The sequence below is a fragment of the Halalkalibacter suaedae genome (assembly GCF_017939705.1).
Classification (GTDB): Bacteria; Bacillota; Bacilli; order Bacillales; family Bacillaceae_D; genus Halalkalibacter; species Halalkalibacter suaedae.
In genome coordinates this window covers 57,672-98,461 of record NZ_JAGKSQ010000012.1, presented here as the reverse complement: position 1 = coordinate 98,461, position 40,790 = coordinate 57,672, and the positions used below count along the sequence as shown (strand labels likewise).

At 39.2% G+C, this 40,790-nt stretch carries 31 protein-coding genes, 9 tRNA genes and 1 rRNA gene; 33 read left to right on the top strand and 8 right to left on the bottom strand.

Going from position 1 to position 40,790, the window contains the following annotated elements; genetic code table 11:
- The first annotated feature begins 13 nt into the window (after positions 1-13).
- The 3 genes from rrf to J7W16_RS19895 all read left to right on the top strand — a co-directional run bounded on the left by rrf (position 14) and on the right by J7W16_RS19895 (position 291).
- Positions 14-129, top strand: a 5S ribosomal RNA gene (rrf, locus tag J7W16_RS19905).
- An 8-nt stretch (positions 130-137) separates the two neighbouring features.
- Positions 138-212: transfer RNA gene (locus tag J7W16_RS19900), tRNA-Asn, on the top strand.
- 3 nt (positions 213-215) lie between these two features.
- A tRNA-Thr gene (locus J7W16_RS19895) sits at positions 216-291 on the top strand.
- A gap of 220 nt (positions 292-511) precedes the next feature.
- On the opposite strand, the gene J7W16_RS19890 is transcribed toward J7W16_RS19895, so the two are convergent.
- Positions 512-700 carry a hypothetical protein gene (locus J7W16_RS19890; RefSeq protein ID WP_210599224.1) on the bottom strand — a complete coding sequence of 63 codons (189 nt, stop codon included), beginning with the start codon at positions 698-700 and terminating at the stop codon, positions 512-514.
- Positions 701-841: 141 nt separating this feature from the next.
- On the opposite strand from J7W16_RS19890, the gene J7W16_RS19885 reads away from it, so the two are divergent.
- From J7W16_RS19885 to J7W16_RS19820, 14 genes are all read left to right on the top strand, one after another.
- A tRNA-Glu gene (locus tag J7W16_RS19885) sits at positions 842-916 on the top strand.
- A 35-nt stretch (positions 917-951) separates the two neighbouring features.
- A tRNA-Val gene (locus J7W16_RS19880) sits at positions 952-1,027 on the top strand.
- Between the two features lie 16 nt (positions 1,028-1,043).
- Positions 1,044-1,128: transfer RNA gene (locus J7W16_RS19875), tRNA-Tyr, on the top strand.
- Positions 1,129-1,134: 6 nt separating this feature from the next.
- A tRNA-Gln gene (locus J7W16_RS19870) sits at positions 1,135-1,209 on the top strand.
- Positions 1,210-1,313: 104 nt separating this feature from the next.
- Positions 1,314-1,386, top strand: a tRNA-Lys gene (locus tag J7W16_RS19865).
- A 9-nt stretch (positions 1,387-1,395) separates the two neighbouring features.
- Positions 1,396-1,470, top strand: a tRNA-Gly gene (locus tag J7W16_RS19860).
- 9 nt (positions 1,471-1,479) lie between these two features.
- Positions 1,480-1,555: transfer RNA gene (locus tag J7W16_RS19855), tRNA-Ala, on the top strand.
- 155 nt (positions 1,556-1,710) lie between these two features.
- A complete protein-coding gene (gene sigW, locus J7W16_RS19850; RefSeq protein ID WP_210599223.1) occupies positions 1,711-2,274 on the top strand; it encodes an RNA polymerase sigma factor SigW in 564 nt (187 codons plus the stop codon).
- A gap of 15 nt (positions 2,275-2,289) precedes the next feature.
- On the top strand, positions 2,290-2,922 hold the full coding sequence (locus tag J7W16_RS19845; protein ID WP_210599222.1) for an anti-sigma factor family protein: 633 nt from the start codon (positions 2,290-2,292) through the stop codon (positions 2,920-2,922).
- Between the two features lie 129 nt (positions 2,923-3,051).
- The gene (gene cdaA, locus J7W16_RS19840; RefSeq protein WP_210599221.1) at positions 3,052-3,879 is read left to right on the top strand and encodes a diadenylate cyclase CdaA; all 828 of its coding nucleotides are present in this window, start codon (positions 3,052-3,054) and stop codon (positions 3,877-3,879) included.
- Positions 3,872-5,134, top strand: a complete 1,263-nt coding sequence (locus J7W16_RS19835) for a CdaR family protein (protein WP_210599220.1) — start codon at positions 3,872-3,874, stop codon at positions 5,132-5,134. Before cdaA ends, J7W16_RS19835 begins: the two co-directional genes overlap by 8 nt.
- A complete protein-coding gene (gene glmM / locus J7W16_RS19830; RefSeq protein ID WP_210599219.1) occupies positions 5,134-6,483 on the top strand; it encodes a phosphoglucosamine mutase in 1,350 nt (449 codons plus the stop codon). The genes J7W16_RS19835 and glmM overlap by 1 nt, the downstream gene beginning before the upstream one ends.
- A gap of 383 nt (positions 6,484-6,866) precedes the next feature.
- Positions 6,867-8,669 (top strand): glutamine--fructose-6-phosphate transaminase (isomerizing), encoded by a 1,803-nt coding sequence (gene glmS / locus J7W16_RS19825; RefSeq protein ID WP_210599218.1) that lies wholly within the window; start codon positions 6,867-6,869, stop codon positions 8,667-8,669.
- Between the two features lie 404 nt (positions 8,670-9,073).
- A complete protein-coding gene (locus tag J7W16_RS19820; protein ID WP_210599217.1) occupies positions 9,074-9,742 on the top strand; it encodes a helix-turn-helix transcriptional regulator in 669 nt (222 codons plus the stop codon).
- 224 nt (positions 9,743-9,966) lie between these two features.
- Here the strand turns inward: J7W16_RS19820 and J7W16_RS19815 are convergent, their stop codons facing one another.
- The gene (locus tag J7W16_RS19815; protein ID WP_246880115.1) at positions 9,967-11,331 is read right to left on the bottom strand and encodes an MATE family efflux transporter; all 1,365 of its coding nucleotides are present in this window, start codon (positions 11,329-11,331) and stop codon (positions 9,967-9,969) included.
- 597 nt (positions 11,332-11,928) lie between these two features.
- On the opposite strand from J7W16_RS19815, the gene J7W16_RS19810 reads away from it, so the two are divergent.
- On the top strand, positions 11,929-12,915 hold the full coding sequence (locus J7W16_RS19810; protein ID WP_210599216.1) for a glycoside hydrolase family 43 protein: 987 nt from the start codon (positions 11,929-11,931) through the stop codon (positions 12,913-12,915).
- 215 nt (positions 12,916-13,130) lie between these two features.
- Here the strand turns inward: J7W16_RS19810 and J7W16_RS19805 are convergent, their stop codons facing one another.
- The gene (locus J7W16_RS19805; RefSeq protein ID WP_210599215.1) at positions 13,131-14,030 is read right to left on the bottom strand and encodes an HD-GYP domain-containing protein; all 900 of its coding nucleotides are present in this window, start codon (positions 14,028-14,030) and stop codon (positions 13,131-13,133) included.
- Positions 14,031-14,343: 313 nt separating this feature from the next.
- Between J7W16_RS19805 and J7W16_RS19800 the strand changes: the two genes are divergently transcribed.
- The 14 genes from J7W16_RS19800 (at position 14,344) to J7W16_RS19735 (ending at position 33,392) form a co-directional block, all read left to right on the top strand.
- Entirely contained in the window at positions 14,344-14,991 is a 648-nt protein-coding gene (locus J7W16_RS19800) for a rhamnogalacturonan acetylesterase (RefSeq protein ID WP_210599214.1), read from the top strand.
- 128 nt (positions 14,992-15,119) lie between these two features.
- Positions 15,120-16,205 carry a beta-galactosidase BglB gene (bglB, locus tag J7W16_RS19795; RefSeq protein WP_346726976.1) on the top strand — a complete coding sequence of 362 codons (1,086 nt, stop codon included), beginning with the start codon at positions 15,120-15,122 and terminating at the stop codon, positions 16,203-16,205.
- A gap of 72 nt (positions 16,206-16,277) precedes the next feature.
- Entirely contained in the window at positions 16,278-18,152 is a 1,875-nt protein-coding gene (locus tag J7W16_RS19790; RefSeq protein ID WP_246880114.1) for a rhamnogalacturonan lyase, read from the top strand.
- A 5-nt stretch (positions 18,153-18,157) separates the two neighbouring features.
- Positions 18,158-20,149, top strand: a complete 1,992-nt coding sequence (locus tag J7W16_RS19785) for a beta-galactosidase (protein ID WP_210599213.1) — start codon at positions 18,158-18,160, stop codon at positions 20,147-20,149.
- Positions 20,150-20,534: 385 nt separating this feature from the next.
- Positions 20,535-21,731 carry an oligogalacturonate lyase family protein gene (locus tag J7W16_RS19780; protein ID WP_210599212.1) on the top strand — a complete coding sequence of 399 codons (1,197 nt, stop codon included), beginning with the start codon at positions 20,535-20,537 and terminating at the stop codon, positions 21,729-21,731.
- Positions 21,732-21,786: 55 nt separating this feature from the next.
- A complete protein-coding gene (locus tag J7W16_RS19775; protein WP_246880113.1) occupies positions 21,787-24,381 on the top strand; it encodes an exo-rhamnogalacturonan lyase family protein in 2,595 nt (864 codons plus the stop codon).
- 162 nt (positions 24,382-24,543) lie between these two features.
- The gene (locus J7W16_RS19770) at positions 24,544-26,064 is read left to right on the top strand and encodes an extracellular solute-binding protein (protein ID WP_210599210.1); all 1,521 of its coding nucleotides are present in this window, start codon (positions 24,544-24,546) and stop codon (positions 26,062-26,064) included.
- A 142-nt stretch (positions 26,065-26,206) separates the two neighbouring features.
- Positions 26,207-27,157, top strand: a complete 951-nt coding sequence (locus J7W16_RS19765) for an ABC transporter permease (protein WP_210599229.1) — start codon at positions 26,207-26,209, stop codon at positions 27,155-27,157.
- 27 nt (positions 27,158-27,184) lie between these two features.
- A complete protein-coding gene (locus tag J7W16_RS19760) occupies positions 27,185-28,069 on the top strand; it encodes a carbohydrate ABC transporter permease (protein ID WP_210599228.1) in 885 nt (294 codons plus the stop codon).
- A gap of 196 nt (positions 28,070-28,265) precedes the next feature.
- A complete protein-coding gene (locus tag J7W16_RS22325; protein ID WP_210599209.1) occupies positions 28,266-30,620 on the top strand; it encodes a helix-turn-helix domain-containing protein in 2,355 nt (784 codons plus the stop codon).
- 86 nt (positions 30,621-30,706) lie between these two features.
- Positions 30,707-31,399, top strand: a complete 693-nt coding sequence (locus tag J7W16_RS19750) for a DUF1961 family protein (protein ID WP_210599208.1) — start codon at positions 30,707-30,709, stop codon at positions 31,397-31,399.
- 24 nt (positions 31,400-31,423) lie between these two features.
- The gene (locus J7W16_RS19745) at positions 31,424-32,050 is read left to right on the top strand and encodes a YesL family protein (protein ID WP_210599207.1); all 627 of its coding nucleotides are present in this window, start codon (positions 31,424-31,426) and stop codon (positions 32,048-32,050) included.
- A 186-nt stretch (positions 32,051-32,236) separates the two neighbouring features.
- The gene (locus J7W16_RS19740) at positions 32,237-32,797 is read left to right on the top strand and encodes a DUF4256 domain-containing protein (protein WP_210599206.1); all 561 of its coding nucleotides are present in this window, start codon (positions 32,237-32,239) and stop codon (positions 32,795-32,797) included.
- Positions 32,798-32,939: 142 nt separating this feature from the next.
- Positions 32,940-33,392, top strand: a complete 453-nt coding sequence (locus J7W16_RS19735) for a DUF2269 family protein (protein ID WP_210599205.1) — start codon at positions 32,940-32,942, stop codon at positions 33,390-33,392.
- 55 nt (positions 33,393-33,447) lie between these two features.
- Here the strand turns inward: J7W16_RS19735 and J7W16_RS19730 are convergent, their stop codons facing one another.
- Positions 33,448-35,367 (bottom strand): heavy metal translocating P-type ATPase, encoded by a 1,920-nt coding sequence (locus tag J7W16_RS19730; RefSeq protein WP_210599204.1) that lies wholly within the window; start codon positions 35,365-35,367, stop codon positions 33,448-33,450.
- 330 nt (positions 35,368-35,697) lie between these two features.
- Between J7W16_RS19730 and J7W16_RS19725 the strand changes: the two genes are divergently transcribed.
- Positions 35,698-36,645, top strand: a complete 948-nt coding sequence (locus J7W16_RS19725) for an alpha/beta fold hydrolase (RefSeq protein WP_346726975.1) — start codon at positions 35,698-35,700, stop codon at positions 36,643-36,645.
- Between the two features lie 59 nt (positions 36,646-36,704).
- Here J7W16_RS19725 and J7W16_RS19720 read toward each other — a convergent pair whose 3' ends face one another.
- From J7W16_RS19720 to J7W16_RS19705, 4 genes are read right to left on the bottom strand one after another with little or no spacing between them, the layout of a single operon-like run.
- A complete protein-coding gene (locus tag J7W16_RS19720) occupies positions 36,705-37,544 on the bottom strand; it encodes an ABC transporter ATP-binding protein (RefSeq protein WP_210599203.1) in 840 nt (279 codons plus the stop codon).
- The gene (locus J7W16_RS19715; protein WP_210599202.1) at positions 37,544-38,575 is read right to left on the bottom strand and encodes a FecCD family ABC transporter permease; all 1,032 of its coding nucleotides are present in this window, start codon (positions 38,573-38,575) and stop codon (positions 37,544-37,546) included. Before J7W16_RS19715 ends, J7W16_RS19720 begins: the two co-directional genes overlap by 1 nt.
- On the bottom strand, positions 38,572-39,606 hold the full coding sequence (locus J7W16_RS19710; protein WP_210599201.1) for a FecCD family ABC transporter permease: 1,035 nt from the start codon (positions 39,604-39,606) through the stop codon (positions 38,572-38,574). Before J7W16_RS19710 ends, J7W16_RS19715 begins: the two co-directional genes overlap by 4 nt.
- A 1-nt stretch (position 39,607) precedes the next feature.
- Entirely contained in the window at positions 39,608-40,684 is a 1,077-nt protein-coding gene (locus tag J7W16_RS19705) for an iron-siderophore ABC transporter substrate-binding protein (protein WP_210599200.1), read from the bottom strand.
- Positions 40,685-40,790 lie beyond the last annotated feature (106 nt).

Sequence of the window (40,790 nt, the reverse complement as noted above, 5' to 3'; positions counted from 1 at the left end):
AGGTTCAATATAGTCTGGTGGCGATAGCGAAGAGGTCACACCCGTTCCCATGCCGAACACGGTCGTTAAGCTCTTCAGCGCCGATGGTAGTTGGGGGCTTCCCCCTGTGAGAGTAGGACGTTGCCGGACAAAAACATTCCACAGTAGCTCAGTGGTAGAGCTATCGGCTGTTAACCGATCGGTCGTAGGTTCGAGTCCTACCTGTGGAGCCATGTGCTTCCATAGCTCAGTAGGTAGAGCACTACCATGGTAAGGTAGGGGTCAGCGGTTCAAATCCGCTTGGAAGCTCCAGGAGAATACATACATTATGCATCTTTCAGCTATGGCTGGGAGGTGCTTTTTAGTTTTTTGGGGTGTTTCTTTAAAGGATTTATGGCTAGGTAATATCAATGCCAAATATAATATAAAATTAAAGCGAAGTGTATGCTAAGAAAAAACGGGTTTCATGGCAACCAGTGGGATCATCATGAAACTCAGGTTATATTGCCTTACTTAAAAATATCTACAAATCCTATTCCTTGCCTTTTGGTTGGATTCGTTTAATACCTGTGATACTTTTGACTAATTTAGAGTCAATGCCGTAATCAAGCATGCATTCTGCTACTTCTAGTTTTGTTTCTTCTTTTGCTTGATCTCTTACATATTTCATCATTTCTACTAAGTCAGTATGTAGCTTCATCATATTTTGTAATTCACGCATAAAAAATCACTCCTTAGGCTTAATAGGTTAATTATACGAATGTACGTTCTGTATTTCAAGTGTATAATTAAGTTGAAAATAGGGGTTGTCATTTGAATTATATTTAGGTATAATACTCTTTGTCAGTGAAAAAATATGCAAGGCCCGTTGGTCAAGCGGTTAAGACACCGCCCTTTCACGGCGGTATCACGGGTTCGATTCCCGTACGGGTCACCATTATTTTTTATATGTTGAAATAATATTATAGACATGGAGGATTAGCTCAGCTGGGAGAGCACCTGCCTTACAAGCAGGGGGTCGGCGGTTCGATCCCGTCATCCTCCACCATTCATTTGATTTTAATGGAGGGGTAGCGAAGTGGCTAAACGCGGCGGACTGTAAATCCGCTCCTTCCGGGTTCGGCGGTTCGAATCCGTCCCCCTCCACCACTACAATGGGCTATCGCCAAGCGGTAAGGCAACGGATTTTGATTCCGTCATGCGTTGGTTCGAATCCAGCTAGCCCAGCCATTCTATTATTAATTGTTGTTTATTTATAAGTTTGAGTGAATACAGCATTGACTAGTAATCTAGCTTAAAAGTCATGTTAAGGCTCAGAGTATGAATAGTCTCAAGAGCCATTAGCTCAGTTGGTAGAGCATCTGACTTTTAATCAGAGGGTCGAAGGTTCGAATCCTTCATGGCTCATCAGGTTTTGCGGAAGTAGTTCAGTGGTAGAACACCACCTTGCCAAGGTGGGGGTCGCGAGTTCGAATCTCGTCTTCCGCTCCAAATTTAATAGGGGCCTTAGCTCAGCTGGGAGAGCGCCTGCCTTGCACGCAGGAGGTCAGCGGTTCGATCCCGCTAGGCTCCACCAATTAACTATAATTTTCCATAGATGTGAAATCTATGGTTTTTTGTTTGTCGAAAAAGATCCAAATTCTTCTATTTATGCTATGATAGAAATAAATGAAACCTAAATGAAGGTTAATCGTATACTATGTCAGAACCGTGTAGGTAGGGGTTAAGGAAATGGATAAGATTGTTAAAAGGTTAATTGGGGAAGTGAGAAAAGGAGATCAAGAGGCTTTTGCAGAAATCGTTGAGTTGTTCAAAGATAAGGTATATCAGATTTCTTATCGGTTAACTGGCAACGTACACGAAGCTCAGGATATTGCCCAAGAAGCTTTTCTGCGTGCATATACAAATATTGATCGTTATGATATAGATCGAAAGTTTTCTACATGGCTCTTTAGAATTACAACAAATGTAGCAATTGATCGTTTACGTAAAAAGAAACCAGACTTTTACCTTCAGGAAGAAGTTAAAGGTATGAGTGGAATGACATTGGAGTCGCAATTTTCTACTGATGAAGAGCTACCGGAAGATCAAGTGATTACCCGTGAAATGCAAAATTGGGTACAAGATGAGATTAATAAATTGCCTGTTAAATATCGAACCGCTATTATATTGAAATATATTGAAGATCTTTCAATAAATGAAATTAGTGAAATACTAGATATGCCTGCCTCTACAGTGAAAACACGAATTCATCGTGGGAGAGAAGCATTAAGAAAGAGAATGCGCCATTTATAGGAAGGGGGCTTACTAATGAAATGTGAACAGAATTTTGATAGGATCATTGAAGCATATATTGATAATGAGGCAACTCCAGCTGAGACAAAACAACTACATGAACATCTAAATCATTGTGAGTCTTGCAAGCAGCGCGTGCAAGAATTAAATAAAGTCATTGCTTTTGTACAAAGTTCTTCACATATTGCAGCACCTGATGATTTTACAGCTTCTGTGATGAAAAAGTTACCCCAGAAAAGGCAAATGTCAAAATGGAAGCAATGGACTCGAAAGCATCCTTTACTAATAGCTGCGGCTGTTTTCTTCTTGCTCATGGCTACTAGCTTGTCAATGTGGAATGACGAGGAACAGCTTGTTGTGAAGGGTTCTACGAAATTGTCAATAAATCAAGAAAATGGGGTTGTAATTGTTCCAGAAGGTGAGGTTATTGAAGGTGACCTTACTATTCATAACGGGAAGCTGCAAGTGGAAGGTGAAATTAAAGGGAATGTCCTATTAGTTAATAGTGATACGTACTATGCATCAACAGGACATGTCACTGGTGAAATACATGAAGTGAACCAAATGCTAGAATGGGTTTGGTACCACATCAAGTCCTTCCTTAAAGATGTAGTCGCACTATCAAATGGAAAAGAGACAACGGAATGAGATAAGGGGTGCCATCTAAAGATTAAACAACCTTTAGTGACACCCTGCTTCTTGTTAATTAGGATAATTCCCTCTGTTTTGTGATATAATGGACAACAGTTGATTTTACGTAAGTTTGGGGGCAAAGCCGTGTTTTCATTAGGGGATGATTATCGTTGGCTCACATATGTTGGGCAAGTTATTGATATATTGCTTGTAACCTATGTTATTTACAAGCTTATTATGATCGTAAAAGGAACAAGGGCCGTTCAGTTGCTTAAGGGAATAACAGTGATATTAGCTGTTTTATTTATAAGTAGGTTCCTTGGTTTACGAACGCTAGAATTTATTATGAACCAGACTGTTATCTATGGGGTTTTAGCCATTCTGATTATTTTCCAGCCAGAGCTTAGAAGAGCGTTGGAACAATTGGGTAGAGGGCGTTTCTTTTCAAGTCGGACGATACCAGAAGATGATGTGTCCAAGAAATCAATAGACGCTATTGTTAAGGCTACAACGTATATGGCTAAGCGACGGATTGGTGCACTAATGTCACTTGAACGTGATACGGGCATGAGTGATTATGTAGAAACAGGTATAAAAATGAATGCAAATCTAACGTCAGAATTGCTAATCAATACATTTATTCCTAACACGCCACTTCATGATGGGGCAGTTATCCTTAAGGATCATACGATTCTTGCTGCAGCATGCTACTTGCCACTCTCTGAAAACCCGTTTATCTCAAAAGAACTTGGGACAAGACATCGTGCTGCACTTGGTGTAAGTGAGGTAACCGATGCAATTACAATTATTGTTTCTGAGGAAACGGGTAACATCTCTTTAACGAAGAACAGTGAGCTTCACCGGGATATTGGTGAAGAACAATTACGATTATTGCTTGAAGAAGAAATTTTAACTGAAGGTAAGCAATCAACCACTTCACGTTGGCAGTGGGGAGGGAAGAAAAATGGATAAGCTTTTTAACAGCCATTGGTTTGTCAAAATCATTTCATTCTTTATTGCTTTGATGCTTTTTGCAATGGTTAATATGGACAACCTGAATAATCAACCAGGTGTGTTACCTGCGAAGCAAGTACCCTATTCGATAGGGGAAGTAGCTCTAGACATTATATACGATAGCGAAACATATGAAGTTGTTGATCAACCTGAAAGTGTCCAAGTTAATTTAAAGGGACCACAAACATCGATAACTAGATTTCAGTTATCGCGAGGTTCTTATGAGGTTTTTGCTGATTTAACAGGGCGAGAAGAAGGAGTACATACGGTTGATGTCAAATATAGAGGTTTCCCAAGTGATCTTTCAGTTACAATTGTTCCGCAATACGTACAGGTTGAATTACAGGAAAAGCAAACGGTCTCTTTACCAGTTCAAGTTGAGTTGCTTAATTCTGATGAGGTGAAAAAAGGCTATTCGGTTGGAACCCCGATTGTTTCACCAGTGAATATCGAGGTTACAGCTGCAAGGGATTATGTTTCCCAAGTGAAGGTAGCAAAAGCAACAATTGATGTTTCAGGTGCGGATGAAACGATTGAAGAAGCAGCACCTGTTAAGCTATATGATGCGAATGGAGATGAATTAAGCCTCACTCCAGAGCCGTCCGTGGTTGATATAAGGGTTCCTGTAACGAGTCCAAACCGAGTTGTTCCAACAAGAGTAAATCGAGTTGGTGAGTTACAAGATGGGATTAGTATTGAAGAGTTGACGATTGAACCAGCGGAAGTAACGATTTACGGCCCAATGAATGTGATTGAAGATATTAATGTTATCGATGTTGGTGAGCTTGATTTAAGTAAAATCACAGAAAGCCAGACATTAGAAATGACAATCCCTCTTCCACCGGACGTCGAGAGTGTTTCGCCTGAAGAGGTAACGGTAACGGTAACGATTACTATTGAGGAGACGAAGGAGTTTCCGGACATACCGATTGAAATTATTGGAGCAAGTGATCAAACTGAAATCACATTAGAGGAGAACCCGAATAGGCTATTGACGATAACGGCAAGAGGTTCAGGTGAACTATTAGATAAGTTAACGGCCTCAGATATTCAAGCCTATATTGACGTTAGTGATTTATCCCCAGGTGAACATAGTGCGGAGGTTCAAGTGAATGGTCCTCCAAATATCAGGTTTGAATTAGAAAACACAACAATACCGATTACGATACAAAGCAGTTCTGAGTCGATGCTTTCTGAAGGAGAGAATGATTAATGGGAAAATATTTTGGTACAGATGGTGTGCGAGGAGTTGCGAATACAGAGTTAACCCCAGAATTAGCCTTTAAATTAGGGCGAGTGGGTGGATACGTATTAACGAAGATGACTGAAAAGCCTCGAGTAATTATTGGCCGAGATACACGTATTTCCGGAGAAATGTTAGAGAGTGCTCTAGTAGCTGGTTTGCTTTCAATTGGTGCAGAAGTCATGCGTCTAGGCGTAATTTCGACTCCTGGTGTAGCTTTCTTAACTAAAGCACTAAGTGCCAATGCTGGTGTCATGATCTCAGCTTCACATAACCCAGTACCAGACAACGGAATTAAATTCTTTGGGCCAGATGGATTTAAACTACTCGATAAGCAAGAAGAAGAAATTGAGCGATTGTTAGATAGTGAGGAGGATACCCTCCCACGTCCAGTTGGTGGTAATCTTGGTCAAACAACTGATTATTTTGAAGGTGTACAGAAATATCTACAATTCCTAAAGCAGACTGTCCAAGAAGACTTCTCAGGGATACATGTGGCGTTGGATTGTGCTAATGGTGCAGCATCATCATTAGCTCCACATCTATTTGCTGATTTAGAAGCAGATATCTCTACAATGGGGACATCACCAAATGGTGTCAATATAAACGAAGGCTGTGGGTCAACGCATCCTGAGGAACTTGCCAAGTTCGTTCTAGAGAAGGAAGCTCAAATTGGTCTAGCGTTTGATGGTGATGCCGATCGTTTAATTGCAATAGATGAAAATGGTGACATTGTTGATGGCGATAAGATTATGTTCATCTGTGCGAATTATATGAAGGAACAAGGCTGGCTTAATCATGGAACAGTAGTATCAACAGTGATGAGTAATCTGGGCTTCTACAAGGCTTTAGAGCAACAAGGAATTGAAACGAAGCAAACTGCAGTTGGCGATCGTTATGTAATGGAGGAAATGAGAAAGGGAGGATATAATCTTGGTGGCGAACAATCAGGACATATTATCTTCCTTGACCACATTACAACCGGTGATGGCTTATTATCTGCACTGCAGCTTGTTAACATTATGAAAATGACGAATCGTTCCTTATCTGATCTTGCAGGAGAAATGGAAACCTTCCCGCAAAAGCTGGTCAATATTCGTGTGACTGATAAATATGGCGTTATGGATAATGATGCGGTACTTACATCTATTGCTAAAGTAGAGGAAGAAATGAATGGAGACGGTCGTGTGCTTGTTCGTCCATCAGGAACCGAACCACTTGTGCGAGTGATGGTTGAAGCAAAGACAGAAGAATTATGTGAAAGCTATGTTAATAGTATTGCAGAAGTTGTAAAGTCTGAGCTTGGATTAAAAGAATAAATTAATTTATATATGCATATGTAGCACGAAACAGGCTACATATGCATATTTTTATTGTGTACTGGTATCCCTATCTTGATAAGGATTGACGCTCATCTATGGATAAGGTATGATGATGTGTAGTCATAAGAGATTGGAGGACCGGGGAATAGAATTAAATAAGCGCCAGGACTACATGATGTGTAGTTGACGAGGAGAGGGTTTATCGAAGTGTTCGGCGGATGCCCTCCGGTTGGAGCATGACAACCGTTAAACTTCTGTGAAAAACATGGAGGCAACTCTATGCACAAAAGCAGAAGTACCATGCCTTCTAAAAAAATATAAAGAGTGGGGGCAAGAATGCCCTCGTGCTCCTTGCCTCCACCTACGGGAGGTATCACACTATGTGTGGAATTGTTGGTTATATCGGAAATGAAGATGCGAAAGAAGTATTATTACGTGGTTTAGAGAAACTTGAATATCGTGGCTATGATTCAGCTGGGATTGCTCTTGTAAATAACGAAGGTGTTCATGTATTTAAGGAAAAAGGTCGTATTGCAGCATTACGTGGTGTCGTTGATACTACTGTGGAAGGTACAGTAGGTATTGGACATACACGCTGGGCAACTCACGGTGTTCCAAGTCGTGTTAATGCTCACCCACATCAAAGTGAGACTGCTCGCTTTACATTAGTTCATAATGGAGTTATTGAAAATTATGAACAACTTAAGCGTGAATATCTTTCTAATGTAGAATTTCAAAGCGATACAGATACAGAAGTTATTGTTCAGCTTGTTGAACAATTTGTAGAAGCAGGTAAATCGGTTGAAGCTGCCTTCAGTCAAACGCTATCACTTCTCAAAGGTTCTTATGCTACAGCACTTCTAGATAAGCAAAACAAGGATCTTGTCTATGTTGGGAAGAACAAAAGCCCGCTTCTTATTGGACTAAGCGATGGAGCGAATGTGATTGCGTCTGATGCGATGGCTGTCCTTCAAGTCACAAACCAATTTGTTGAAATCGTCGACCAAGAGGTTGTTTTGGTTAGTCGTGACAATGTAACAATTAAGAAACTTGATGGTACTGTTGTTACACGTGAGCCATTTACTGCTGAGCTTGATGCAAGTGATATCGAAAAAGGTACGTATCCTCATTTCATGTTAAAGGAAATCGATGAACAGCCTTTCGTTATCCGTAATATTGTTCAAAAGTATCGTAATGATGATGGAAGTGTTCGCCTTGATGACAGCATCCGTCAAGCAATGAGTGCTGCTGATCGTGTCTATATTATTGCAGCAGGAACTAGTTATCATGCTGGTCTTGTTGGTAAGCAGCTGATTGAAAAGATCGCTCAAAAGCCAGTTGAAGTGCATATTGCAAGTGAGTTTCTATACAACATGCCGCTTCTTTCCGAAAACCCACTCTTTATTTTTATTTCACAAAGTGGAGAAACCGCAGATCTCCGCGGGGTACTTGTTGAAGTCAAAGAACAAGGCTACCCAACATTAACGATTACGAATGTACCAGGTTCGACGCTATCGCGTGAAGCTGATTTTACACTTCATACGTATGCTGGACCTGAAATTGCCGTTGCCTCAACAAAGGCATATACAGCTCAAATGGCTGTGTTAACACTGCTTGCAGTAAACACTGCTTCTGCAAGAGGAATCGAACTTGATTTCGATCCAATCCAAGAGCTTGGAATTGTTGCGAGTGCAATGGAAACATTATGTGACCAAAAGGAAGAGCTTGAACAAATTGCTCGCGACTATTTAGCGACAACACCTAATTGCTTCTTCATTGGTCGTGCTGCAGATTACTTTGTATGCCTAGAGGGTTCTCTTAAGTTAAAGGAGATCTCTTACATTCAAGCAGAAGGCTTTGCAGGTGGCGAATTAAAGCATGGTACAATTGCTCTAATTGAAGACGGCACACCTGTAATTGCGATTGCAACACAAAGCCATGTCAATCTTAGCATCCGTGGAAATGTGAAAGAGGTTGCTGCTCGTGGTGCCAACACATGCATCATCAGTATGGAAGGACTAGAGCAAGAAGGAGATTCACTTGTGCTACCAAAAGTGCATGAGTATCTGACGTCACTAACTACCGTTATTCCATTACAGTTGATCTCTTATTATGCAGCTCTTCATCGTGATTGTGACGTTGATAAGCCGCGTAATTTAGCTAAAAGTGTAACGGTGGAATAAAAGGTATTTAGTGTTTATATGACTGTGTAGATTTTAAGTAAAGATGTACCGCTTATAAAAGTCGTACCGTTTTAATGGGCGTTCCTTATGAATAGGGAACGCTTTTTTTTTCGTAGAACTAAGGATATTAATATTAAAATTAAGTGGTGGAGTAGTCGATGTTGTTCAGCTAAAAGGAATCAATTTTTCTTTGCTCAATTTTGTTGCTTATCGTTGTAAACCTGCAATTTCCTAACGCTATCCTTGTAAAAAATATTCTAATTAATTTATTTTGTTAAAGTATGAAAAACGTTGATATATCAAGGATGACAAGAATCTTGTCTTTGAAAAATCAAGATGTGAAAAAGATTATCTAGCTATTGAAATGAACCTTAACTATCCTAATTTCAGAAAGGAGACAAGTTATGAATTTATCTGAAAAAATTAAAAAGGTAAGAGCAGAAAAAAGTTTAACTCAAGAACAATTAGCTGAAAGATTGCAGGTATCAAGATCAACAATATCGAGTTGGGAAACAGGGAGAAGTTATCCTGATTTAGAAATGGTTATTGAAATCTGCGACTGTTTTAACGTTTCTTTAGATTTTTTACTAAGAGAGGATGAAAAAATGGTGAGGAAATTGAATTTTGGAATCAAGCAGAAAAGAATGTTGACAGTATTAGTGATTATTTTAACAGTATTGTTAGTCAATACATTTGTAAGTACAATATCGTTTAAAGCAAATCCAAATAGTTTGGAAATTAGTAATGTTAATATGGTAAGAGATTTAAGTTATAACGGAGAAGATCCAAACAGGGATTGGAATACAACAATTAATTTAACTGTAAAATCTAAAAATTTATTCTTTAAACCAATTGGAGACGATATGTTAGTTCACAATGAAAATGGAAAATTATCATTACAAACAAATTGGGCATTTAGTATTTTATATTTTTTCGATATACATCGTTTTGTTAAGGCTGACCAGTCAGTCTTAATTGATGAAAATGTCTCAAATGAAGATATTACATTGGAATTGCGTGAAGACAAATCGAATAAATTAATTTCATTTGAAATATCTACTATAAATAACTAAAACCAAATTGTTATTGGGGTACTACCAGGAAATCGCAACTTCCTGACGGTACCCATTTAGGTAGTAGCTTTGAGATAAAATTGCGATGTTGATTAAGTTTGCCAATAAAATAAGGGCAATTTTTGATGAATTAAGTTAGTAGATCAAATCGGAATAGATTGGTTTGTCTCGTCAAACTAATTGAGGCTAGTTATGTCCCAGCTTTCCACCTAGAAGTGAATTAATTAAGATACTTGAATTGATTCTATATGCTGGATAAGTTTTCTTTCCCACTTTCTCCCTGTCCAGCGTCTGTAATGAATTACCCCTCTGACCCATTCATCAAAAGCATGTGCTATCCAAACACCTAACACGCCAAATCCTAAGTGGATTCCTAGTAGATAGGCTAATGGAACTTTTAGCCCCCACATCGAAATAATCGCCATTAATAATGGAAACTTTACATCTCCAGCCGCACGGAGTGAATTAATAATAACGTGGTTAAATACTCTACCAGGCTCTAGGATGATACAGAATAGTAGTATCGCTGATCCGATTGTGATAATTTCTAAATCATTTGTAAATACGTGGAGGATCTTCTCGCGAAATAGCGATACAATCATGATCAGACCGACTGTGATGCCAAATGCCCATTTTAAACTACGTAATAATTGATTGTATGCTGTTTCTACTTTTTGGGCACCAAATAATTGTGCGACAAGAATTTCCGTCCCCTCACCAATCGCCATACCAATTAACATGAAAAACAAGACAATATTCGAAGCATAAATATGTGTTGCTAAAGCAGTAGCACCCATCATTGTCACCATTTTGGTTACCATCATTTGGCTCAAGTGAAATGAAAGCCATTCAAGACCAGAAGGGACACCAATTTTCAAAGTCATCCCAATTTCACGCCATTTAATTTGAATATAATCTCTCCATACAATTGGAACCTGAATTCGTCTATATAAAAGGAATAAAAGAATAATAAAACCTAAGATTCTACTAATTGCTGTAGAAATAGCGACACCCATGACACCAAGCTCTGGAAAACCAAATAGCCCATAAATTAATACAGCATTACCGATTACGTTCACTACGTTCATACCAATACCGACATACATCGTGTCCATCATAAATCCGTGTGAGCGAATAACAGGCCCGATCGTAAGCATGACTGCTTCTAAGAACAAGGTTCCGCCAACAATAAGCAGATAGATTTTAGCGAGCTCCGTTAATTCAGGTGATAAGTGATAGAAGGATAATAGCGAATCGTGGTTTAGAACGAACAGAATACTAAGAGCAATTCCAAATGCGAAATTTAGGGTGATGGCAGATGCGGCAATCTTACTTGCATCATTGAAGTTTTTTGCACCTACGTATTGGGCTATGATCACACCAACACCTAGACCTAATAGATTTAATAGAATAATTGAAAAGTCTAGTAACTGTCTTGTTACTCCAACTGCTGCCACCGCATGATCAGAAACATGGCTTAACATAAACGTATCGACATTCCCCATTAATATATGAGTAAGCATCTCTACAAAAATCGGCCAAGTAACTGAAAATGCAGTAAGTGTTCTTATTTTCTTCTTGTTGTTCAAGTTAAGCTCCTCCAATGTAACATTTATGCATGAGTTTCTCTTTAAGGAGCATACTGATGGCTTTTTATTATTATTATAATGATATTCTACAAGGATTCATTAATTAATAAAAGTATTAATTAACTAACATATATAATGATTATTCAATTATAGAAGAATAAGTATTCAATAGTACGAGGCTGAGACATAACTAAAGTGCCTGACTGAAAATCCGAATAAAGCAATCCTTTAGCGGATGAAATATACGTAGACTCCTGCGGGATTTAAAAGCCAAAGTTGAGACCCCGCAGGCGAAGACGAGGAGGCTCAACGGCTTCCCGCGGAAAGCGAAGTATATTTCAGGAGCGGTGTCCTAAGGTCATACCCCTTCGTTCGTTTTTTAGTTAGTTCAAACACTTTTGTCCCAGCCTCATTTTGCATGAGATTTGAGTTGATAGAGTAATTTTTGCTTGATATTAGATTAATTAATTTATTAATAGGGTTATAATTATATTAAATGTATTGAAAAAGGTGTTTTACGGATAGTATTATAAATAGTGAGTAACTAGATTAAATAGCATAAAAAATAGTAAAGAAACTAGAGGAGTGTGTATTTATATGACAGAAAAAATATTAAATCCCATTGTATTACAACGGGCAGACCCATTCATTTATAAACATACGGACGGTTATTACTATTTCACAGGTTCTTATCCTCTATATGATCGTCTTGTGCTTAGAAGAGCTAAGACACTAAACGAGCTGCATGATGCAGAAGAAGTTACAGTTTGGTGGAAACATGAGTCGGGACCATTGAGTGAATTGATTTGGGCTCCTGAAATCCACCGTGTTGATGGCAAATGGTATATGTATTTTGCCGCGGCTCCTGATACTAACATCGATGATAATACGTTTAACCATAGAATGTATGTAATCGAGAATGAATCGGATAATCCAATGGAAGGAAATTGGGTTGAAAAAGGTGAAGTAAAGACGGAAATGTCAACGTTTGCCCTGGACGCGACCACGTTCAATCATAAGGGTGAGCAATACTACGTTTGGGCTCAACAAGATTTAGACATTAAAGGGCATTCAAATTTATACATTGCGAAAATGGAAAATGCATGGACTCTATCAACCAAGCCAGTCATGTTGACTAAACCTGAATTGTCTTGGGAAATTCAAGGATTTTGGGTCAATGAAGGTCCTGCTGTTTTAGTTAAAAATGGGAAGGTTTTTATTACTTACTCAGGTAGTTCTACTGGTGTAGACTATTGTATGGGAATATTAACTGCAGATGCGGATGCTGACTTATTAGATCCAAACTCTTGGACAAAGAGTCAGGAACCTGTTTTCCAAAGTGCACCAGAAAATGAACAATACGGACCAGGACACAATTCCTTTACAGAATCTGAAGATGGTAAAGATACCATTTTAGTGTATCATGCACGTAATTATACGGAATTGATTGGGGACCCTTTATTCGATCCGAACCGTCAAGCTAGAGCACAAAAAGTCGAGTGGGACGATCAAGGGAATCCTGTTTTTGGTAAGCCACTTCCAGACGATAGATGGACTCCCAAGACAACTGACATTGTAGAGTAAGGGTATAGCTTTTTAACTTTAAAATACTAAGAAGAAACTAAAATAATATCGTACGCAAAAACGCTTGGGGTCATTTAACCTCAAGCGTTTTAATATATTGTGCTGTTCTACCTATGTTCATGAATTAACGTAAATAGTGGAGTTGATTACCACACGGATGTAGCACAGAATTAAATTTAAAGAAAGAAGCGATGAGGCCTCTAATGAGGGGTAGTTCAATTCTTAAACGTACTAAGAAAAACATCCACAATTTCTGGGTCGAATTGAGTTCCTTTATTTTTGCTAATTTCTTCAAGAGTATGGTTAAGATCAAATTCATTTCTATAAACCCTTTTGGAAATCATTGCATCAAAAGTGTCAGCAACAGCAACTATTCGAGCAACTAAAGGTATCTCATTTCCTTTTAATCCCTTTGGATACCCTTTGCCATCATATCTTTCATGATGATATAAAACAATGTCTAAGACGCCATTCTCATAAAAGTTCGAGACATGTTTAATGATATCGTAACCAATTTCTGGGTGGGTTTTTATTGAATTATACTCCTCATCAGTTAATTTCCCCGGCTTTGTAAGTATATATTCAGAGATGCCGATTTTCCCAATATCGTGTAATAAACTTCCTACACGAATAATATCGCATAAGTCTTTTGATAAATTCATCTTGTCAGCTATCTTTAAAGAGTATTTTGATACATTTTCAGAATGATGCCAAGTATAAGAATCTCTGGAATCTAAAGCGTTAGCTAATGCGGATGTTAACTCAATATAGGTTGATTTTACCTTTTGAGCATACCTCATCAGTGAAACTGAGATAAATGTAATTAATAGATAGTTACATGAAAAAATAAGTAAATTATTTAAACTTAACTCTGAATCGGGTATGAAGAAAAACCTACTTAAAACCACAATCATTGTAAACAAGGTAAGAAATAAAGCGGATTTATTATAAAAGCCAATCCCTAGAAATATTACAGTAATAATATACAGGATAAAAAAATTACTGTTGTTCAGTGAAATAACGTGATTTAATACCACGCTTGAAATAAAAAGGATAAAAAAGCTATGACGGAAAAGATATGGTCTATTTAAGCATTTATCTATTGTATTAAACATAGCAACTCCTCTTTAATAAAAACCCTTTCATTCTAAACCTTAAGCATTTATTTACAAATATAGGATCATTATCGGCACTTCTAATACATTTTTATACTCCCGCAACGATGAGATAAGTTACATAGATATCTGTTCTAAAATGAATTTAACCCCTGTTTTCGGAAGTATCGCCACTCCTACACAAAAGTGTGATAATCCCGCAAAAATGTTCTACTCGAAATTTTTGGGATGCAAAAAAGTCTAAAGGAAAGTAACTTCTAGATGTGTTACTTATAAATAAGGACGAAACTTCAATTGAAGGGAGAGGTTTTTTATGACTGAACAAATAAATGTTTATCTTGCTGCAGACTCAACCGTCCAAACTTATAGTGAAAAGGATCAGGGTGGATGGGGAGAGTTTCTCCAGCTTTATTTTAACTCCGATGTAAAGGTATTAAATCACGCCATCGGTGGCAGAAGCACGAAGACGTTCATTGAAGAAGGTAGGCTCGAAGCAATCGTAAATGAGATTAAAGCTGATGATTTCCTATTTGTTCAAATGGGACATAATGATTCGACTAAAAGCAAACCTGAACGATATACAGAACCTTTTACAACTTACAAGTCATATCTACAAGAATATGTAGATGGGGCAAGGCGGAAAGAGGCTACTCCTGTTTTAATTACACCAGTTGCAAGGCTCCATGTTGAGGATGGCGTGTTTATGAATGATTTTCCTGATTACTGTCAGGCAATGAAAGAGGTTGCCATAGAGGAAGAGGTCATCTTAATTGACTTAATGAGTAGGAGTTTAGATCATCTTGAAACAATTGGTTATGATGAAGCTTTTACCTATTTCATGGCAGCTGTAAATGAAACAGATTATACGCACTTTACGAAAAAGGGTGCAAATGAAATAGCAAAGGTTGTAGCACATGCCATTAAGGAAAGTCCGCTTACTCTTTCTAGCTATATTAAATAATTGTTTTTTGTAAGAATCAATTGAATTATTACATTTAACGACCAAGACGTAACTAATAGAATAAAAGAGAGCGATAAACTATATATCTTGCAAATATATCTTTTCACAGAATTAAAGGGGGAATTATTGTGCACAGACATGAAATTGAACAGAAAATTGAGTTACTTATTGATAATCTCGTTAACTTAAACGATCCAGACGGCAAATATGCGATTCCTCTTGCCGATGGCAGAAAGATTGATAATAAGAGTTTTAATTACTGGGAATGGACCGCGGGTGTTGGTCTCTACGGGATGATGAAGTATTACAAGCTAACGAAAAAGGAAGAGGTATTAGCTATTATTATCAAGTGGTTTGACGATCAATTCAAAGAGCTTCCGGTGGAGAAAAATGTTAACACGATGGTACAAATGTTAACGCTTGCATATCTGTATGAAGAAACGGGGAACCCAACCTATCTCCCGTACCTTGAAACCTGGGGCGATTGGTTATATCACGATATGCCAAGAACAAAGGATGGAGGCTTTCAGCATATCGTTTTTGGTTCTGAGAACAAACAGCAGTTATGGGACGACACATTAATGATGAGTGTCCTTCCCTTAACCAAGATTGGTCTGTTGCTGAATAAACCGGAGTATATCGAAGAAGCCAAGAAGCAATTTCTGCTACATATTAAGTATTTATTTGATAAGAAAACAGGTTTATGGTTCCATGGCTGGACGTTTGAAGGGAATCATAATTTTGCTGAAGCACTTTGGGGACGTGGAAATTCATGGGTAACGATTGCGATCCCTGAGTTTCTAGATTTGATTGAGCTTCCTGAGAATGATTCGGTTAGGCAGATGTTGATTTCTACGCTTGAGAGACAATTAGAGGCACTCGAGACGTGTCAGCATGAAAGTGGACTATGGCATACGTTATTACTTGATCCAACCTCTTATGTTGAAGCATCTTGTACAGCGGGTTTTGCGTTTGGAACATTACGAGCTGTAAGGAAGCGTTATGTTGATCAAACATATTTGAGTATGGGGCTAAGAGCAATTGGTGCTGTTACTGAGCAGATTGATGAAAAGGGAGAATTGCAGCATGTCTCGGCTGGAACAGCGATGGGTGAAACAGAGGAATTCTATAAACAAATTCCTGTAACTGGAATGCCGTATGGTCAATCCATGGCTATTCTTGCTCTAGTAGAGTACTTATATCATAGAATCTAGAATAAACAGATGGGAGAATTTCAAAGTATTAAGCAGGGATGAAGTAAATTACATGCTAGGAGGATGATTGGAATGTCTAATGGACATAACGGAAACGGGAATACAGGTGAACCAAGGCAGATGGAAAGATTAGACCGGGGTCTTGTTGCTATTAAGACCAGAGACGGTGTTTATATTGGGTGGCGCTTACTTGGAACGGATCCAGAGGAAACCGCATTTAATCTTTATCGAGATGGGAATCTTGTCAACGAAACCCCAATTACATCTAGCACTAACTATCAGGATCAACATGGGAGTAGTGACTCACTTTACTGCGTTTGTGTAGTTTTGAATGGAGAAGAACAGCGTCCTACAGAAACGGTTTCTGTCTGGGATACTCAGTATTTGAATGTTCCTCTTAGGAAGCCGGACGACGGAGTTTCCCGTGATGGAGTTTCTTACACGTATCATGCCAATGACGCTAGTGTTGGTGACGTCGATGGAGACGGTGAATATGAAATTATTTTAAAATGGGACCCATCTAACTCCCATGACAATGCTCATAAAGGCTATACAGGAAACGTCTACTTAGATGCTTACAAACTTGACGGGACACAGTTATGGAGGATTGACCTAGGTAAAAATATTCGTGCAGGGGCTCATTATACTCAGTTCTTAGTCTATGACTTTGACGGGGATGGCAAAGCAGAAATTGCCTGTAAAACGGCAGATGGCACTGTTGATGGGACAGGTAAAACGATTGGTCATGCAGAGGCCGATTATCGAAATAGTGATGGATTCATTTTGGAAGGGCCTGAGTTCTTAACTATTTTTGAAGGAACTACGGGAAGAGAGCTCGAGACAACAGATTATGATCCTCCTCGCGGGAAAGGGTCTGATTGGGGTGATGACGAGGGGAACCGAGTCGATCGCTTTCTAGCATGTGTTGCCTATCTTGATGGGGTACAACCAAGTCTAGTCATGTGCCGTGGTTATTACACGAGGGCTGTCCTTGCCGCCTATAATTGGCGTGACGGGAAGCTTACGAAAGTATGGACGTTTGATAGTCTTGAACCAGGAAATGAGGGCTATGCCGGACAAGGAAATCACAGTGTGAGTGTAGCAGATGTAGATGGTGATGGAAAGGATGAAATCATCTACGGCTCCTGTGTCATTGATCATGATGGAACAGGCTTGTATACAACAGGTCTTGGGCATGGTGATGCGATTCACGTAGGGAACTTAATTCCAAGTAGACCTGGATTAGAAATTTTCCAGGTTCATGAAATCCCACAAGAAAAGGGGACAGAAATTCATGATGCCAAAACAGGAGAGATTTTATGGGGAATTCCATCAATAGAAGACGTCGGTAGAGGGATGGCAGCCGATATCGATCCACGTTACGAAGGAGCAGAGGTTTGGTCATCTACTCATTGGAAAACAGGTGGGGCTGGACTATATAGTAGTTCCGGTGAAAAAATAGCTGATACGAATCCACAGTCCTTCAATTTTGCGATTTGGTGGGATGGAGATTTGCTACGAGAGCTACTTGATCATGATTTCAATGAAGAAACAGGTGTGGGTGTTGGGAAAATTGATAAGTGGGACTACGAAAACGGCAAGCTCGTTAACATTTTAACAGCTGACGGAACGAGATCGAATAATGGTACAAAAGGGAATCCTTGCTTACAAGCTGACCTATTTGGTGATTGGAGAGAGGAAGTGATCTGGAGAACAGATGACAGTACTGCTCTTCGCATCTATACAACAACAGAAGTGACAGATCACCGAATCTATACCTTGATGCATGATCCCAACTATCGATTAGCGGTTGCATGGCAAAATGTTGCGTACAATCAGCCTCCTCATCCAAGCTTTTATCTTGGACACGACATGGAGCAACCGCCAGTCCCGAATATATTTGAAGTTGGAAGAAGAATAGAAGAGACCACAGGAAATAAGAGGTGAAATGTATGAGTAGAAAACTATACCACGGTGCCGCCTATTATCCGGAGCTATGGAATGAAGGGGTTATAGAGGAAGATATCCAACAGATGAAAGAGGTTGGGATTAATGTTGTAAGGATGGGTGAATTCGCCTGGTCCAATACGGAGCCTGAGAAAGACAAATTTGATATTGAATTTTTCACTTCAATTATTAATCGACTCTATGAACATGGTATTGAGACCGTGATGTGTACACCGACACCAACACCTCCTAGATGGTTCAGTTATGGGCATCCAGAACGAATGTATGTTGATCATGAAGGGAAGGTGATGGACCACGGATCAAGGCAGCACGCTTGTACCAATCACCCCTACTTCAGAGAAAGAGCTGCACTTGTTACCGAGAACCTTGCAAGGGCAGTTGGTTCTTTACCTGGGGTGATAGGCTGGCAAATTGATAATGAGTTTAAATGCCACGTAAGTGAATGTATGTGTCACACATGTAAAGAGCAGTGGCATGACTGGTTAAAGAATCGATACGAAACGATTGAAAATCTAAATGAAGCTTGGGGCACAAAGATTTGGAGTGAATACTACCATAGCTTTGAAGAAGTACCACAGCCTGGACCTGCTCCTTTTCTTCATAACTCATCGTTAAGTACGATGTATCAATTGTTTTCAATGGAAAAGATAGCTGAGTTTTCAGATGAACAGGCAGAAATAATTAGAGGTTATTCTAAAGCACCGATTACACATAATAGTTCGATTGCTTTTAGTGTCGATAATGAGAGACTCTTTAAGCATCTTGATTTTGCATCGTTTGATACGTATGCAGCCTATGACAACTTTCCGGCTTATTTGATTAATAGTGATCTATGGCGGAACTTCAAGAAGGGCAAAGGTTTTTGGGTCATGGAAACGAGTCCATCTTATGCAGCTTCCCTTGAAAGTCATGGTACGCCTCATCCGAATGGGTATCTAAAAGTGGAAGCAGCTGCTGCATATGCTTTAGGGGCTGAAGGATTTTGTTATTGGCTATGGCGCCAGCAGCGTGCTGGCTGTGAACAGCCACATGGTTCAGTCTTAAGTGCCTGGGGTAAACCGACAGTTGGTTATCAAAACGTGTTGGAAGTAGAACAGCTCCGAAAAGACATTGAGCCGGTTATTTTAGCAACCACACCTAGTCAGGCTCAGTTGGCTATCACTTATTCTGACCGATCCAAGGCCTTTTTGAAAACAGAGCCACATCGTAATCTTAGTCACCGTAGCCTAGTCACTGATTTTTATGAACGTATTTTAACAATGGGGATCCATAGAGACCTCATACCCGAAGAAGCCAGCTTAGATGGCTATAAGGTATTGATGACTCCATTTATCCATTATTTGTCCTCTGAATATATTAAACGTGCAGAGCAATTTGTTAAAGAAGGTGGAACATGGATTGTTGGTCCATTAACCGGAGGACGAACAGAGGAGCATACGGTTCATACTGACTTTGCTTTGGGTGAATTAGAAAGAATATCAGGTGCAGACGTTCTATTCACCTATCCGATGGATGACACAGGCTCAATTGGCAGAGCTTTTGATGTCTCAGCACCACTTGGCATGTGGAGCTCCGTATTTGAACACAACCAAGATACAGTTGTTGGAACAATTGAAGAAGGACTCTCAGCTGGAAAAGCATTTATCACAGAGCATGCTTTAGGAGCTGGAAAGATTGTAATGCTCGGATCGCTGCCACTTGGTGACGCTGGAGATCAATTAATTCAACGTTTAGTTGATCATTACTGCGTTGGAGCAAATGTTTCTCTTCGAACAGACGTAACAAAAGGAACGATTGTCGCTCCAAGACAAGGCGATGGATATTCAATTTGGTTTGTCATTAACATGGACGGAAACGGAGGCAGTGTAACGCTTCCGAAAGAAGGACTCGATATGCAAACAAATACGAAAGTAAACCCAGGTACACTCAAGCTCGAAAAATTTGAATACCGAGTCATTCAATTTAACGAAAAATAGAACACGCTCAACTGCAGGGCCACTGAAAAAGGGAATGGACTTTCAGTGGCCCGTATCTGGTTAAAGAACCTGTTATTATCTTTAATCTTGATGTCAACAAATGAAGTGTGAAGTTGCACTACCAAATTTTCATATCTCTTAGCTATCAGATAATTGTCTTTCTACAACAATTATTTATTTTCCTCTTAGTGAAATGGAGCGGAAGCCACTCGACTCCTGCGGGAACTAGAGGAAAGGCTGAGACCCCACAGGCGAAGCCGAGGAGGCTCAGCTCCTCCCCGCGGAAAGCGAGTGGCTGTAGCGTAATGGAACGAACACCGACAAAAGGTATCTACAAGATGTTTTTGAATAAGGCAATCTACTTCAAAGGAAATGGGGACTAACATTGGGAAAAGGAATGAAATGGGCAGCTGAGAAGAAGGAATTCCAAGACTCGATAACAGGCGTAAACATAACTCAATTAACCGATCACTTAGCACATAGTTACCATCCTTATTTCACAAACGATGCCTTCTATAGAAACGGGTCAAAATTATTATTTTGTTCAGATAGGGGAAATGCCCCCAATCTCTATAGCCTTGATCTGTCTTCAGGAGAAATGACCCAAATGACCGACTTAGACAGAGATGTGCCTAAGGGAATTCAGGGTACTTATATAAACCCTATAAAAGATGAGGCATATTTTACGTATGGGACAACAATCATAGCGATAGATCTTCATTCATATGAGGAAAGAGTCGTCTATACACAGCCTCCTGGTTACAACTTCAGCAATTTGAGTTGTACGGCTGATGGGAAGCATCTATGTTTTGGTCTGACGGAGGATTTATCGAAAGTGATTCAAAGTAATCTATCGGGTGGCTATATGGGATTTGAGGAGATTGAAGCTGCGAGACCACATTGTCAGATCTGTCTTCTTACAATTGAGACAGGTGAAACGACCGTTGTGCACGAGGATCATCGCTGGATTGGCCATGTCAATGCGTCTCCAACACAGCCCCATCTCATTACATTTTGTCATGAAGGGCCGTGGGAGAAAGTCGATCATAGGATTTGGACGATGAATCTAGCTACAGGTGAAGTTTGGAAGATAAGAGAAGGGAAGCCAAATCAATTTGCTGGACATGAATATTGGCATGCAGATGGGATTCACATTGGTTATCATGGCTTTACTGAATCATTAGATCGTAAGGATGAAAAATTTATAGGTTATTCAAAATTTGACCAATCAGAAGGGGAAGAATTTGAATTCCCATATCAAAATATGCACATTCACTCCAATGACGCTTCTTTAATTGTAGGTGATGGACAACAATCAAGTGCTTACCATGGTGAACGATTTCAGGATTGTATCTTTTTGTGGAAGAAGTCAGGTGATGTCATGGAGGGCCCGCGAATTCTCTGTAAGCATCGAGGGAGCTTTCAGATACAGCAAGTCCATGTTCATCCGAGACTTAACGCGGATGCGACGAAGGTGATACTTACCTCTGACCAAAGTGGATACGGAAACATCTATCTAGTAGATGTTCCTGAGTTTGAGACATTACCATTGCTGGCTAATGGGAAATTAATCAAACCTTAGTTCTTACTGATAAATACCGATTCTTCAATATAAGGAGATAATGGAGGTCACTAAGATGAAAATAAAATGGTTAAACAAGCAACCAAAAGAACAAAAGGGTGTTTCGTGGGGAGTCCCATGGCCGAAGGGGACGTTAGCTAGAGAGGAATCGCTGTCATTAAAGGATAGTTCGAACAAGCACATCCCCGTGCAAAGCTGGCCGATGGCATTTTGGCCTGATGGTAGTGTCAAGTGGACGGGGCATGCAGCAGTGATGGCTGGAGATTCTGATACGTATGAACTGTCTAGCGGTAAAGAGAATGCAATAAACCAATCATCATCGTTTGTAAATGAAACAGATGATGTCATTGAAGTCGATACGGGGAAACTTATCTTTACGATTAACAAAAAGGGAAACTGTATCATCGAATCAGTTAAACGAGAAGGCAAGACGGTTGCTGAGGCTGGTAGATTAATTGCCCGTAAAGAAGAGCGTACACATGAACAGGGGATAAAAACGATTAAAGAAATCACTTTGCAAAGTACAATTAAACAGGTTGAAATTGAACAAAGTGGTCAAGTAAGGACAGTCATCAAAGTGGATGGCATTCACCAATCTCTCTTTGGGAACGAAACATTACTACCTTTTGTTATACGATTCTATTTTTATAGAAATACCACTTCAATTCGGGCAGTGTACACGCTCTTCTATGATGGTCAACCAGAAGAAGATTATATAAAAGGAGTAGGGCTAGAGTTTGCAGTACCACTCGCAGGTGAGGCTTTCAACCGTCATGTTCGCTTTGTAGGAGATGAAGGAATCTATTCAGAGCCAGCACAGCTTTTACTAACGAGAAGGCACCGAAATGCAGAAGGATTATATGACAAACAAATAAAAGGAGAGGTCGTCAATCTTACTGAGGAGGACCATGGACCGTTATTAGAACATGCTACACAAAATGCAATTTGGAATGACTTTAAAATGACTCAAGATTCTGCAGATCATTACCGAATCGTCAAAAGAACAGGTGAAGAGCATTCTTGGATTGAATCAACCCATGGCACAAGGGCAAAAGGGCTTATCTATGTTGGCGGTAGAGATAATGGGGTAGCCGTTGGAGTGAAAGATTTCTGGCAAAAACAACCGTCGTCCTTAGAGGTTAATGATTTAAGTAATTCGATAGCCAAGTTAACAGTTTGGCTTTGGTCACCTGATGCAGAAGCAATGGACTTCAGACATTATAACAAGGATACCCATGTAATCAGTGCCTATGAAGGATTCGATGAAATGAGAGCGACGCCTTATGGGATATCCAACACGAGTGAAGTCATGTTTCATTTTTTTGCAAATTCTCCTTCTAATGAGGAGCTTATGGAAAGAACTTCTGAGCTACAGTCACCTCTATTATTAGTTTGTGAGCCAGAATATTATTACAACACTAAAGCGTTAGGTATTTGGAGTCTACCGGATCGGAGTACACCGATAAAAGCTATGCTTGAAGAGCAGCTTGATGAAGCGTTTCATTTTTATAAAAATGAAATTGAACAGCGTAGATGGTATGGTTTCTGGCATTATGGTGATGTGATGCACACCTATGATCCAGTTAGGCATCAATGGAGATATGATTTAGGAGGATTTGCTTGGCAAAATACAGAACTTGTTCCAAACATTTGGCTTTGGTATTCCTTTCTTCGGTCAGGTAGGGAGGATGTCTTTATCATGGCAGAAGCGATGACTAGACATACAAGTGAAGTGGATTGCTACCATTTTGGTGAATATAAGGGGCTGGGCTCAAGGCATAATGTGGTTCATTGGGGTTGCGGGTGTAAGGAAGCACGGATTAGTATGGCGGGTCTTCATAAATACTATTACTTCTTAACAACTGATGAGCGAACAAGAGACTTATTATCTGAAGTTCGAGATGCAGATCAAGCCATAGCGACATTAGATCCTATGAGAGAATTTTATCCTAATGATCAATATGAGACACATGCAAGGGTTGGTCCTGACTGGGCAGCATTTTGCTCCAATTGGTTCTCGGAATGGGAGCGAACCGAAAACCTAGCGTATAAAGAGAAAATTATATCTGGAATTGAAACACTGAAAAAATTACCGTTACGATTATTATCTGGACCTACATTTGGTTACGACCCTGATACGAGCACACTTCTTCATATGGGTGAAGATGGGGTAGGAGCCTATCATATGGTCATTGCATTTGGTGGCCCTCAAGCTTGGATGGACATAGCTGGGTCTATAGAAGATCCTGAGTGGGAAGAGATGCTAGCTGAGTTTGGAGAATTTTATGTTCTGACAAATGAAGAGAAAATCAAAAGAAGCAATGGCGTGCTTCATGATAAACAGTTCAGCCTGCCAATGTTAGCTGCAGGAATGGTTGCATACGCCGCTGCTAAGAAAAAAGATTCTAGACTCGCAAGGAAAGCGTGGGAGCTTTTGTTAAACGAAGAAATTAGCGAAATGGTCCTCCCAATTAAATCTCAAAAACTACATGCTTGGAGGGAGTTGGAGGAGATTCCGAGTATTACAACGAATACAACTTCTCAGTGGTGCCTAAATACAATCGTTTCACTCGAGTTAATCGGTGAATCGTTACTAGATAAGGAGTTTCAAGAAAGTGTTACTCTGACAAGAAAGTGTTTAAATGAGTGAAACTACCATAAGAATCAAGCCTTTTGAAAAAGGCAAAAAAATGTAATTGTTAGAAAAATGTAAGCGTTTTATTGTTGGGTTAGATCAAGAGTCAACCAGTTGTGAAGATGACTGACCTGATGAATGATCAAAAAACAAAATAAATTAAGTGGGGGTAATGGAATGAAAAAAAGTAAAAGGTTCTCAAGAAAAAAAGTAGTAACTCCAATTCTTTCGGTTATGTTACTTTCAGCATTGGTTGCTTGCTCAAGCGATGAATCGTCAAGTGAGAATGAGAAAGAAGATTCAAAACCAGAAATTAGAATCATGACAACCGCATACACACCAGATCCACCTGCAGAAGATAGTCCTGCTTTATTGGCACTTGAAGAGTTTACGGATACGAACATTACAATGAACTGGGTTCTAAATAGTGCATATCCAGATAAATTAAATATCACAATGTCATCAGGTGATCTACCAGATGTCATGATGATTCCAAGTAAGATGCCAAGCTTTGTTAGTGCAGTAAGAGATGGGGCTTTCTGGGATCTTGGACCTTACTTGAAGGACTATCCAAACTTAAGTCAAGCCAATGAAATCACTTTGCAAAATAGTGCAATTGACGGCAAGATCTACGGTATTTACCGGGCCCGTCCGCTTGGCCGTTTAGGGGTAACAATCCGTAAAGATTGGTTAAATAGTGTTGGACTTGAAATACCAGAAACAATCGATGAATTCTATGAAGTGTTAAAGGCATTTAAAGAAAATGATCCAGATGGTAATGGGCAAGATGACACATATGGAATGGTTATTTCAAAATATACAGGTCCATTTGATATCATGCAAATCTGGTTCGGTGCTCCTAACAAATGGGGTGAGGCTGAAGACGGTACACTGCAGCCTGATTTCATGACAGAGGAATACCGAAATGCTTTAGCATTCTTCAAGAAATTATATGATGAAGAATTAATTAACGAAGACTTCGCAGTAATGGACCCGCAAAAATGGGGAGATCCACTAATAAATGGTGAAGCTGGAGTTATTGTAGATGTATTAGACCGAGGAAGACGTGCTGATGAAGATATGGTCAAAGCAAATCCAGATTTAACAGAACCAATCGATATTTTTGGTGCTGTTGAAGGGCCTAAAGGACTACGCTCACTGCCGACGTCAGGCTACTCGGGCATGCTAGCAATCCCTAAATCAAGTGTTGAAACAGAAGAAGAGCTAAAGCAAGTATTAACGTTCCTGGATAAGCTAAATGAAGAAGAGGCACAAATCCTTGCTTACAATGGTGTAGAAGGTCGCCACTTCGAACTTCAGGATGGCAATTTAGTTTCTTTAGCTGAGGGTAATCAAGCTCTTATTAATGAATTTACCGATATCAATCAATTCCTAATGGGAATTCCTGAAGATCGATTTATTAAACCACCAATGTCTCCTGTAAGAGAAAAAGAACAAGTGATTTTAAAAGAGAATGAGGAGATCGTCGTTCCAAATCCAGCAGAATCACTTCTATCTGAAGTGTATGCTCAAAAAGGTCAACAGCTAGATAATATTATTAATGATGCCCGTATTAAGTTTATTGTCGGACAAATTGATGAAGCTGGATTTGATGAGGCCATTGAATTATGGCGTACTACTGGTGGCGACGATTATATTGAGGAAATTAATAAGTTATACAACGAGTCTCAAGAATAAGTAATCTTTTCTGAAACAGGCAGTCGGTTTTCACTGCCTGTTTCAACAAACTTGAACAAGGTATTTGAATGAAGAAAAATGGAGTGAGGGAAGGAGAGAAAATATGAGCGGCCTTAAAACGGAAAATGTTGAGTATAGTCCAATGAAGAAAAGGCCTCAAAAGCCACCGAAGGCAAATATACAACCCAAATTCTCTAAGATTCAACGCTTAAAAAGAGATAAATGGTTATATGTATTGTTAATCCCAGGTTTATTATATTTTATTATTTTCAAATACTTACCTATGTGGGGTATTGTTATAGCCTTTCAAGATTATTCCCCATTCTTAGGGGTGTTTGGAAGTGAGTGGGTCGGATTTGAAAACTTCATTGATTTCTTTAAAAACCCAGACTTTTTTCGATTACTGAGAAATACGTTTATTCTCGCTGTGCTAGATTTAATATTCTTTTTCCCGGCACCTATTATTTTGGCACTGTTGTTAAATGAACTGCGCTTAAAAGCGTATAAAGGTATCGTTCAGACCTTTATTTATGTGCCGCATTTTATGTCTTGGGTCATTATTGCAAGTATCACGTATATCTTTTTTACTACAAGTGGTGGAGTAGTTAATGAGATTGTTGCTAGCATTTATGGAAAAGAAATTAACTTTCTATCCTCACCTGAATGGTTTAGACCTCTAATTATGGGACAAATTATTTGGAAAGAGTCTGGATGGGGGACTGTTATCTTCTTAGCAGCCTTAGCAACTGTCGATAGAGAGCAATATGAAGCGGCGATCGTGGACGGGGCTGGACGCATAAGACGCCTATGGCATGTTACATTGCCAGCAGTTCGAAGTACAATCATCGTTCTATTAATTCTACGACTTGGAAATTTCCTTGATACCGGCTTCCAACAAATCTATCTTATGACGAACTCACTTAACCGTGGTGTTGCAGATGTCTTTGATACGTATGTTTACTTCGTCGGGATCACACAAGGGGCTTATAGCTACAGTACCGCAGTAGGTCTATTTAAATCTGTTGTCGGTGTCGTACTCGTATTGGGTGCAAATAGATTGGCAAAGAAGATGGGGCAAGATGGAATCTTTTAAGGATCTCTGAAGGAGGGAAGAATGACTATGCTTAAGATGCATAATACCCCGGCAGGAAAAGTGTTCGATGTATTTAACTTTGTTTTTCTAGGAATAGTTGGACTGTTGATGATATGTCCATTCTTGTATGTCATCGCAGGCTCCTTCGCAACAGAAGCTGAGTTAACGAGTAGAAGTTTCTTCATTATTCCTGAAACATTTACACTTGATGCCTACAAATATATCTTTTCAACTAATACATTTACTAGAAGTATTCTTGTTTCTATCGGTATCACGTTAGTAGGAACAATCGTCTGTTTGTTTTTCACATTTTCAATGGCTTATCCTTTATCAAGAAAACACTTAATGGGTCGTAATCTATTTATTAATCTAATTGTTATTTCAATGCTATTCAGTGGGGGAATGATCCCAACATATATCGTTGTGAAATCGTTAGGACTATTAGATTCATATTGGGCGTTAATTCTGCCAATTGCGATCAATCCATTTAATTTAATTATTGTAAAAACCTTCTTTCAAAACATCCCAATTGAGCTTGAAGAAGCTGCAAAAATTGATGGCTGTACAGAGGTTGGGATTCTCTGGAGAATCATGCTGCCATTATCAAAGCCTGTTATTGCTACCTTTGCTTTGTTCTATGCCGTAGCAATATGGAATGATTTCTTTAATGCGTTGCTATACATTAATGACAGTGCGAAATGGCCTGTACAGGTCCTACTTCAACAAATTATCATCTTATCGCAGGCACAACTAGGTGATACATCCTCAATGGGGGCTTCCTTTGTTGAACCACCTGATCAATCATTAAAGCTTGCAATTGTTGTAGTTGCGACCATCCCGATTTTAATCGTATATCCATTCCTGCAGAAGCATTTTGCAAAGGGGATGCTCCTAGGATCGGTTAAGGGGTAAGCGTGATCTCGTATTAGAGGACCATTTGCATGGGAGGAATAACTCTTTCAATGCAAATGGTCCTCTGTGCTTTGTAAATGAACAATTGTTAATAAAAATTAAGAATTTTTCAATAATAACATTCATTTTTTGTAAGATGTGTGACATAATGGTTTTTGTAAGCGATTTCATTACCTTTGCGTTGGAGGTGTAGCTCGTGTTAACTAACAATGTTCGATCAAAATTAAAGCAGCTTCAATGGAAAGGGAATTTCCATCGTCAAAGTTTTATTTTGATCCTACTCATCGCTAGTATCCCAGGCTTAGTGACAGGGCTTGTTATTTATTGGTTTGCTGTTGAAGGAGTGGAGAGTGAATTAAGATCGATTCACAACAATCAGATTGATCAGAGAGCACAGAATATTGATGAACAACTTAAATATTTGGAATATGCAACATCACACTGGGCGTTTGAACCAAGGTTTGGAGAATCGCTAGGTCAGATTGATTTTGTTAAACAGTTTACAGAAACCTATGACATCACAAAAACCCTCCTACTCATACAAGGGAGTCATGCTCTTATTAATAAAGTAGAATTATATATTGATGGTGATAAACCGGTCTTATTTCATAATGAATATCAAGAATTAGATGAGCAATCGAAAGCAAACTACGATCAGACACTACGCTCAGATAAGAAACCTTATTGGACGGATTATCCAATTGGTTCTGACTCTTCCACAAAAACACTAGCATTTATTCATAATATCCCAGCGACAAGCAAAGAACCGTTTGGATCAATTATCGTAAGTATTGATCGCATTAAGGCTCTTCAATTATTAAAAACACTAACACCCTATGATAAGGGTGCGACATTTATTTTGAATGAAAACAATGAGATCTTACTTTCCTCTAATAGTACAAAGGATTCGTCCTTTGTCGGTGTTTTGCAGGAGCAAATTGAACAGCACAACAAAACGAATGGTTCCTTCCAGTTCGAATATCAAAAGGATAACTACTCGATATCCTATGGACAATTTTCGAGGGTAGGGTCAAATTGGACATACGTCTCTGCAGCTCCGATGTCCTCAATAACTGCACCACTTGTCATTGTTTCAAGAGTTATTTTAGTGATAAGTTTTACTGCTCTTATACTAGCTATTATCTTATCTTGGTTCACATCTAATCGACTGTACACCCCGATTCAAAAGCTATTAACAAAATTAGCTCAGAATCATGAAGGAGAGGGATGGAACCGAAAAGGCAGTGACGAGTTTACGGTTATTGAACAACAATGGCAGTTACTCTCCCAAAAAAGTGAACTGCTTCAGTCTCGTCTTGTAGAACAAGTGGGACATATAAAGAGTAGCTTTATCTTACAACTAATCCAAGGGTATTTCTATCATTATACGGAAGCTGATCTGCGTAGAAGGATGAAGAAGTATGGCTGGAACCTAGAAGGTAATTCCTTTACTGCCTTAGAAATTCAACTTACTGGTTTAGGAGAGTCACAGGTCCGTTTTACAAATAATGATGAAAGCTTAGTTACATTTACAGCCTCAAATATTATGGAGGAACTGGGACGTGAACACTTTGATCAGTTTAATGTTTTGAAATTCTCAGATTTTTCAGTAGGTGTACTAGTCATTGCAACAGAAGGACCTAACCTTAGAAAAGACATCCTGCTCTATGTTGATGAGGTAACAAAGGTCATCAATGAAATCTTGAAATTACAGGTTACATGTACAATCAGTGAACCGACAAATCAGATTAAGAAAGTTCCTCATATATTTGAAGAAGTTCGAAGTGGTAAGAGATTTCGCCTATTCGAAAATAGTAATCAAGTGATCGACCTGCAAGAGCTTGAACAAGAGGAGAGCAGGAACAATATTTACTATCCGTTTGCCATTGAAAAGGAAATTATTCAAGCGATTCGAATGGGGCAAGCCGAAGAAGTTGAGAACCTCTTAATGCCATTTATGAAGGAATTAACAGAGAAAGGGATTAATGAGATTAATATTCAACAAGGTGCAGTGCAACTCTACAGCAGTATTCAACATGAAATTCTCCATTCTGGGATTCATCCACATCATCTTTTTGAAGGGAAAAACATGCTAGAAGAGCTCTCACATATTCGAGAACCTGAAAGAATAATTAAGTGGTTCACAGATGATGTCATTAGACCGTATATTGAGAAGGTTGAAGGTAGAATGAATATCGAATTGAAGAGAGTCATCGAAAGAGTTATCACAAGAATTCATGATAATTATATGACGGACATCTCTTTAGAAAGCTGTGCAGATGAGGTTGGTACGAATCCTTACTCACTCAGCAAAGCCTTTAAACAAATAGTAGGTATGAACTTTATTGATTATCTGACACAGGTACGAATGGATAAAGCAAAAGAACTGCTATTGCAATCTGATATGAAAATTAATGATATTTCAGAAAGTGTTGGGTATAGAAACAGTTACTTTAATCGAATCTTTAAGAAGCAAATGGGTCTCCCACCAAGCCAATTCCGCAAAGTAAATCAAATTGAAAAAGAGTGTAAAGCGGTAAGGGATCAATGAAATCAAGGGTGCAAAAAAGTATGATTGCTGGAAACGTCTCGTCATTTTATAGTGTATGAAAAAGCATATATAGGGGGCTTTCTTGTATGAGATATACGGAATTTAAAAAAGGCATGATGCTTTATGAGAATGCTTTATCAACTGAACAGGATATGAAAAATTGGAGGCTTGAAGGCGAGGCTAAGATCAGCTTTTCAGATCAACGAATATATTTGGAAAACGAATTAGATGGTCAAGTGCATGGAGATAATGCTCACTGGGTCTATTGGTGTCCTGTTGATTTCTCAGATAAAATCATAGTCGAGTGGGAATTTTATCCTATCAGAGAGCCTGGGCTTTGTATGATCTTCTTTGCTGCTGTTGGTAGAAAGGGAGAAGATCTTTTTGATCGTAATTTACCTGTGCGAAATGGAAGGTACCCTGAATACCATTCAGGCTCAATCGATGCACTACACTTATCGTACTTTAGGCATAAGCATTCAGAAGAACGAGCATTTCGCACTTGTAATTTAAGAAAAAGTCATGGGTTTCACTTAGTTGCTACAGGTGCTGATCCTTTGCCACCCGTTGAAGATGCTTGTTCGCCCTATCATATGAGGCTTGTGAAGTATGAAGGGATCGTCCAGTTTTCAATCAATGATTTGACTGTTCTCGAATGGGAAGATGATGGTGTGACATATGGCCCCGTTTATGGCGGGGGGAAGATTGGATTTAGACAAATGGCTCCTATGAAAGCTGGTTATGCAAATCTAGCTGTTTATGAAGCCGAACGTAACTAATAGACAAGGATCGGAGGGGCAGCTATGCAAATGAACGGAACAATGGGAGGGATCTACAAAGTTTGTGAGTGGCTGATGAGATTAGCCTATCTTAATCTAATATGGCTTGGTTTTTCTATAATAGGTTTATTTATACTTGGACTATTTCCGGCAACGATTGCTATGTTTGTCATTGTTCGTAAAATGCTGATGGGTGACGACGATATCCCGATCTTTAAAACGTTTTGGGCGTCATTTAAAAAAGAATTCATTAAAAGCAACCTTCTTGGCTTGACCTTCCTTCTAGTTGGTTATATTTTATACGTCAATATTCAGTTTCTTGGAAGCACAGCGGGGCTCTTTAGCCTATTGTACTACCCAACCTTATTGTTGGGCTTAGGTATCATTTTAACATCACTTTATGTATTCCCTGTATATGTTCATTATGATATTTCACTGCCTCAGATCATAAAACACTCGATCCTAATTATGCTGATGAACCCAATTTCGACCGTGCTTAAGGTAATGGGTGCATTTGCCGTCTATCTGTTAATGACGTCGATACCCGGCTTAATTCCATTATTTTCAGGAAGTGCCTTAGCGCTCGTCATCATGTGGGCGTCATTCTTAGCTTTTACGAGAATAGAGAGAAGTCATCAAAGTGCTGCATAATGATCTTAGAGAAGGTTTCTGCCCTTGTGGGGAAGAGATCTTCTTTTTAGGTTAGTAGCTAGCTAGAGTTAATTTAGTGATTTCTGGCACCTTATTTGATATAGGAGCAGGATTTTTAAAGCCTGTAAGGAACTTTAATTACAAATGGAGTAAGCTTAGACTATTTCCGGCAAGGGGAAGATACATATGACAAACAAGGAACTGCCACTTGAGCAACGTGAAGAATTACTTAAAATATTGGAAACTCGTTTTGAAAAAAACAGAGCTTATCATAGAGAGATTGAATGGGCTAACGTTCAAGAAAAGCTAGAAGGAAACCCTGAAAAGTTATGGTCACTTAATGAGATGGAAAGAACTGATGGTGAACCGGATGTGGTTGGTTATGATAAGGAAACGAATGAATATCTATTTTTTGACTGTTCAAAAGAAAGTCCAAAAGGTCGTAGAAGTGTTTGCTATGATCGTGAAGCACTTGAATCAAGAAAGAAGCATAAACCTGAAACCAGTGCCGAAGATATGGCTTGTGAAATGGGGATCGAGCTTTTGACAGAGGAAGAATACAGACACTTGCAGACGCTAGGGAGTTTTGACTTGAAAACATCGAGTTGGGTAAAAACACCTAATGCTATCAGAGAACTGGGTGGGGCTCTCTTTTGTGATCGCCGTTATGAAACGGTATTTGTGTACCACAATGGAGCAGAATCCTACTATGCTTCAAGAGGATTCCGTGGCTTGTTAAAGGTATAAATTCAAAGGCAGGGAAGTGGGTGCCATTAATGGGATGTTAGATTACCGGATTTGGTATTAATCACAAGGTGAATTAATAAGATGTACTATTATGTTCAGATTTGCAGGGTCTTTTTTTAAAAAAAGAAAAGGGAGCGAAATCATGACATTGTATTCATTTTTATTAGTGATTCACATTGTGGCTGCGGTCGTAGGCTTAGGTGCATCTTTTGGAATGCCAGTATTATTAAGCACGGTGAGAACAACAACTCAAGCGGCATTTGCACACAAGGTTTCAGAAGGAATTGAAAAGTATGCCAAGGTTGGAAGCATCACGTTATTAGTCACAGGCATTGTGATGGGGATTATAAACCCGTACCTGTTTAAAGAAATTTGGTTCATAGCTTCACTTGTCATTTATATTGCTGTGCAACCAGTTGTTGTAGCGATTTTACCGAAGAAAGCAAAGCTTCAATTAGAAGTACTTGAGAAACATCAAGAAGAAGAACTGCCAGAAGAATATATTAAATTAGCAAAGGAGATCGCTCCACTTCATACAGTTATGCTTATTGCTGCAGTTGTGTTGATTATTCTTATGACGCTTAAACCGTTTTAGATGGTAAAAGAAAAGGATCCAACCTCCACAATTAGGAAGTTTGGAACCTTTTTAATTACTTCCTCAACAAACGTAAGCCATTTAGAATAACAAGGATCGTACTTCCTTCATGTCCAATTACTCCAAGGGGTAAAGAGAGCGACTGCATGAAGTTTGATACGATCAAAAGACAAATAACTAAAATGGAGAAAATGATATTTTGCTTTATAATCCGGTTCATTCTCTTCGTTAACAAGATTGCATCTGCAATTCTTGATAAGTGATTTTTCATAAGGACAATATCAGATGTTTCAAGTGCAACATCTGTGCCGCCTCCCATCGCGATTCCAACTGAGGCCGTAGCGAGTGCAGGGGCGTCATTTATTCCATCTCCGACCATAGCCACTTTACCATACTTCTGTTCTAGTTTTTTTACTTCTTTTACCTTTGTGTCAGGGAGACATTCAGCAATAAATTCAGAAATTCCACATTCTTTAGCGATAGCAGTTGCAGTTTGTGTACGATCTCCTGTTAGCATGATAGTTTGGATTCCGGCCTCTTGAAGTGCTTGAATCGCTACAACTGCTTCATCACGGACAACGTCCTTTAGAGCAATGACACCGGCAATTCCTTTCTTATCTTTAACAAAGACAATCGTTTTCCCTTCGTTTGAAAGTCGGTCAACCTCGTATTTATGAAATTCAAGAGCTTCCTTTACCCCAACAAATTCAGCTTTTCCTACTTTCCAGATTGCCCCATCGACTTTTGCTTGAACACCAAATCCACTAACATCCTCCATGTTTTCAATCGCTAATTTTCTTTGTGAATCAACGTGATCGGATGCATATTCTACGATTGTCGTGGCCAAGGGATGGGTAGAATATCGTTCGATTGCAGCGACATTAGTAAGAACTGTTTCTATTGTAAGGTCATCCCTAACAAGAATATCTGTTACGTTTGGTTTCCCTTTTGTGAGTGTCCCTGTCTTATCAAATGCAATTGCTTTGATCTTGGATAAGCGTTCAAGGTGAATACCTCCCTTAAATAGAATCCCATTACGGGCGCCATTTGAGATTGTCGATAAAATTGCGGGAGAAATGGACGCAACTAAGGCACAGGGAGAGGCGACAACGAGCAGGACCATTGCCCGGTAGAATGTCTCTGTCCAACTCCAGCCAAATACAAAGTGAGGGAGAATCATCATCAGTCCTACTAAAAGGAGAACAATTTTGACATATGTTCCTTCAAATTGTTCGATTTGTTGTTGTGAGGGGGACTTTTCACTTTTGGCGGTTTGAACAAGCTGAATGATCCTTTGAAATAGCGTTTCCTCATTGGCTTTCGTCATTTTCATCTTAAGGAAGCCACGAAGGTTTACGGTCCCAGCGAATACCTCGTCGTTCACTTTTTTGCTGACTGAAATTGACTCACCAGTAATGGCTGATTCATCTATAATAGATTGTCCTTCAATGATTATCCCATCTGCAGGAATTCGTTCTCCTGGTTTTATTAATAAAAGATCACCTAAATTCAATTTCTTGATAGGTACCCGCTCTTCGTTATCGCCATCAATACGAATAGCTTCTTCAGGCTGTAAGTTCATAAGAGCTGATATCTCCCTATGGCTCTTTTTCGTTGTATAGGATTCAAGTGCACCACTTAAAGCGAAAATGAAGATCAAAATCGCTCCTTCAAACCAGTAACCAATGACTGCTGAACCGATTGCGGATAGAATCATAAGTAATTCAACATTAAGCTTCTTCTCGGAGATCGTTTCAGTGATCCCCTCCTTCGCTTTTGCGTAGCCTCCTATAATATAGGCTGCGATGAAGATACCGGCTGACACTGCTTGAAACCCATCCTGAACAATCCAACCAATACCAATCAATAGTCCACTCATTAATGCCGCGATCAATTCGATTTTCCAGCTATGTGCTGACACCCACTCTGGTTTGAAGAAAACATTCTTTTTGTTAATGAACAAAAGCCAAGTCATCAACATCATTACCTCCTTTTATCAATTAATAATAGCTATTCTCAATTACAAAATTAGATAGTAAAAGATGCATAGGTTGAATTGGTAAAGGTAATAAATGTTTAGCTCTTTATTAGGATTGTTGAGATCATAATATGACTAGCAGGGTAAAAATGTAACTATAATTAGTTTAATTTTATAATTACTATCGATAGTTGATATTGAAACTCGTTATCATAAATGAGTGGTGACTCTAACTTAGTGGGAATAGTAGTAAAAGAGTTTACTATCTAAGCGTTCTAACTAACGGAAATGCATTTAACGGATTTTGAGCATTGTGGGGGAATCTTTATGAAAAATGAAACCTTTCTTTCACACATGCTGTCTATTAAAGAGACAAATAAAAATAGAGGTGTATGCATGGGTCACGGAACGATCTATAAAAGTAATGAGGGGAAAAAGGGAATTCAAAAACACTATGAGCACTATTTAGACTCTTTTCGTTTTGATGTTGAACGGGTATATGTAGATACCAGTTTTGGGAAGACACATGTACTTGTGGCAGGTCCGAAAGACGGTAAGCCGCTTTTTATTTTTCAAGGAGGGAATTGTATTAATCCTATGACATTATCTTGGTTTGCACCATTGGTGGAAACCTACAGAGTATATGCACCGGACACAATTGGACATCCGGGTTATAGCGATGAAAATAGAGTCTCAGCAAAAGATCAAAGCTTTGCGCAATGGAGCGAGGAACTTATGGATTTCTTTACGATCAAGCGATGTGCATTTATTGGGCCCTCGTACGGGGCGGGAATTATATTAAGATTAGCTACCTATATGCCGGAGAAAATTGATTGTGCTGTATTAGTTTCACCAGCAGGATTCCGTTTAGGGTCAAAATTGAAGATGATTAAGGAAATACTCATTCCACTAGTCCTTTTTAATCTAACGTCATCACAGAAATATCTAATTGAGATCACGGGACGGATGTCCGCGAGTAGTATGAAGGAGATCGATAAGATAATCATTGGTGATGTGTTTAAGCATGTAAAGCTTGAACAGGATATGCCTAAATTGACTGAGAAGGATGAATTAAGTAACTATCAAGCACCGACGTTAGTTATAGCAGGAAAGAAAGATGTGTTCTTTCCCCAGAGTAAAATTTATAAAGCGGCAAAAGAAATCATCCCGAACCTAAAGGGTTTTATCACATATGGGATGGGACATTTTCCCTCAGAGGTGCATCTGGTCAATATAAATAAAGAGATAAAAGAATTCCTTAAACTCCATTATTAAAAAAACAAAAAAATTCCTGCCCCCACTACAGTAATGTGTAGTTGGGGCAGGAATTACTTTTAAGATAACTCGGCACCGTAAGTTTGCTTATCCATATAAAAATTAGCATGATGCCTTCCTATTGGTACAACAGAAGGAGAGCCCGAAACGGGGTCTTCGATTACCGTGCAATGAAGTCCAAAAATATCTTTAATTAGCTCACTTGTAATTATCTTTGAAGGTTCACCTTCTTCGACAAGCTTTCCTTGATGAAGAGCAAATATATAATCTGCATAACGAGCTGACAAATTGATATCATGTAGGACCATGACAATCGTTGTTCCGAGTTTTCGATTGAGGTCTGTTAGCAGATCAAGAATTTCGATTTGATAGGTAATATCTAAAAAGGTTGTTGGTTCATCAAGAAATAAGATATCTGTTTGTTGAGCTAGAGCCATGGCAATCCATACACGCTGTCTTTGACCGCCAGAAAGCTCATCAATATGTCGATCAGCAAACTGAGTAATATTCATCATTTCCATTGCCTCGGTTACTGCCTCATAATCCTTCTGTGTCCAGCCTTTTAGAAATGATTGGTGTGGGTACCTGCCGCGACCAACTAGATCTGCAACGGTGATCCCCTCAGGAACAATAGGTGATTGAGGCAGGAGACCTAACACACGAGCCAATTGCTTTGGTGGAATCTTATTAATTGGTTTTCCGTCCATCGTTACTTGACCAGACGTGGGTTTAATGAGCTTAGCCATCGTTTTAAGAAGTGTTGATTTTCCACATCCGTTAGCTCCAATAATAATACTAATTTGGTTGCTAGGGATCGAAATACTCACATCATGTAGAATCATTTTATTTTCGTATCCAGCAGTGATTCCTTCAGTTTGAAAAATATGTGTCGGTTTCATTATAAATCTCCCTTTCGATTCATTCGGATTAGCAGATAGATCAGATAAGGAGCACCTAGAATACCTGTAATGACACCTACAGGGTATCTAGTAACGAAAGCGAATTGTCCAATAAGATCCGATGCTAAAACTAAAATGATCCCAACAAGTCCTGCTGGAATAACGCTTGAAAATCCAACGCCAACTAACCTTTTTGCAATAGGACCTGAAAGAAAGGCAACAAATGCAATAGGTCCTGTTGAAGCAGTTGCTAACGCAATAATTAGTACAGAACTAATCACAAGGAAAAGGCGTGTCTTGTCAGTATGGATTCCAAGTGAGGTTGCTGCTTGTTCTCCGAGCTCTAACATATCTAATCGTTTTCCAAGTGCAATGATAATAGGTGCAAAGATAAGGACAGTTACGATAAGAGGATAAAGTGTCTCCATTTTCATTCCGTTAAGACTACCAGTTAGCCATCTCATTGCAGTTGGGATGTCGTGTTCTTGACCAATGAGTAATAGATACGATACGACAGCGTTTAGCATTGCTTGAATGCCAATCCCTATTAAAATTAATCTTCCTATTGAAAATGACGTTCCTCTTGATAAGGCAAAAATAGCAATTACTGTAACAAGCCCCCCGATAACAGAAGCAATCGAAACAACCATATTACTTGCCTGAAGTACGATGATACAAAAAACAGCCGCTGCACTTGAACCAGCTGTGATACCGATTACATTGGGGTTTGCTAGAGGGTTTCTTAACATAGTCTGGAAGACATAGCCAGAAACTCCAAATGCAAATCCAGCAAAAACACCTGCAACCATTCTCGGAAAACGAATCGTTCCGACAGCGAATGATGCTCCTTTTATATCTTCCCCCAATAGAACACGAATTACATCCATAACAGGATAAATCGTGTTTCCTAACATAAGCATAGTACAACAAAGTGCAAATGCAATAACTGCTAGCAAGGAGGTCATAAGGTAAAAACGACGAAGTCTTTTTGTTCTGCCAACTTTTATAAGATTCATAGATTCATTTATCATAATGCACGCATTTTCGCTTTCATTGTAATTAAGATTAAGATAGGGGCACCAACAAAGGCAGTGACCACACCAACCTCTAGCTCACCAGGACTTCCTAAAATCCGACCAAATACATCCGATACTGTTAATATGATCGCTCCTGATAGAGCAGACATTGGGATAATGTATCGCAAATCTGGACCTAGAACGAGTCGAATAACATGTGTTGATAATAATCCTATAAAGCCAATAGGACCTGCCAGTGCAGTAGCAACGCCACACAAGAGCACACCACCAAAAGCTGCAATAAGTCTAAGAGTGCCAGTGCGTACTCCAAGTCCTGAAGCAACTTCATCACCTAATGCCAATGCATTTAGCGCTGGGGCACAGAAGAAAGCTATTAGTAATCCTACAACAAGAAAAGGAATAAACAACGAGATTGAATCCCAATTTCCAGCTCCAACACTACCTACCTGCCAAAATCTAAATTGATCCATGACGTTTGAGCGAGGAATCATGATTGCCATTACAAGTGATGATAACGCCGCACTTGTAGCTGCACCTGCTAAAACGAGTTTAAGGGGCGTGGCACCGCCACTCCCCATCGAACCAATTCCGAATACAAAAATGGCAGTTAAGATTGCTCCTAGTAGGGCAAGCCAAATATATTGACTAGCAGTTCCAATATTTAAAAAGGAAATCCCAAAAACGACAAAGAGTGCTGCCCCAGTGTTAACTCCTAGTATACTAGGGTCCGCAATAGGATTACGTGTAACTGATTGCATAAGAGCTCCAGAAACTCCTAGTGCAGCACCACACATTAGACTAAATATCGTTCTAGCAATTCTTTGGCGCACAACATTTGCTCCGTGGGACTGTACTTCTGGATGAAATAAGCCATTCATTAGCTCATTCCATCCAACAGCACGAGACCCAAAAGCAAGAGAAGCCAATACACATATACCAAGTAAGACCATAGTTAGTATGAACACTTTTATGAAATGCCTCGGTATAAGTAACTGCTTATTTTCTGTAGCGGGTATTTGATTCATTTTATTCTACTTTGCTTACAGCTTCCGAAAGTAATGTTAAGTACTCGTCAATCGTATATTCAATTGAAAGTGTACTTGGAGTTCCTGCGGCTGCAAGTGGAGTATTATCTTCAATAATTACGACTGAACCTCTTTTTACAGCTGGAATTTCTCCGAAGATTGGGTCAGCTTGCAATGCTGCAAGTGTATCGGCATTTCCATAAGAAACGAAGATGTCAAGATCATTAAGCATATCAGCATTTTCAGCACTTACTTGAATAAAGAAATTACCATCTGTCATTTGACTTGTAATACTTTCAGGGTATTCCATTCCAAGCTCAGTTAGGAATTCACCACGTGGATCTCCTGTTGAATAGATGTAAAATGAAGATAAATCAGCACCGTTAACACTCAGGAATGCAGCTTTTTTACCCTCAAGTTCAGGATACTCACTTACTTTATCTTGAATTAATTTCTCCGTATCAGCAATCAGTTGCTCACCTTCAGCGGCCATTCCCATACCCATTGAGTTAAATGTAATTTGTTCACGCCAAGAAGCAACCCATGGCTTCTCTTGGTAGGCAACAACTGGAGCAATTTCACTTAATGTGTCATATTGTTCTTGAGTAATACCTGAGTATGCTGCAAGAATAACATCTGGAGCAGAATCTGCAATAGCTTCAAAGTCTAAACCGTCAGTATCTTGATAGATAGTAGGGCTATCTTCACCAAGCTCCGTTAACTTCTCTGCTGTCCAAGGTAATACTCCGCTACCGTCTTGAACACCATAGTTTGCAGCTGAAAAACCAACTGGAACAACACCTAGAGCTAGAGCAACATCATGGTTTGACCATGCAATTGTAGCAACGCGTTCAGGCTTTTCTTCAATAACTGTTTCCCCAAAAGCATGTGTAACCACAATTGGGTATTCAGTAGTATCTTCTGCTGTTTCTTCAGTTTCAGTTGTATCTGTACTCGCTGAATCATTTTCAGCTGGAGCTTCTGTAGAATCGGTTCCTTCAGTTGCACAACCAACTAACATTATCATGATTGCAACGGAAAGTAATAGAGTAAATAATGAGTTACGTTTTCTAGTCATTTTATACCAATCCTTATCATCAATTTTATTTTTTCTTTAATCCTAAATTACACTACAGACACTACAGTACCTTTTTCAATTTTAGAGAACTGGTCCGAGAGTTTCT

Excerpts from the sequence above, each read along its gene's own strand:
- J7W16_RS19715 (WP_210599202.1), bottom strand. The coding sequence starts at position 38,575 with ATGATAAATGAATCTATGAATCTTATAAAAGTTGGCAGAACAAAAAGA.
- sigW (WP_210599223.1), top strand. The coding sequence starts at position 1,711 with ATGGATAAGATTGTTAAAAGGTTAATTGGGGAAGTGAGAAAAGGAGAT.
- J7W16_RS19730 (WP_210599204.1), bottom strand. The coding sequence starts at position 35,367 with ATGACTTGGCTTTTGTTCATTAACAAAAAGAATGTTTTCTTCAAACCA.
- J7W16_RS19720 (WP_210599203.1), bottom strand. The coding sequence starts at position 37,544 with ATGAAACCGACACATATTTTTCAAACTGAAGGAATCACTGCTGGATAC.
- J7W16_RS19810 (WP_210599216.1), top strand. The coding sequence starts at position 11,929 with ATGACAGAAAAAATATTAAATCCCATTGTATTACAACGGGCAGACCCA.
- J7W16_RS19805 (WP_210599215.1), bottom strand. The coding sequence starts at position 14,030 with ATGTTTAATACAATAGATAAATGCTTAAATAGACCATATCTTTTCCGT.
- J7W16_RS19770 (WP_210599210.1), top strand. The coding sequence starts at position 24,544 with ATGAAAAAAAGTAAAAGGTTCTCAAGAAAAAAAGTAGTAACTCCAATT.
- J7W16_RS19705 (WP_210599200.1), bottom strand. The coding sequence starts at position 40,684 with ATGACTAGAAAACGTAACTCATTATTTACTCTATTACTTTCCGTTGCA.
- glmS (WP_210599218.1), top strand. The coding sequence starts at position 6,867 with ATGTGTGGAATTGTTGGTTATATCGGAAATGAAGATGCGAAAGAAGTA.
- J7W16_RS19735 (WP_210599205.1), top strand. The coding sequence starts at position 32,940 with ATGACATTGTATTCATTTTTATTAGTGATTCACATTGTGGCTGCGGTC.
- J7W16_RS19740 (WP_210599206.1), top strand. The coding sequence starts at position 32,237 with ATGACAAACAAGGAACTGCCACTTGAGCAACGTGAAGAATTACTTAAA.
- glmM (WP_210599219.1), top strand. The coding sequence starts at position 5,134 with ATGGGAAAATATTTTGGTACAGATGGTGTGCGAGGAGTTGCGAATACA.
- J7W16_RS19820 (WP_210599217.1), top strand. The coding sequence starts at position 9,074 with ATGAATTTATCTGAAAAAATTAAAAAGGTAAGAGCAGAAAAAAGTTTA.
- J7W16_RS19765 (WP_210599229.1), top strand. The coding sequence starts at position 26,207 with ATGAAGAAAAGGCCTCAAAAGCCACCGAAGGCAAATATACAACCCAAA.
- J7W16_RS19890 (WP_210599224.1), bottom strand. The coding sequence starts at position 700 with ATGCGTGAATTACAAAATATGATGAAGCTACATACTGACTTAGTAGAA.
- J7W16_RS19790 (WP_246880114.1), top strand. The coding sequence starts at position 16,278 with ATGTCTAATGGACATAACGGAAACGGGAATACAGGTGAACCAAGGCAG.
- J7W16_RS19835 (WP_210599220.1), top strand. The coding sequence starts at position 3,872 with ATGGATAAGCTTTTTAACAGCCATTGGTTTGTCAAAATCATTTCATTC.
- J7W16_RS19725 (WP_346726975.1), top strand. The coding sequence starts at position 35,698 with ATGAAAAATGAAACCTTTCTTTCACACATGCTGTCTATTAAAGAGACA.
- J7W16_RS19760 (WP_210599228.1), top strand. The coding sequence starts at position 27,185 with ATGCTTAAGATGCATAATACCCCGGCAGGAAAAGTGTTCGATGTATTT.
- J7W16_RS19775 (WP_246880113.1), top strand. The coding sequence starts at position 21,787 with ATGAAAATAAAATGGTTAAACAAGCAACCAAAAGAACAAAAGGGTGTT.
- J7W16_RS19745 (WP_210599207.1), top strand. The coding sequence starts at position 31,424 with ATGCAAATGAACGGAACAATGGGAGGGATCTACAAAGTTTGTGAGTGG.
- J7W16_RS19750 (WP_210599208.1), top strand. The coding sequence starts at position 30,707 with ATGAGATATACGGAATTTAAAAAAGGCATGATGCTTTATGAGAATGCT.
- J7W16_RS19845 (WP_210599222.1), top strand. The coding sequence starts at position 2,290 with ATGAAATGTGAACAGAATTTTGATAGGATCATTGAAGCATATATTGAT.
- J7W16_RS19785 (WP_210599213.1), top strand. The coding sequence starts at position 18,158 with ATGAGTAGAAAACTATACCACGGTGCCGCCTATTATCCGGAGCTATGG.
- J7W16_RS19710 (WP_210599201.1), bottom strand. The coding sequence starts at position 39,606 with ATGAATCAAATACCCGCTACAGAAAATAAGCAGTTACTTATACCGAGG.
- J7W16_RS19800 (WP_210599214.1), top strand. The coding sequence starts at position 14,344 with ATGACTGAACAAATAAATGTTTATCTTGCTGCAGACTCAACCGTCCAA.